The sequence below is a fragment of the Shewanella sp. SW32 genome (assembly GCF_025653365.1).
In the GTDB taxonomy this organism is placed as follows: Bacteria; Pseudomonadota; Gammaproteobacteria; order Enterobacterales; family Shewanellaceae; genus Shewanella; species Shewanella oncorhynchi.
Genome location: NZ_JAKKSJ010000020.1, coordinates 57672 through 106917, shown reverse-complemented (window position 1 = coordinate 106917; position 49246 = coordinate 57672). Strand labels below are relative to the sequence as shown.

At 46.8% G+C, this 49246-nt stretch carries 43 protein-coding genes (1 of these 43 running past the window's edge); 24 read left to right on the top strand and 19 right to left on the bottom strand.

Annotated features, from left to right (window positions below; translation table 11 throughout):
• The 3 genes from L5M28_RS13600 to L5M28_RS13590 all read right to left on the bottom strand — a co-directional run.
• The coding region (locus tag L5M28_RS13600) for a transposase family protein (RefSeq protein ID WP_263195732.1) at window positions 1-146 on the bottom strand (146 nt) is incomplete at its 3' end.
• Between the two features lie 58 nt (window positions 147-204).
• Complete coding sequence (locus L5M28_RS13595; RefSeq protein ID WP_317630020.1) at window positions 205-1179, bottom strand: alpha/beta hydrolase; 975 nt, start codon at window positions 1177-1179, stop codon at window positions 205-207.
• A gap of 40 nt (window positions 1180-1219) precedes the next feature.
• On the bottom strand, window positions 1220-1969 hold the full coding sequence (locus tag L5M28_RS13590) for a 3-oxoacyl-ACP reductase family protein (protein ID WP_263167961.1): 750 nt from the start codon (window positions 1967-1969) through the stop codon (window positions 1220-1222).
• A 185-nt stretch (window positions 1970-2154) separates the two neighbouring features.
• Here L5M28_RS13590 and L5M28_RS13585 point away from each other — a divergent pair, with 185 nt between their 5' ends.
• A complete protein-coding gene (locus tag L5M28_RS13585) occupies window positions 2155-3075 on the top strand; it encodes a LysR family transcriptional regulator (RefSeq protein ID WP_263203607.1) in 921 nt (306 codons plus the stop codon).
• Window positions 3076-3121: 46 nt separating this feature from the next.
• Here L5M28_RS13585 and L5M28_RS13580 read toward each other — a convergent pair whose 3' ends face one another.
• The gene (locus tag L5M28_RS13580; RefSeq protein ID WP_219254380.1) at window positions 3122-3769 is read right to left on the bottom strand and encodes a CatB-related O-acetyltransferase; all 648 of its coding nucleotides are present in this window, start codon (window positions 3767-3769) and stop codon (window positions 3122-3124) included.
• 228 nt (window positions 3770-3997) lie between these two features.
• Window positions 3998-4744 (bottom strand): class I SAM-dependent methyltransferase, encoded by a 747-nt coding sequence (locus tag L5M28_RS13575; protein ID WP_263203606.1) that lies wholly within the window; start codon window positions 4742-4744, stop codon window positions 3998-4000.
• A gap of 266 nt (window positions 4745-5010) precedes the next feature.
• Here L5M28_RS13575 and L5M28_RS13570 point away from each other — a divergent pair, with 266 nt between their 5' ends.
• Together L5M28_RS13570 and L5M28_RS13565 are read left to right on the top strand one after the other, a co-directional pair.
• Entirely contained in the window at window positions 5011-7275 is a 2265-nt protein-coding gene (locus L5M28_RS13570) for a GGDEF domain-containing phosphodiesterase (protein ID WP_131524451.1), read from the top strand.
• A 92-nt stretch (window positions 7276-7367) separates the two neighbouring features.
• The gene (locus tag L5M28_RS13565) at window positions 7368-8213 is read left to right on the top strand and encodes a 23S rRNA (adenine(2030)-N(6))-methyltransferase RlmJ (RefSeq protein ID WP_105250694.1); all 846 of its coding nucleotides are present in this window, start codon (window positions 7368-7370) and stop codon (window positions 8211-8213) included.
• A gap of 69 nt (window positions 8214-8282) precedes the next feature.
• Here the strand turns inward: L5M28_RS13565 and L5M28_RS13560 are convergent, their stop codons facing one another.
• The 3 genes from L5M28_RS13560 to L5M28_RS13550 are packed head-to-tail and all read right to left on the bottom strand — an operon-like array spanning window position 8283 to window position 10691.
• The gene (locus L5M28_RS13560) at window positions 8283-9038 is read right to left on the bottom strand and encodes a lytic transglycosylase domain-containing protein (protein WP_219235062.1); all 756 of its coding nucleotides are present in this window, start codon (window positions 9036-9038) and stop codon (window positions 8283-8285) included.
• The gene (locus L5M28_RS13555; protein WP_263203604.1) at window positions 9038-10075 is read right to left on the bottom strand and encodes a DUF3137 domain-containing protein; all 1038 of its coding nucleotides are present in this window, start codon (window positions 10073-10075) and stop codon (window positions 9038-9040) included. Before L5M28_RS13555 ends, L5M28_RS13560 begins: the two co-directional genes overlap by 1 nt.
• Before the next feature lie 49 nt (window positions 10076-10124).
• Window positions 10125-10691, bottom strand: coding sequence for a LemA family protein (locus L5M28_RS13550; protein WP_219251426.1), 567 nt, complete (start codon window positions 10689-10691; stop codon window positions 10125-10127).
• 559 nt (window positions 10692-11250) lie between these two features.
• Here L5M28_RS13550 and L5M28_RS13545 point away from each other — a divergent pair.
• Window positions 11251-12873 carry an AbgT family transporter gene (locus L5M28_RS13545; protein WP_251068955.1) on the top strand — a complete coding sequence of 541 codons (1623 nt, stop codon included), beginning with the start codon at window positions 11251-11253 and terminating at the stop codon, window positions 12871-12873.
• A gap of 55 nt (window positions 12874-12928) precedes the next feature.
• Here L5M28_RS13545 and L5M28_RS13540 read toward each other — a convergent pair whose 3' ends face one another.
• The 5 genes from L5M28_RS13540 to L5M28_RS13520 form a co-directional block, all read right to left on the bottom strand.
• A complete protein-coding gene (locus L5M28_RS13540) occupies window positions 12929-13252 on the bottom strand; it encodes a hypothetical protein (RefSeq protein ID WP_113940205.1) in 324 nt (107 codons plus the stop codon).
• A gap of 37 nt (window positions 13253-13289) precedes the next feature.
• The gene (locus L5M28_RS13535; protein WP_263203599.1) at window positions 13290-13553 is read right to left on the bottom strand and encodes a hypothetical protein; all 264 of its coding nucleotides are present in this window, start codon (window positions 13551-13553) and stop codon (window positions 13290-13292) included.
• Between the two features lie 149 nt (window positions 13554-13702).
• On the bottom strand, window positions 13703-16837 hold the full coding sequence (locus tag L5M28_RS13530; RefSeq protein ID WP_105250702.1) for an efflux RND transporter permease subunit: 3135 nt from the start codon (window positions 16835-16837) through the stop codon (window positions 13703-13705).
• Between the two features lie 9 nt (window positions 16838-16846).
• Complete coding sequence (locus tag L5M28_RS13525) at window positions 16847-17992, bottom strand: efflux RND transporter periplasmic adaptor subunit (protein WP_105250703.1); 1146 nt, start codon at window positions 17990-17992, stop codon at window positions 16847-16849.
• An 814-nt stretch (window positions 17993-18806) separates the two neighbouring features.
• Complete coding sequence (locus L5M28_RS13520) at window positions 18807-19496, bottom strand: DNA-3-methyladenine glycosylase I (protein ID WP_105250704.1); 690 nt, start codon at window positions 19494-19496, stop codon at window positions 18807-18809.
• 206 nt (window positions 19497-19702) lie between these two features.
• Here L5M28_RS13520 and L5M28_RS13515 point away from each other — a divergent pair, with 206 nt between their 5' ends.
• Window positions 19703-20350, top strand: a complete 648-nt coding sequence (locus L5M28_RS13515; RefSeq protein ID WP_113940201.1) for a glutathione S-transferase family protein — start codon at window positions 19703-19705, stop codon at window positions 20348-20350.
• A 24-nt stretch (window positions 20351-20374) separates the two neighbouring features.
• On the opposite strand, the gene L5M28_RS13510 is transcribed toward L5M28_RS13515, so the two are convergent.
• The gene (locus L5M28_RS13510) at window positions 20375-20905 is read right to left on the bottom strand and encodes a thioesterase family protein (protein ID WP_011791203.1); all 531 of its coding nucleotides are present in this window, start codon (window positions 20903-20905) and stop codon (window positions 20375-20377) included.
• 175 nt (window positions 20906-21080) lie between these two features.
• A complete protein-coding gene (gene prlC / locus L5M28_RS13505; protein WP_263203597.1) occupies window positions 21081-23120 on the bottom strand; it encodes an oligopeptidase A in 2040 nt (679 codons plus the stop codon).
• A gap of 269 nt (window positions 23121-23389) precedes the next feature.
• On the opposite strand from prlC, the gene L5M28_RS13500 reads away from it, so the two are divergent.
• The 17 genes from L5M28_RS13500 to L5M28_RS13420 all read left to right on the top strand — a co-directional run bounded on the left by L5M28_RS13500 (window position 23390) and on the right by L5M28_RS13420 (window position 43768).
• Window positions 23390-24181, top strand: a complete 792-nt coding sequence (locus L5M28_RS13500; RefSeq protein WP_263203596.1) for a hypothetical protein — start codon at window positions 23390-23392, stop codon at window positions 24179-24181.
• Window positions 24182-24333: 152 nt separating this feature from the next.
• Window positions 24334-24900 carry a hypothetical protein gene (locus L5M28_RS13495; RefSeq protein ID WP_263203595.1) on the top strand — a complete coding sequence of 189 codons (567 nt, stop codon included), beginning with the start codon at window positions 24334-24336 and terminating at the stop codon, window positions 24898-24900.
• A gap of 146 nt (window positions 24901-25046) precedes the next feature.
• Window positions 25047-26402, top strand: a complete 1356-nt coding sequence (gene gorA / locus L5M28_RS13490) for a glutathione-disulfide reductase (protein WP_263203594.1) — start codon at window positions 25047-25049, stop codon at window positions 26400-26402.
• Window positions 26403-26583: 181 nt separating this feature from the next.
• A complete protein-coding gene (locus tag L5M28_RS13485; protein WP_263167949.1) occupies window positions 26584-26784 on the top strand; it encodes a DUF1656 domain-containing protein in 201 nt (66 codons plus the stop codon).
• A gap of 6 nt (window positions 26785-26790) precedes the next feature.
• On the top strand, window positions 26791-27654 hold the full coding sequence (locus tag L5M28_RS13480; RefSeq protein WP_263203593.1) for an HlyD family secretion protein: 864 nt from the start codon (window positions 26791-26793) through the stop codon (window positions 27652-27654).
• A gap of 5 nt (window positions 27655-27659) precedes the next feature.
• Entirely contained in the window at window positions 27660-29732 is a 2073-nt protein-coding gene (locus L5M28_RS13475; RefSeq protein WP_263203592.1) for an FUSC family protein, read from the top strand.
• Window positions 29733-29895: 163 nt separating this feature from the next.
• The gene (locus tag L5M28_RS13470; protein ID WP_168826181.1) at window positions 29896-30072 is read left to right on the top strand and encodes a hypothetical protein; all 177 of its coding nucleotides are present in this window, start codon (window positions 29896-29898) and stop codon (window positions 30070-30072) included.
• A gap of 3 nt (window positions 30073-30075) precedes the next feature.
• Window positions 30076-31572 carry a sodium/proline symporter PutP gene (putP, locus tag L5M28_RS13465; protein WP_168826179.1) on the top strand — a complete coding sequence of 499 codons (1497 nt, stop codon included), beginning with the start codon at window positions 30076-30078 and terminating at the stop codon, window positions 31570-31572.
• 11 nt (window positions 31573-31583) lie between these two features.
• A complete protein-coding gene (proB, locus tag L5M28_RS13460) occupies window positions 31584-32684 on the top strand; it encodes a glutamate 5-kinase (protein ID WP_105250714.1) in 1101 nt (366 codons plus the stop codon).
• A 48-nt stretch (window positions 32685-32732) separates the two neighbouring features.
• Entirely contained in the window at window positions 32733-33980 is a 1248-nt protein-coding gene (locus L5M28_RS13455; protein WP_263203591.1) for a glutamate-5-semialdehyde dehydrogenase, read from the top strand.
• 402 nt (window positions 33981-34382) lie between these two features.
• Window positions 34383-36569 carry a TonB-dependent siderophore receptor gene (locus L5M28_RS13450; protein ID WP_263203590.1) on the top strand — a complete coding sequence of 729 codons (2187 nt, stop codon included), beginning with the start codon at window positions 34383-34385 and terminating at the stop codon, window positions 36567-36569.
• A 39-nt stretch (window positions 36570-36608) separates the two neighbouring features.
• Window positions 36609-37250, top strand: coding sequence for a DUF4198 domain-containing protein (locus L5M28_RS13445; RefSeq protein WP_263203588.1), 642 nt, complete (start codon window positions 36609-36611; stop codon window positions 37248-37250).
• A 26-nt stretch (window positions 37251-37276) separates the two neighbouring features.
• On the top strand, window positions 37277-38326 hold the full coding sequence (locus L5M28_RS13440; protein WP_263203587.1) for an efflux RND transporter periplasmic adaptor subunit: 1050 nt from the start codon (window positions 37277-37279) through the stop codon (window positions 38324-38326).
• 4 nt (window positions 38327-38330) lie between these two features.
• Window positions 38331-41498, top strand: a complete 3168-nt coding sequence (locus L5M28_RS13435) for an efflux RND transporter permease subunit (protein WP_263203586.1) — start codon at window positions 38331-38333, stop codon at window positions 41496-41498.
• Window positions 41491-41859 carry a hypothetical protein gene (locus L5M28_RS13430; protein WP_263203585.1) on the top strand — a complete coding sequence of 123 codons (369 nt, stop codon included), beginning with the start codon at window positions 41491-41493 and terminating at the stop codon, window positions 41857-41859. The genes L5M28_RS13435 and L5M28_RS13430 overlap by 8 nt, the downstream gene beginning before the upstream one ends.
• Complete coding sequence (locus L5M28_RS13425; protein ID WP_263203584.1) at window positions 41856-43445, top strand: PepSY-associated TM helix domain-containing protein; 1590 nt, start codon at window positions 41856-41858, stop codon at window positions 43443-43445. Before L5M28_RS13430 ends, L5M28_RS13425 begins: the two co-directional genes overlap by 4 nt.
• Window positions 43442-43768: a DUF3325 domain-containing protein gene (locus L5M28_RS13420; RefSeq protein ID WP_259510925.1), complete on the top strand. Its 327-nt coding sequence runs from the start codon at window positions 43442-43444 to the stop codon at window positions 43766-43768. Before L5M28_RS13425 ends, L5M28_RS13420 begins: the two co-directional genes overlap by 4 nt.
• Window positions 43769-44085: 317 nt before the next feature.
• Here the strand turns inward: L5M28_RS13420 and L5M28_RS13415 are convergent, their stop codons facing one another.
• Window positions 44086-44505, bottom strand: a complete 420-nt coding sequence (locus tag L5M28_RS13415) for an SH3 domain-containing protein (RefSeq protein WP_105250723.1) — start codon at window positions 44503-44505, stop codon at window positions 44086-44088.
• Window positions 44506-44868: 363 nt separating this feature from the next.
• Complete coding sequence (locus L5M28_RS13410) at window positions 44869-46401, bottom strand: DUF3612 domain-containing protein (RefSeq protein ID WP_263203582.1); 1533 nt, start codon at window positions 46399-46401, stop codon at window positions 44869-44871.
• A gap of 255 nt (window positions 46402-46656) precedes the next feature.
• Between L5M28_RS13410 and L5M28_RS13405 the strand changes: the two genes are divergently transcribed.
• A complete protein-coding gene (locus L5M28_RS13405) occupies window positions 46657-47220 on the top strand; it encodes a malate synthase (protein ID WP_011845404.1) in 564 nt (187 codons plus the stop codon).
• A 287-nt stretch (window positions 47221-47507) separates the two neighbouring features.
• On the top strand, window positions 47508-48458 hold the full coding sequence (locus L5M28_RS13400; RefSeq protein WP_106648891.1) for a YeiH family protein: 951 nt from the start codon (window positions 47508-47510) through the stop codon (window positions 48456-48458).
• Window positions 48459-48481: 23 nt separating this feature from the next.
• On the opposite strand, the gene L5M28_RS13395 is transcribed toward L5M28_RS13400, so the two are convergent.
• Window positions 48482-48628, bottom strand: a complete 147-nt coding sequence (locus tag L5M28_RS13395; protein WP_105253023.1) for a hypothetical protein — start codon at window positions 48626-48628, stop codon at window positions 48482-48484.
• A gap of 113 nt (window positions 48629-48741) precedes the next feature.
• Window positions 48742-49246 carry the 3' portion of a helix-turn-helix transcriptional regulator gene (locus L5M28_RS13390; protein WP_105250726.1) on the bottom strand. The gene runs 41 nt beyond the window's last position, so only the last 505 of its 546 coding nucleotides appear in the window; its start codon lies off the right edge, out of view; the stop codon is at window positions 48742-48744.

Genomic DNA, 49246 nt, shown 5'->3' with positions numbered 1-49246 from the left:
TCTTCAATATCTTCCCAGCCCTCACAGCCTGCGATAACTGCACACAGCGTTAAAAACACCACGTCAAACAAGGGATAAACGACCTTAGATGCTTGCCTTGGGTCTTCTAATTCTGAAAAGTGCTCTGCAAAAATATCGATGTTCATAAACTGGCTCCGCGTAAAAGCCAGTATCTGATCACAACGGAAGATCGCGGTCAATCAGTTATGTTAAAGTGCGCGTTAAATGTTCGTGATCTTGCCCTGCTAATGGTTCCACTTGAGTTGGACACTCCTCCATTAGCCAGTGTCCACATCCATCCAATATATGTCCTTCAACTTGAGTAGCGTACTCATTCATTTGGTCAATTTGAGTTTGACCTAAGCTGCCTAGACCATTACCCGATATCGCTAACAGTGGCATTTTTAGCTTACCTTGAGCCAATATTTCTTTATTTTGTAGAACCGACTTTGGTAAAGCTCGGTAGTATTCAAATGCTGCATGCAATGTATGAGGCTTCTCATATGATTTTGCATAAAGTCCTAGGAGCTCCTCTGAAAAGGCTTCCGGCTTTTCTGCATGCTTTCGAATAAAATGCGAGAAGAATTTCTTTTCATTACCCGAGACCAAGGTTTCTGGTAAATTGCCATCCGCAGAGAAAAAGCTAAAATGCCAAGCGGTTGATTCCCCTTGAGGTGTGTACGCTGGGAAAGTGTAAATTCTCTCATCTGGGATCACTGCTTCTAAATAGGCCACTTTAGCAATATCCTTTTGATACTTTGCCACCATAGGATAAGTTGCCCATATGCCAATATCATGCGCGACAAGATTAAATGGCTCATCTGGACTAAAACGTTTCGCGAGTGAATAGATATAAGGGGAAACGTCTTCCCCAGTATAAGAGCTGTTAAGCGGATCAGATAACCCTAGACCCGGTATATCAATGGCGATAACTCGATAATTTTTGGCAAGCAAAGGCATAAGTTGATGCCACTCATACCATGATTGGGCAAACCCATGCACCATTAATAATACTGGGCCACTGCCGCCAGCGACATAGTGCATCTTAATACCATTAACTTCCTCGAAACCGCTCTCAAATCCTGATGGAATAGGGAACTCAGTCGTGGCGTTTACCGTCAACGAAGTGGCCGCTGTACATGCCGCAAACATCAAGTACTTCATTTTTTTAATCATCATTAAACCTTTCAGTGAACCTACTTTAAAATGTCAACAAAACTTATGCTGAAAACCCACCATCAATCATCAAGCTCGCCCCTGTGATATAGCCCGCTTCTGGGCCCGCAATAAAGGCGACAAAGCTAGCGATCTCTTCGGCTTTACCATAACGCCCTAGGGCGCCTATCGCCTTAACGGGCTCAGATGAATCGCCGTTATCAGGGTTCATATCGGTATCCACAGGGCCTGGCTGAATGTTGTTCACCGTAATCGCACGTGGGCCTAAATCCCGCGCTAATCCTTTGGCTAAACCGACTAATGCCGATTTACTCATGCCGTAAATCGCACCACCTACAAACGGAATACGTTCAGCGTTGGTGCTACCGATATTGATGATGCGGCCGCCGTCATTCATGTGCAGCGCCGCTTCTTGGCTCGCCACAAACACACTGCGCACGTTAGTGTTAATTGTTCGATCCCAGTCCTCTAACGTCAGATTTTCGATGCTATCCCAAATCAGCGTGCCCGCATTATTGACCACAATATCTAATCGACCGAAATGCGCTTTGGTCTCGCGGATGGCACGGCGAATTGCCTCCGGCTCTGTGCTGTCAGCCTTAAAGGCAATGACTTGTCCCCCCTGAGCTAGCACTTCATCTACTAGTAATTGTGACTGCGCCTCAGATGACACATAGGTAAAGGCAACCGCGGCGCCGTCACTAGCCAATCTTTTAACGATGGCAGCGCCGATACCACGGCTACCGCCTTGTACAAAAGCCACTTTACCTTGCAGATTATTTGACGATTTCATAGTTAGCTCACTCAATAGGAATATAAAATTTATGGTAAAGAAAAGCGTTGTTAATCAATAGCAAAATGGCGATCGCCCGTTAGTTAACGCTCTTTTTCATACTGTGGTAGTAGCTTACGCGATTCACTTCCCATGATTAAGTCACTAAAATGACCATCACTGAGTCCTTCAAGGAATTAATTGCCGTGATAAATAATCAATTTGTTGAGATACGCCATTTCGTCACAGTTGCCCAGCTCGGCAGTTTTACCTTAGCGGCGCAGGCGTTAGGCATGACTGGTTCGGCGCTCAGTAAAAGCATAGTGCGATTAGAAACCCGCTTAGGCACTAAGCTGCTGCACCGCACCACAAGGCGTGTGAGCTTAACCAATGATGGCGATTCGTATCTCACAGATTGCCAAAATGCCATGGCAATCCTAGACAATGCACAGAGCCGACTCGGCAGCGAACAACAAATTCCCTCAGGTCGAGTGCGAGTGGATTTACCCGTCACTTTTGGGCGGCGATATATACTGCCAACCCTATTATCACTATCGCAAAAATATCCCAAGCTCGAGTTATCCATTACCTTCAACGATAGAGCAACTGACTTGTTCAGTGACGGCATTGATTTGGCGGTGCGTGTCGGACAACTCGGCGACACTGTGGATTTAGTCGCCCGTAGATTAGGAGAACAACGCCGAGTGATCTGCGCATCTCCCGCCTATTTCGCTCGACTTGGTACGCCACAAGGCAAAGATGATCTCAGCCAGCACCAATGCATTGTTGGCTGGCCGCTTGGGCAGCAACATCGCTGGTTACTTAAAAATGAGGATGGGATAATCGAGGCCTATGACATTCCAGTACGCCACGAAATCGCTGATTGCGAAGCCATTTTAGCGGCCACTCTGGCGGGAGTGGGTTTAGCGCAAGTGCCGATATGGCTAGTTGAGGACTATCTTAAGACTGGTGAACTTATCTCGGTACTGAACGAACTCGCCAGTGACGACACACCCATCCACCTGATTTGGCTTAAAACCCCTTACCTCCAACCCAAGCTACGGGTGATCATCGAAGAACTGGTGGAACTAGCCAAAACGCCCAAAAGCAGATTTAAGGCAGGATAAGTAAAAGGCCTCGACTAATCGCGACCTTTCACTTTGGGACTAACGGCTATTTATTTTGATGTACAGATTGGTCATAGAGAGTGATCGCTTTCCTGAGCGCGTCAAAATCCGCCGAACACAAATGCTGCTTTAAGCTATCAAACTTTTCGGCAGGCCAATCGTAGATTTTTAACGCCAGTAACTCAGTAATAACGTCTTTATCGAACCGATACTTGATTAATTTCGCGGGTGATCCCGCCACAATACTGTAGGGTTCGATATTTTGGGTGACAACACTATTTGCGGCAACAACCGCACCTTCACCTATCGTCACCCCAGGCATCAGCATACATCTCATACCTAACCAAGCCCCATCACCAATATGAGTATCGCCTTTGCCTACGTAGGCATCCTCAATAAAATCCACAAAGGGGTATAAACAAAACCAATCTGCTCTATGCGTATGATTTCCGCCCATTAAGATCACAACTTCGGCGGCGATACACACATAGTTACCGATATAAAGTTTATCGATAGGCCACTTAGGCTCCCACTCACGGCTCACTTCATCGCCATGAAGATATCTCACTACAGATCCCTCAAAGCCAGCATCCCAACAATCACTGTAATAGCTATGTTGACCTTTGACTATGATATTGGGATTGGTGACTACCTCATGCAATAACTGAACTTTTGACCAATGCTTTTTCTGCATTGCAAATCCTCTTTATAAACAAAATTGTTAATACGAAACATAATGTTATGAGAAGTTTTACATTAGAATAGTCAGTGAATAAGCGGCTGTTTTAGCAGAGGAATGAGTTTCATATAAAAAATCACAAGTGGGTATAAAAAAGAAAATAGCCCATAAAACTGAAATATCGACATGAGCTAAGCCGTTGTCACTGAAAGCATACTATGTTCACGATGAGAAAAATATTCCCTATTTCATCGCGGCTTTTACATAGACATCGAAACGGTTTTTCTTGGTTTCAATAACCGTATTAGGCTTAACCCCATCCAAATCTTCGGCATAATCTGGGCGCTTAACGACGACACGTTTAGTTGCTAAGGCTAAAGCTGGGGCGAGTAAGCCATCGGCATCTAAATCGGCACCGACTAAGGATTGGAATACACGCATTTCTTTTTTAACAAGGGCCGATTTATCACGGTGGGGGAACATAGGATCGAGGTAAACCACATCCACCTCTTGTGCCAATTTCGATAGTGCTTCTAGGCTAGATCCATGAAATAGGCGCATCCGCTCACGCATCCAATCGCCAATTTCAGCATCTTGATAGGCGCGGCGCAGGCCGTCTTCAAGCAATGCCGCAACCACAGGATGACGCTCTACCATAGTCACTGTACAACCAAGGCTTGCGAGCACAAATGCATCGCGCCCTAAACCCGCAGTGCCATCGACCACACTCGGTGTTACCCCTTGCTTTAATCCCACCGCTTTAGCGATAGATTGGCCACGACCGCCACCAAACTTACGTCTATGGGCGACGGCGCCAGTCACAAAATCCACCACTATGCCATCGAGCTTAGGCTCATCGCGTTTATGCAGTGATAAAGTATCTGATTCAAAACGCAATTCGAAGGTCGCATTCGTATCGTAGACGAGTTGCCAACGTGCACAAATATCCACAAGTGTTGGGTATTGCTGATTGAAAAAAATCGGGGTCACAGGCTGTCTTCTAACCAACGAAAATGATGGCCATTATGCCTAAAAATCTCGTTTATGAATATGCTAGTAAGCAAAACACATCACCAAGCTCATCACTGTCTTAGCCAATTTGTCTCAGTACGCCCTTAATAATTCAAACAAGCATCACACTGTAATGTACTGATTTATAAAGGCAGAAATCTATTTGTATAACAGTTTAGTGATTTATGTTATATGTTACGTCCCCAGCCAACCTGCGTGACTTCCGTACGGGATAAGGACTTTTTTTGCTTCAATGGCTAAAAGGTTTTTTGTTTATCAGGGAGCAAGATTTTTTAAATCCTGACAAAACGATATTAAAAACCAGCTTATTGCGGATTATTCTGCTCAGTGGCGCCATCTTGACCACTAGCATAGTGCTGCATAGCTCTTTAATTGCGTATGAGTTAAACCTCACTTTCATTATCAGCATTACGGTCAGTTTTTTAACCGTACTATTCCTGTCTTTATGGTTTACGCGCAAATATTTACTCGTCAGCTCTATCAGCCTGCTGGCGATGGTTATTGCAGCCTGTTTATCTATGCTGTTGTTTATCCCTGACTTCAACTTATCGCAGGTAGGTATTACTTTCTTATATACCTTGCCCTTGATGGCGCTTTTCCTGTTTGGCAGAAAAGTCGCTTTTATTATGATGTGTTTCAACGTATTGCCTTTTTTACTGCTACTGCGTAACCAAAACCTGCCTCCCATTATCGATATTGATATCAGCCTACCTGCGACCCACGCTTATCTAAACGGTTTGCTGTTTATGTTTTTTAATATCTGTATCCCGTTGTCGGCAATGCGCCTGCTAAAAACCCAGAAAATCCATGCGCAGCAAATGATCCAGCATCAAAATGCACTGCAACATACATTAGACCAATATGCTGAAATCTTTGAAAATAATGGTACAGCCTCCTTCTTCTGCAATGAGGATGGAGTCATTCTCAACCTGAATAATGCCGCGAGGAAAATCGCTGGAGAAGTCACACTAAACCGCACTCGCCTATGTGACATTTTTGAACTTACCGAAGATACCAGCACAAATTTACTGGCGGCCTCGTTTCCAACCCATTTAAAAAACAATAACAGCACTAAATATCTGCTGCAAAAAGCCTCATTACAGCACCATGATACTTTGTTATTTCACTGCCACGATGTCACAGAACAGGCAAACCATGCGATTGAGCTGAGTCGCCTTAAAAAACACCACATCAGCACGCATTTCTATGATTTAGTGACAGGATTACCCAACGAAAATCACTGGTATAACCCAGCGCCAAGCTTGATCCATCAGGAAATGACCGTAGCCTTAATCAAAATTGATAATCTTAGCCAAATTAATGCTGCTTTCGGTATCAGCGTCGGAGATGCCATCCTAAAAGCCTTTGCTATTGAACTCAAAAATCGCTTTGGTCATATCGCAAAAATATACCGATTTAGAGGAGCATCGTTTGCACTCGAGTTTACTAGCCTGCCGCTTATCTCCCCTGAAAACCTAGCGCTACAATTACGCGAGCGTATTCCAACAAACCTACAACTTAAGCAAGAACAACAGACTGAATATCATCTCGAGTGCAGAGTCGGTTGCAGCTCAGGTAATAAAGCCTCACCGCAGCAAGCCGCGGAGCAATGTTTAATTGCCATAAAACAAACCACCCAAGCTAGCCCAGTGATGGTGTATTACATTGGTTTGATTAACAATCTGCTCGAAGCTTCATCGCAAAAAGCCAGAATCCGTGACGCGCTGAAACACAACCGCCTTGAAATGTGGCTGCAACCTAAAGTGATGGCCAATGGCCACATTACTAGCTTTGAAGCGCTAGCCAGAATGTTTGACGAAGACGGCACTATGATCATGCCGAACACTTTTATCCCCATCATAGAGTCATCTCAATTGCAGGCGATTTTTGCGATAAAAGTCTTCAGGCAATTACTACAACTGATCCGTTCTTGGCCTAAGAATGTGCCTCTGGTTAGGATAGCCTTTAATTTATCAGGGCAAGATATTCTGTCGGATCGCTTCTTTAAGGTGTTAATCCAAACCTATATGAATCATCCTGAACTCATCCCATTGTTGGAAATTGAAATTACTGAAACCTCTGTATTTTCAACCCATAAAGAAACAGGCCGACGCCTAAACACCTTAGCTCGCATGGGGGTTTCTATCGCTATTGACGATTTTGGCACTGGCCATGCGTCATTAAGCCAGCTCATTGATATCAGTGCCGACACAATTAAAATCGACCGTTACTTTGTCAGTCAAATGGGCATTAGTGAACGCCATACCCAAATTGTTAACGCCGCCATCCTGTTAGCCAAGAGCTTAAAACTCAACGTCATTGCCGAAGGTATCGAAACCGAAGCCCAGTTATTGCAACTCACTGCGCTAGGATGCGAACAATTTCAAGGTTATTTATTCGGTAAACCCGCACCAGCGAATCTCTGGCTGAAAACCTTTCAAATGCAAACCCCCACACATTGGTTTGCCAATAAAAAGAGCGCCAACTGAGGCATTAAATTTACGCCTAGAAGCATCGCAGGTATAATTGGCGACTGGCATTTGCCTCTCTTTGCTATGTTTGCAAATTACTAGGATCCCCCATGTTAAGTTACCGCCATGGTTATCACGCTGGCAATTATGCCGATGTGTTGAAACACGCCATCTTGCTACAAACCTTGCAGCTGATGCACAAAAAAGACAAACCACTCGTGTATATCGATACCCACGCAGGTGCGGGTGGTTATGCTTTAAGCGATGAATTTGCACAGAAAACAGGTGAATACCTCGAAGGTGTAGCTAAGCTTTGGGATAAAACTGACCTACCACAATCACTGCAGGACTATGTCGCCGCCGTGCGCCATTTTAATGAAGAAAATCCAGACGAACTCAACTTCTACCCAGGTTCACCCGCCATTATCGACATGGAGCTAGGGCCTAAAGATCGCATGGTCTTGCACGAGCTGCACAGCACTGATTATGTGTTATTGGATGATTATTTCTGCGAAGACAGACAAGTTAAAGTGATCAAAGGTGATGGCTTAAAAGGCCTTATCGCCGCAGTACCACCATTAGAGCGTCGTGCTCTGGTGCTAGTCGATCCTAGCTACGAGATGAAAACCGACTACCAAGATGTGGCCGAAACCCTGATAAAAGCGCACAAGCGTTTTGCTACGGGTGTGTTTATCCTGTGGTATCCAGTCGTAAATCGTGCTCAGACCGAAGGTATGTTATCGCGCCTCGCCAGCAGTGGCATTAAACGTCAGCTGAGAATTGAACAAGCCATTAAGCCCGATTCAGATGAATTTGGCATGACAGCGGCAGGATTATGGATCATCAATCCACCTTGGCAGTTAGACGAAATCGCAACTGAATTAATGGATTACTTGGGTAAAACACTTGGACAAGTGGACGGTGACATTACCGTAAAATGGGAAGTCGGCGAGTAACCTTCGATTCAAATGGCGGCGATGATCTCCGGATTTTCGCCACTTCATTTTAGCTTATCAATGCGGCAACTAAACGTCTTTCTGCTCGCGGTAACGCTTCAATAAAATTTTCACACGCTCAACATAGGCTTGGGTTTCAGGATAGGGCGGAATGCCATTGTACTGAACCACGGTCGTCGGCCCCGCATTGTAAGCCGCACAGGCCAATGCGATATCACCATTGAACTGTTTTAGCATTTGTGCCAAATACTTACTGCCACCTAAGATATTCTCTTCGGGTAAAAATGCATTCGCCACACCCATTTCTTTTGCTGTTTCTGGCATCAATTGCATTAATCCCATGGCGCCAGTTCGCGAAAGGGCACGCGCATTAAAGGCTGATTCCGCGTGGATCACAGCGCGGATTAAGGCGGGATCAAGTTGATGCTTATGGGCTGCATGGGAGATCAGGGCATCATAATTAGCGGTAAATAGCCGAATACCATTCCAGTCTATGGTCGAATCGGGACGACAGGCAAAACAGTCATATAACAAAATTTGATACTGGTTATTTGCGGGGGCTTTGTCGGTAAATACGGTGACACCATTAGCTTGTTGGTATTGATAAACCTTGAGTTTTTCTAGACCTTCACTACTCACTATGCCGCTCTGTGAGTACCGCGCCACAATACGCGGCTTAGCTTTTTCGCGCGCCTCCTCAGCATTTGCATTTATCATCAAACTCGAAATCAATAATAAGCACAGGCCTAACACCTCAAATCTGCAGGGCAATGAAAAGGCTGCAAAAGTCAGTGTACGAGCAAGCGCTAAGCGAGTAAGCAACATCAAAGTCCCGTGTACTGATTAAGTTTAAGTACTTCAATAATAGCAAAGAGTTGCTTCATTTCTCGGTTTATCTGACTAAATTCTACTGAAAAGGTTGCGCCATAAAAAATGGACTGCATTTGAAAATGCGTTCTGCGATTCGGCAGGAACAAAGTCAATTTATTGCGGAAAAATGCACATTGAATATTGCCATCGAAATGTTTGGCAAGCTCCTGTAAGCGCTCCATAAATGCCGTATTGAGCAAATAGCGTGACTCGATTTGATCCGTTGAAAACACGTCGAACTCTTTTTCAAATTGCGGATCTTCAAGTTTGACTCGTACCAGTCCCGCATGGCTGTCGGACAGGAAATTTGCTAAACCACCGCGATCCCTCAGCACAACAGTATGACCCATAAACGCTTTATGGCTACTCAGCTCAACCACTAAGCCACGAAACTGGGTTTCCGTGCGGGTCACAGTTCTGCGCCTGCTGGTACTGACATCCAGCTCTTCGACTTGCACATTCTTGGTCAGGGTAAGCTCATTGACCGTCAACTCAATGCCCTTATAGCAGCCTTGTATATAGTCACCTAAGCTGACTTTGTCGTATAGCGGTAATACTTTAGCCGCAACGAGTCGATTCATGTCGAGGCGCATTTCGCGGCTATAAATAAAATCATCGCCGAAATATTTAAACATCAGCGGATAAATATCATTTTGAACCAAATGCTTAAACTCACGAGTCGGAGCAAAGCTCCACCAGCTTAATCCGACTAAAGCAAGCAATGGCAAAGGCGGGAAATAAGCGCCACCGCTGTAGTAGCCAATAACGGTGAGCAAGCTCAGCCCAAGCACTATCATCAAACTCAAATACAAACGTTTACGCGCCGCCTTAAGGCAAGCCACACGCTTAGTTTCATATTTGCGACTGATGGGCGCGATATGTTCTTCGTAATACGCTTCGAGTTGAGGTAGTTCGTCAAAATCCGCAGACAAACCAACAGGCCCCCGATAAGTCCGAATCGGGCTACCTAAAATAAAAGTGATGATATTCATATTGATGTCATAGTATTGCAGGGTGATAACTCACCCTGCACAGCTAAGCTTACAAGTATTCGGCCGCATCTACGGGCGCTTTTGCCGCTTCGCTCACCTCATAGAATGGCATCACTTTAATATTCGCCATAGAAGCAATAATCGAGCCGGGGAAGATTTCTACCGCAGTATTAAGCTCGGAAACTGCCGAGTTGTAAAAACGCCTCGCAGCTGAGATATGTGCTTCGACCTCGTTATAGGTCTGCATCGCCTGCAACATAGTGTTGTCGGACTTGAGCTCAGGATAGTTCTCCACATTCACCATCAAGGTGCTCATTTTGTCGTTCAACCGCTCAGCTTGAACTAAATGCTCTTTAACGGCACTCGGATCGGCCTTGTTGTAATTATGGCTGAGCTGAGTGCGTAATTCGGTGATTTCAGTGAGCAGTGACTTTTCATGCTCCATAAATCGTTTAGCAATTTTTAGAATATTAGGCACAAGGTCGGCACGCTTGGTCAGCTGTACATCGATACCCGACAAGGCTTCGAGCGCGGTATTGCGCTTTTTGACTAGGCTGACGTACCAAAGATAGGTCACGATAAAAATCAGCGTTAATCCCAATAACAATTTTTCCATCTTCCATCCTTAGGTTTCTTATTCTTGTTAATAGGATACAGCTAACCATAAATGAGTGAAAATTTCACCTGCGGGCTGATTAAGACAATGAAATTACTCGCTGGTCAGAGCTGGCGATGTTATCTAACGAGCAATCATCAACGAAACTGGCCATATTCAGCGATGAAAAGTGATCATCTGCATAAAAAACAGCATTTAACCTATAAATTTATCGATATTCAGCTCCGATACAGCAAACAACGTCTATAGTGATATGGCACAACATTAGAGCATCCAATTTTGCTCGTGAATACTGGACTCCTCGAGAGTCCATTTTTTTATCCTAATTTTCGCCCTCCTCACTTCAACACAGTCAATAGCAACATTTAAGTTTCAATTAAAACTTAACAATCATACTTTGCCGCTAATTTTTTAACTTTTACCTTAGCTTTCACTCCGAGTCTTGCACCTAGAGTTATCCCCTCAGCCACGTCATCCACAATCGGCCGTCGGCAATGTCTCGAGTCTGTTATAGGGTCAAAATATTGCGCTGCGTAAAGGTCGACATAAAGGAAGGACGATGAGTTTTAATTCCGGCGATATTCCCCCACAAAAAGCTTCTGAACCCAATCCACAACAGGGCGATATCAGCTCTAGTGGTTGGTTTGTACGTTTTCTCAATATTGTTGAACGCTTAGGCAATCTGCTGCCCCATCCAATCACCTTATTCGCACTGTTCTGTGTTGCCGTGGTCATTATTTCAGGTATTGCGGGCTACTTTGGGTTAACCGTGGTCGATCCTAGACCTATTGGCTCACACGGCCGCAGTGCCGACGGTTTAATCCATGTGGTGAGCCTGATGAACGCCGAAGGTTTGCGGATGATAGTCTCGCATCTGGTGACCAACTTTACTGGCTTTACACCGCTCGGCACCGTGCTCGTGGCGCTACTCGGTGTCGGGATTGCCGAACGCTCTGGCTTATTATCTGCGGCTATGCGTGCTTTAGTCATGGGCGCCTCTAAACGATTAGTCACTGTGACCATAGTATTTGCCGGCATAATGTCCAACACCGCTGCCGAGCTTGGCTATGTGGTACTTATCCCTATGGCGGCGATGATTTTCCACTCCCTTGGCCGCCATCCACTTGCAGGTTTAGCTGCCGCTTTTGCCGGGGTTTCAGGAGGTTATAGCGCTAACTTATTGCTTGGTACTGTCGATCCCTTGCTATCGGGCATTACCGAAGCTGCGGCGCGCATGATAGATCCTCAATACAACGTCGGCCCAGAAGTAAACTGGTACTTCATGTTTGTCTCCACCTTTGTGATCACTTTCCTTGGCGCCTTTGTCACAGAGAAAATCGTCGAACCTAAGTTAGGTCAATACCAAGATGATGATGCAGACGAAACCGTACTGCAATCGATAGAGAGCATCAGTGCTATTGAGAAACGCGGCTTAAAATGGGCTGGGTTATCTATGTTAGTGCTCGCGGTTATTTTAGCGATTTCAGTCGTACCAGAAGGCGCACCGCTGCGCCATCCTGTAACCGGTCTCATCTCAGGTTCGCCATTCCTCAAGGGCATAGTCGCCTTTATCTTTATCTGTTTTGCCATACCTGGCTTTATTTACGGCAAAGTCGTGGGCAGCATCAAAAATGATAAAGATGTCATCAATGCCATGTCCCACAGCATGAGCACTATGGGCATGTATATCGTCCTCGTCTTTTTCGCCGCACAGTTTGTCGCCTTCTTCAACTGGAGTAATTTAGGCGCAGTATTGGCGGTGTTAGGTGCCGATGCACTACAATCCATTGGCTTGACGGGCCCGATCGTATTTTTGTTCTTTATTATGCTCTGCGGCATTATCAACTTGATGCTTGGCAGTGCCTCGGCCCAGTGGGCAATTACCGCTCCTATTTTTGTGCCTATGCTCATGCTGGTTGGTTATGCGCCCGAAACGATTCAAGCGGCGTACCGTATTGGGGATTCGGTGACTAACTTAATCACACCTATGATGAGCTACTTTGGTTTGATTTTAGCAGTTGCCTGTCGTTACCAGAAAAACCTAGGGATAGGTACGCTGATCGCCACTATGCTGCCGTACTCGCTCGTGTTTTTCGTGGGTTGGACAGCGTTCTTCTTCCTGTGGGTATTTGGCTTTGGTCTGCCCGTTGGTCCGGGAGCCGCGACTTACTACACGCCTTAATCGCAATAAAAAAGCGTCGATGGTGAAGTCGACGCCCTTTCTTTATTCGATAGCTTCAGTCGTATAGCCATTCCATTAACAGACTGCAGATCATCAAAAAAATACCTAGATTAAACACATAGGTCTGTAGGGTAGATTTTAATGTCGAGTCCTCAGCTTGCGATACTATCTGGCTCACTGACATAAAAAATAATTGAGGGGCTAACCCCATGCCCACAAATAACACAGCAGCACCGACACAGCGAGTTAACTCTGGTAGTACAAGCTCCTGCAAGTAAAATGCATAAACGCCATAGGCCAAAAACGCCAGCGCTATACCATGGCATATCATTCCCACGATAAGTTGCTTAGTGGCAAGATTACCCCACGAAAACACCATGTCACTCCTACACTCAGCTTAACCAGAACTATTGATACTATTGGGTGCGAAGTTTATCTCGCTTACGATTAATCTGCACCCACACAAACCAACCAAACAAAATACCGCCAATGGGATAAATATAGAGCGCTCTTTGCAGTTCCGCCCAGAATGGAGCGCCCGAGATAAAATAATGTATTAAGGCGACCACGAGGGACGTCAGCATACCCCAGAAAAATACGCCAAAGACCAAAATGACGTACATCTTACCTTTAGCAATGAGTGCATCTAGTTTTTGCAATTCCAACGCAGCATCATCCATATTTCGTCCTCTTAACTGCCTCAGCGCAATATGCCAGAACTCGCGGACAGTGCCTATCCATCTTTATAACTAACAGCATTAAAATAACAAAAAGCCCTGCAATTGCAGGGCTTTAGTTTAGAAGTTTAGAAGTTTAGAAACGATCGAGCTTATTCAGCTGAGTTTGGTTTCTGTTCTTTACCTTTCTTCTCGCGCTTACTGAAGAGACGCTCCACTATCACGAAGAATAATGGTACGAAGAAGATCCCTAGGAAAGTCGAGCTCATCATACCGCCGAGTACACCTGTACCAATGGCGTTTTGACTACCAGAGCCTACACCGGTACTGATAGCTAACGGCACAACACCCAGGCCAAAGGCTAGAGACGTCATTAAGATGGGGCGAAGACGCACACGCACCGCATGCAAGGTCGCCTCGACTAAGCCTGAACCTTTCTCATAGAACTCTTTGGCGAATTCCACAATCAAGATGGCGTTCTTAGTCGCTAACCCTACTGTGGTTAACAGCCCCACTTGGAAGAACACGTCGTTTGGCAAGCCGCGACCATTCATTGCAATCAAGGCACCGATGATCCCGAGCGGAACCACGAGCACAACTGCAAAGGGTACCGACCAGCTTTCATAGAGTGCTGCCAATACTAAGAAGACCACTAAGATCGACAGAGCATACAGCGCTGGCGCTTGGTTACCCGATAGACGTTCTTCATAAGATAGACCGTTCCACGCGACACCAAAACCAGGAGGAAGCTGCTTGGCTAAGTCTTCCATAATTGTCATAGCTGCACCGGTACTGAAACCAGGAGCCGTGGCACCCTGAATGTTCATCGATGGTAAGCCGTTAAAGCGTTCTAAACGTGGAGAACCGTATTCCCATGCACCAGTGGCAAACGCAGAGAATGGCACCATATCACCCTTGTTATTGCGCACGTACCAAGAATCTAAATCTCCCGGTTGCATACGATACTGGGCATCACCTTGCACATATACTTTCTTCACGCGGCCGCGGTCAATAAAGTCATTCACATAAGAACCACCCCAAGCCGTTGCAAGCACATTGTTCACATTAGTGATTTCAATGCCTAACGCGCTCAACTTAGCGTGATCTACATGTAATTGATAAATTGGCGCATCTTCTTGACCGTTTGGACGCACACCCACCAGATTTGGATTCTGTGCCGCCATACCAAGCAGTTGATTACGTGCCGCCACTAACTTCTCGTGGCCTTGGCCGTTCTTATCCTGCAGGTACATGTCGAAACCGTTCGCTGTTCCCAACTCGATTACCGCAGGCGGTACGAAGGCGAATACTAAGGCATCTTTCATCTGACCGAACACACCCATAGCGCGACCAGCAATAGACTTCACATCCATACCAGGCGCTTCACGCTCAGACCAATCCTTCAAACCAACGAAGGCGATACCCATGTTTTGCCCTTGACCCGCAAAACTGAAGCCCGCCACGCTAAACACCGATCTCACGCCCTCCTCAGCCATAAAGTGATCAGACACTTTCTCCAATACTTTTAAGGTGCTTTCTTGAGTTGAGTTAGTCGGCAAAATGGCTTGCGTGAACAAAATACCTTGGTCTTCATCTGGTAAGAACGCCGTAGGCATACGGATAAAGATCCAACCCACTGCAATAACCAGCACAACGTAAATCGCCATCACTCTAAAGCCGCGCTTGATGATCCCAGCAACGCTCGACTCATAACGATTAGTCAGTTTATCGAAACTACGGTTAAACCAACCAAAGAAGCCAGTTTCGATATGAGCATGGCCCTTCTTAATCGGTTTGAGCATAGTCGCACAAAGTGCAGGTGTTAAAATCAAAGCAACTAGAACAGACAACGCCATCGCAGATACGATAGTGATAGAGAACTGACGATAAATAACCCCAGTTGAACCTGACATAAATGCCATAGGGACAAACACTGCGGAGAGGGTCAGACCGATACCGACTAAAGCACCGGTAATTTGATCCATCGACTTACGCGTCGCTTCCAGTGGACTTAAGCCCTCCTCGGCCATTACCCGCTCGACGTTTTCCACCACCACAATCGCATCGTCCACCAGCAAACCAATGGCGAGCACCATAGCAAACATGGTTAAAGTGTTAATCGAGAAACCCGCTAACGACAGAATCGCAAAGGTTCCCAGCAATACCACAGGTACTGCAATAGTCGGGATCAAAGTTGCGCGGAAATTTTGCAAGAAGAGGTACATGATGATGAACACTAGTACAATAGCTTCAAGCAGGGTATGCACTACACCTTCTATCGATTTTTCAACGAAAGGCGTTGTATCGTATGGATAAACAACTTCTAGCCCTTGCGGGAAGAAAGGTTTCATCTCAGCAATTTTTTCACGAACAGCTTCAGCAGTATCAAGCGCGTTAGCACCCGTTGCCAGCTTAATCGCTAACCCTGTCGCAGGTTGACCATTATACAGTGACACCACAGCATAACTTTCAGAACCTAATTCAACCCGTGCCACATCACTTAGGAAGACGTTTGCGCCTGAAATATCCGATTTAAGGATAATTTTGCGGAACTCTTCTGCCGTTTGTAAGCGGCTTTGAGCCGATACAGTTGCGTTCAACTCTTGACCTGCCACAGAGGGCGCGCCACCTAACTGTCCAGCTGAAACTTGAGCGTTTTGAGAACGAATCGCAGCGATAACGTCTAAACTGGTCAAGTTGTATTGAGTCAATTTCAACGGATCTAGCCATATACGCATCGCATATTGGGCACCAAACAGCTGAATTTCACCTACGCCCGGTACGCGACTCATAGGATCTTGAATGTTCGCACCAACATAGTCGGCGATATCGCCTTTATCTAACGAACCATCGGTCGATACGAAGCCTAATACCATTAAGAAGCCTGAACTCGACTTGTTAACGTTAACCCCTTGCGCCTGCACCTCTTGCGGTAACAGGGTCATAGCACCCTGTAACTTGTTCTGTACTTGAACCTGTGCAATATCCGGATCGGCTTCAGCGTTAAAGGTTAAAGTGATCTCAGCATTACCAAAACTGTCACTGGCTGAGGCGATATAACGGAGGTGATCGATACCCGTCATACGTTGCTCAATCACCTGAGTCACAGAATCTTCAACAATCTTAGCGGAAGCGCCAGGATAGTTAGCACTGATCACCACGGTCGGTGGTGCAATGTTAGGATATTGGGACACTGGCAGCGAGCGGATCGAAAGGATCCCCGCCAGCATAATAATCAAGGAGATCACCCACGCAAAGATGGGGCGATCAATAAAAAAACGTGCCATAGCTATGCCCTATTGTGCTTGCGTTTCAGAAATAACTTTGGTGGTTACTGGAGCGCCGGGACGAACTTTCTGTAATCCTTCCACAATCAACTTGTCGCCCACAGTTAAACCAGAAGTGACTCGCCATTGGTTGTTAATCACTTCTGCGGTCGTCACAGTTTTCGCTTCGACTAAACCTTGGTCATTCACCACCATAGCCACAGCTTCACCCTTAGAGTTACGCGTAATCGCTTTTTGTGGAACCAAGATAGCCTGTGGATCAGTACCCGCATTTAACATAGCGCGAACATACATGCCAGGTAACAAGATACCTTCTGGGTTAGGGAATTCTGCGCGCAGAATAACTGAGCCAGTGTTTGGATCCACGCTCACTTCAGCGAACTGCAACTTACCCGGATGACTATATTGAGTGCCATCTTCAAGCAATAATTTCACGTCTGCATTTTCTGAAGCTTGTAGCTTACCTTGCTGCAACTTAGCTTTAAGACGTAACAACTGAGCACTCGATTGCGCAATATCCACATTGATAGGATCAAGTTGTTGAATCGTCGCCAGCGTTTGGCTCTGGTTGGCAGTGACTAACGCACCCGCAGTCACACTCGATTTACCGATACGACCAGAGATAGGCGCTAATACTTCAGTATATTGCAGGTTGATTTTAGCGGTGTTAATCGCAGCTTCAGCCACGGTTACATTCGCTAATGCTTCTTTATAAGCCGCTTCAGCTTCATCGAACTCTTGCTTACTGATGGCGTTGGTTTTTACTAATTGCTGATAACGTGCCGCCTTAGCTTTTGCTGAGGCTAAGCCCGCATTCGCTCTGGCTAAATCAGCATTGGCACTCACTAAAGCAGCTTTATAAGTTGAAGAATCAATCTGATACAGAGATTCACCCTGTTTCACATTGCCACCTTCAACAAAACTACGCTTAGTGATAATACCGTTAACCTGTGGACGAACTTCAGCCTCGAGGAAAGCTTTACTGCGTCCTGGTAATTCCACCTGAATCACTTGTGGCTGGGCAACAACATTAAGGATTCCCACTTCCATACTACGTGGACCAGCGCCCGCCTGAGCGCTCTCTTCTTGAGGGCTGCAAGCTGCCATCCATAACGCCACGCTTATAACTGAGGCAAGTTTAATTGTCTGCCGCATGAGAACTCCTTCAAATATTAACTGCCCACATACCAGTACACTTATTGCGCTGACACGAGCCGTAATTGTAACTAAAATCAAATCCGTTATTTATCTCATAGCCTATATGAATCAACAAGGAAGATAACGAAACTAAATTGTAAACTAATGAAAATTTTCACTCATTCAGCATTACTATATTCATCGAATTGTTATTCGATTTAAAAAATCGGTTAACTTTGAGTGGCATTGTTAGGGGTATATGCCGTAAAACACCCAATAAGCCTACTCCATATTGAATATGTTGCAAATCTGTTCATATTCTAGACTTGCGGCAGGCCAAGGCCCACAGCTCAATGACGTTAGCTTAACCGTCACTTGTTGCAATAATTTGTACATAGAGACGAAAACGCAGCGCGCTTGTTTTTACTCAGGCCACTCTCAGTATCAAGTCGTTAAAAACGCCCCTATCAAGACTGACAATACCGAAAGAGAGTAAGCAAAGAGCTGGCTTCAGACTGCTTGTGCGTAAAAACATGAATACATCCGATAGCGGATTGCTGTGCAGTTTATTACATCTACTATTTGTGCACGGCTAAAAGGCAGCGCCAGCGTTATGAGTCAACGCCACACAATTAAACAGTCACAAATAATAGCTAGCGGGCTATTTTAGTGGTTACCCCAAAACGGAGCAAACCCGAAATTCAGATTAATACCCCATTAAATGAAACTCAGACTCCCACAAATAATGCTTCTGTAATGAAAAATATTGCTAGCAAAGCAATATTTGTCTATTAAAACTAATTTGTTCATCTTCAATAACAACTTAACAGGACTAAATTCGATTATCGCCCACGCTGCAAGCCAGAATACGGCTGATATCAGCCAAACAACGACCCGACTCCTGTTGCCACTGATTAAATACGGCTTGCACTTGCTTAAGCGCCGTTTGTGATGAAAAACCCGTATCGACTAACTTATGTGCTTTAAAATAGCCTTGTACATCATCGGTTAACAAAAAAGTATCTTTGCCAATACCGCGCAGAAAATAGGGACCCGTATTGCCGCCCAATCGAGTACCGCGTTTCTTCAACAACGCCCACAAACCAATAATATCCTGTGTCGGCCAAGCGGCGATCAGTTGCGCCAAACTGCCATGTTCGCGAGCAACATCGTGGATCATCAGAGCGTTATCATAAATAGCTTGGGTCTTTTTAAGATGGCGAATCAAGGTCGCATCACTTGCCCGCGCTTGAATTTGCTCAGGCGATAACATTAATACTTTATGCGGTTCGAACCCAAAGAAAGACTTCTCATACTCGGGCCATTTGTTAACAACCACCCGCCATACAAAACCACTTTGAAACACCTGACGGCTCATCGCCGACAATAATTCAGCATCCCGATATTGGCGAATTTCATCATCAGACAGGCAACCAGACAATAAGGCTTCGAGTCCAGCAGGTCCGCCTTTGCGCTCACTGGCTCTGGCATAAATAGATGAAAAACGCTCTAACTGGCTCATATTATTACCTTTAAAATGATTAAATCCCGACACTTTCTATATGGGCTCATAATACCGATTTTTATCCCTGATGGATCACTTGGCTTTGCCAAGAAAAATTGTGTTTGTTCCAGCATTTTTTAAGAAAACTCTTACAGCAAGCGCTTCAATTACGACTAAAGTTAAAACGTAAAGTCCGTAAAAGACTGGGTTTGGAGTGAGTGCCTATGGAGCTTTTTTATCACCCGTTATCACGCTATTCACAGAAAGTGCTCATCGCACTTTATGAAAAGCAGGCCAACTTCTACCCCAGAATCATAGATCTACGCGACCCTTTGTCCCGCAAGGAATTTCACCAACGTTATCCGCAAGCGCGAATCCCCCTGCTTAAAGCCCAAAATGAACAGCTGATACCCGAATCCAGCATTATTATCGAGTACTTAGATAGGCATTTTGAAAACAGTACCCAGCTGCTGCCACAAGAACCACAACGCAACTTACAGGTACGTTTGTTCGATCGCATCATAGACAATGATATTAACAACCCATTATTTCAATTAGAAAAGTTAAAGCATATAGAAGACAGCAATGAATTCGAAATCAAACAATTAGAGAAGCAACTACTGACACAGTTTCAACGCTTAGACGCGCAACTCACACAACATCATTGGGTCTGTGGCGACAGCTTTACCTTAGCCGACTGTGCACTAATCCCTTGTTTAAGCTATAGCTTCCAACATCTAAACCTGTTGGATTTAGATGAAATTGTGCGCTATTGGCAACAGGCACAACTGCGTGGCGCTTGGATGTTAGTACAAGAAGAGGTGTTACTGGCTGAGATGGAGGAAACGACAGGAATAAGAGGCATACCTTAGCAAGTAAGTCATGCCTCAACACAATCACATATTGCGTTCTTTCTTCAACTGCAAAAACGCTTTCCACTTCACGACTTCTGGCGGCAACTCAGGTGCAGGATCGGTATAACCCGCCTCTTTCACTAGTACATCTAACGGCACTTGCTTACCTTTGCACACAAACACACCGCGCACATGCACTATACAATGTAGGCCACGTTCGCTCACAAAGCGTTGTTCAATATAGAAATATTTTTCATCCCAACCGACGACTTTGGTTTCAATCTCAAAAGTTTTCAGCGGCTTAATATCGCGAATATAGGTAAATTCGGCGGCATTGACTATCGGCATCCACTTCAACTTTAAGAAACGTTTCAGTAGACCCATCTCGGCCAACATATAGGTCCGCGCCAGATCCATAAACGCGGGATAGCGAGAATTAGTGAGATGGAAATTGATGTCGCAATCGCTCGGTAAAGCACGATAAGTGATACGGCTTGTCCCTAGAAAATCGATCTTACGACAATGGCGCGTGCGCCAGAATAACAACCAAAACAAACGAAAATACAGATTCATAACGCGCCGCCCTTGAAATAAGAGCCACAGGCTAACAGAGGCCATACCACAGGGCAAGCGAGATATAGCTCACAAAAAAGACGCCCTAGGGCGTCATTTTATCGTGCGATGAAACTAAATACCCTCAGATAATCAGCCCATTAAAAGGAGCTGATTTATCAAAACTCACAATTGCTTATGCAGCAATGCCTGAATGTCTTAACAGGGCATCGATATTCGGCTCGCGCCCCATAAACTGTTTGAACAAGTCCATCGGCTCGGCTGAACCACCCATTTCGAGGATATTGTGCAAGAAGCGACGACCCGTTTCAGGGTTGAAAATACCTTCCTCTTCGAAACGGGAAAACGCATCCGCCGACAGCACTTCAGCCCATTTATAGCTGTAATAACCTGCGGCATAACCGCCCGCAAAAATATGGGCAAATCCATGTTGGAAACGGTTAAAATCCGGCGGCGTTAATACGGCCACCTGACGACGCACTTCGTCTAAGGTTTCTTGAATGCGCGCGCCTTTAGCTGGGTCGTATTCGTGGTGCATTCTAAAATCGAACAATGAGAACTCGAGTTGGCGCAGCATCATCATGCCAGACTGGAAGTTTTTCGCCGCGAGCATTTTATCTAACAAGGCTTTAGGTAATGGTTCGCCGGTTTCAAAGTGGCCAGAAATTTCGGCTAAGGCTTCTTCCTGCCAACACCAGTTTTCCATAAATTGACTTGGTAACTCGACCGCATCCCAAGGCACACCATTGATACCCGACACGCCTGCAACATCGATTTTTGTCAGCATGTGGTGGATACCATGACCAAATTCGTGGAACAAGGTTGTCACTTCATCATGGGTAAACAGCGCAGGTTTGCCATCGACCGGACCATTAAAGTTACAGGTCAAATAAGCCACTGGCTTTTGTAATCCATTGGCGGTTTGACGGCGCACACGGCAGTCATCCATCCAAGCACCACCACGTTTACCTGTGCGGGCATATAAATCGAGGTAGAAGCTACCTCTGTGTTCGTCAGTTTCGTCGAAAATATCGAAGAAACGCACGTCTTTATGCCATCGGTCAAAATCCTTTTGCTCAAGGATTTTAAGGCCGAACAAACGCGATACTGTGTAGAATAAACCTGAGAGCACTTTATCTTCGGGGAAATACGGACGCAGGATTTCCTGTGAAATCTCATACTTATGCTGCTGCAACTTCTCAGCATAGAAACTTAAGTCCCAAGAGGCCATTTCAGTCACGCCATATTCGGCCTCGGCAAACGCTCTCAGCTCAGCCAGTTCTGCCTTAGCTTGATCCTTTGAGCGCAGCGCTAATTCATTTAAAAATGCCATCACCTGCGCCGGGGTTTCAGCCATTTTCGTCGCCAGAGATTTGTCAGCAAAACTGTCAAAACCGAGTAACAATGCGAGTTCGTGGCGCAAAGCAAGAATTTCGTCCATCAGCGGGCTGTTATCAAACTCTCCGGCATTGGGACCTTGATCTGAAGCGCGAGTGACAAACGCACGGTAGCATTCTTCCCGAAGACTGCGGTTTTCGCTGTAGGTCATGACGGGTAGATAAGAGGGGAAATCTAAGGTAAATAACCAACCTTCTAGCTCACGCGACTGCGCCATCGCTTTAGCGGCGGCTTTGGCAGACTCGGGCAAACCAGCAAGCTCAGCTTCATCAGTGATCAACTTAGTCCAAGCTTGCGTCGCATCCAGTAATTGATTCGAAAAACCACTGGTGAGTTCAGAAAGACGTTTTACAATCTCGCCATAACGCACTTTTTGCGCGTCATCTAAACCAATACCCGATAGTTCAAAGTCGCGCAGGCTGTGCTCTATCACCATCTGCTGGGCTTGGCTCAATTGTGCAAATTCATTGGATGCTCGCAGCGCTTTATAGGCTTGATACAAACCTTGGTGTTGGCCAACGTAAGTACCGTATTCCGATAAAAGAGGTAAACAAGCATCATGGGCGGCACGCCACTCATCTGTGCTAGTCACTGAATTCATATGAGAAACGGGCGACCAAATTTGGCTTAGCTTATCGTCAACCTGTTCTAATGGCGCGACCAAGTTGTCCCACGTAAAAGGACCTTGGTTCTGCAGCACTTCATCAATCTTAGTGCGGCACTGAGCAATGGCATGCTCAACGGCGACTTGAATATGTTCCGGTTTAATCTGTGAAAAAAGCGGTAATTTTGCGCCGCTAAGCAAAGGGTTGCTCATATTGACTCCTCAACAATCTGTATCTGTTATAAATAAGGGCTAATGGCCTATTTATCAAGGCGAGAAAACCGATTGTCCCCTTCGAACGCCTTACTTAACCCTATTTCCCCTGAAAAAAAGTGAACTAGTTCGCATTTAGGATTTACGTTTTATTTACCTACACATTGTTGCAATCTCGATCGCAAATCGAATCAATTCGCATTAATGTTTGTATGTGGACAAGGTATTATCTGCATAACTAACGTACCTCGACCAAAATCAGCAAAAATATGGCAACACACTCAGTGAAACTTATCGCCAGCGTCCTCTGCACATTAGGGATCAACTGCCTTAGTCACAACGCAGTTGCTAATGAGGGCCTAGAACAAGTCGATAGTATTTCAAACACCATATTACCCCGCCAGATGACAGAACCTTTGGCGGTGACGCTGGATTTAGGTTGGGACAGCAAATATGTCTCACAGGGTCGCAATAACTTGCAAAATGGGGGTATTTATTGGCTCAATGCTGCCGTTCAACACGGCAACTTAACCACTTATGCCTTAGTCGGACGCGGTGATAGCCAAGCCTATACAGAGTGGAATATCGGCCTTGAATATGGGTTCAACTTAGCCGAAAACCTAGAGGCCAATCTGGGATATCAGCGCATTGAAGGCTATAGCAATAGCCGCTGCAAAGATAACGAGCTATTTGCAGAACTCGCCTACAGCGCCACAGCTTGGTTGGTACCATCGATGAGTTATGTCTATTCCACAGAGGCGGCAGGCTACTTTGTTGAAGTGAGTTTGCACAGTTATTGGAATATCACAGACCAGTTCAGCCTCACGCCCTATATCACTCAAGGGTTTGATTTTAAATACCGCACAGAAGAACACGATGGCAGTAATAACCTGCAGTTTGGCCTCGAAGCGAATTATCAACTGACCCCAAGCATGAATATTAGCGGACACATTAGCCACAGCATTGCCCAGAGTGATATTGAGCAAGAAGCCTCAGCCAATGGCGATATGAGTTCACAGGATCAAACCTATGCCGGCATTCACTTTGCGATAACGTTTTAACGTCGTTTTAGCTCTATGTTTCTAGCGCTGTATTGCAACCTTCCTCTGTCAATTTATCCCGTGACATTTGGCAAAAACAAAGCTCACTAACTAAACTCAAAATGTCGACGGAGCGACTCACTATTCACATCGATTTTGCCGAGGAACAGGGAATGTTAACGCATCATTTCTATCTTATCCGAACCGCTGTCATTACCTTGCCCCTGCTTTTTATCCAAGTGACAAGCTCGACTAATGCGCAACCGGTATCTGAACCTGAACCGAGTCTAGAATCCTTAGCGCAACCGACACAAACCGCGCCTTTGCCCCTAGGCACTTTACTCGACAATGAGGGCAAGCCGATTAATGTGCCTAACCAAGTGCAAAGTGCGTTCGAGTATTCGCCCCCCACTGTTACACCCGCAGAGCCATCCAAAACCACTAAATCAACTAAAGCCACTCAATCGAACAAAGCCGCTAAGAGTAAAAAACTCAGTCGCAAGCAACAGCTCGCCAGTCGTGCACATGTCGCCAATGATCCTAACTGCCGTTGGCTCGATAAACGTATGGATCAGCTAGAGTCCCTACTCGGCGACAAACAAGATAACGCTGCTAAGCATCAAGCCGATGAACTCAGCGCCCGCCAAAAGGAGTGGCAATGTTTGAAATGTGGTGCAGAAGGCCCAGCTCAAAACGATCACTCTAAGTGCCAATATCGCCGCGAAACAGCCACGCGATAACAACTGAATGCAACTTTAGGAGTATTTTTATTAAAAGCAATGCCTTATACGTTAGTGATGCAATAGGCTGGTCTGTTACCGCAAAGCCCCCTACAATGACCTTCTGCTGTAAAGCATCTCATCCTTGAAGTAAGACGGAGAAACTCATGGCTCAACATTTTGACTATATCTGCCTAGGCGCAGGCAGCGGCGGTATCGCCTCAGCAAACCGAGCGGCAATGCGTGGTGCTAAGGTTCTACTCATCGAAGCCAAACACGTGGGTGGCACCTGTGTAAACGTAGGTTGTGTGCCCAAAAAAGTCATGTGGTATGGCGCCCACGTTGCCGAAGCGATGAACCTTTACGCCAAAGATTATGGTTTCGACGTCACTGTTAATAAATTCGATTGGAACACTTTGGTCGAAAACCGCGAAGCCTACATTGGTCGTATTCACGATGCCTATGGCCGTGGTTTTGCCAACAACAAAGTGACGCTGTTAAATGGCTACGGCCGTTTTGTGGATGGCAACACCATCGAAGTGGACGGCGAACATTACACCGCCGATCATATCCTTATCGCCACTGGCGGCGCACCGACGATTCCGAATATTCCTGGCGCGCAATACGGTATCGATTCCGATGGTTTCTTCGCCCTGCGCGAGCAACCTAAGCGCGTTGCCGTTGTTGGCGCGGGTTATATCGCTGTTGAAGTCGCTGGCGTGTTACACGCTCTGGGCAGTGAAACTCACTTATTAGTGCGTAAACATGCGCCGCTGCGTAACTTTGACCCTATATTAGTCGATGCTCTCGTCGATGCGATGGCAACCGAAGGCCCAACATTGCACACCCATAGCGTGCCAAAAGCCGTGGTTAAAAATGCCGATGACAGCCTGACATTAAACTTAGAAAACGGTGAAAGCATTACAGTCGATTGCTTGATTTGGGCAATTGGCCGCTCACCTGCAACAGGCAATATCGGCCTAGAAAATACCGAAGTGCAATTAGATAACAAAGGCTATGTCATCACTGATGAGCAGCAAAATACGACTCACAAAGGGATTTACTGTGTCGGCGACATTATGGCGGGCGGCGTAGAGCTCACTCCTGTTGCGGTTAAAGCGGGCCGTTTGTTGTCCGAGCGTTTATTTAACGGTATGACAGATGCCAAAATGGATTACAGCCTGATCCCAACAGTTGTATTCAGCCATCCACCTATCGGCACTATGGGCTTGACCGAACCAGAGGCCCGTACTCAATACGGCGACGATAAAGTCAAAGTGTATACGTCGACGTTTACCTCAATGTACACCGCCGTTACGGCCCATCGCCAAGCCTGTAAGATGAAGCTAGTCTGCGCTGGCAAGGACGAAAAAGTCGTCGGTATTCATGGTATTGGTTTTGGTATGGACGAAATCCTTCAAGGTTTCGGCGTCGCCATGAAAATGGGGGCAACTAAGGCCGATTTCGATGCGGTCGTTGCTATCCACCCAACGGGCGCCGAAGAGTTTGTTACTATGAGGTAGAAGCGATTTTCGCTTTGATTTCATCATATTTAGGGCCAGCTTATGCTGGCCCTAATTGATCACAGATAGTATAAAACCATTAACTCTCACGCGACTTTCCTATAATCTCGACTGAGTACTTTGCATTTTAAACACCTAGCGCGGTTATCGCTGCGCCACTGTTATCGGGATGAATAGCGTAATGCTTAAAGAACTCGCGTTCGATGGTTTGTTATTTAGTCCATTAATTATCTTTATCCCCTTAGCTTTTCTGCTTTCCTGCATCACTCGCTGGGTACTCTATCAAACTGGACTCTATCACACGCTGTGGCGCGCAGCTTGGTTCGAAGTTGGGCTGTTTATCTGCTATCTGGCTTTGGTCATTTACTTGCTTGGGAGTTGATTGTTCATGGGAAAAATCTTTCGTATCAGCCTCACCCTTATTGTGGTCGCGATTGCAGGTATCGCCGGATATTGGATATGGTCGCACTACCTTTATTCTCCTTGGACCCGCGACGGCCGAGTTCGCGCCGAAATCATTACCATAGCACCAGATGTATCCGGTTGGGTAAACCAACTGAATGTAAAAGACAATCAAGTCGTTAATAAAGGTGACGTATTGTTCACAGTGGACGATACCCGCTACAAAGCCACGATTGCCGAATTGAATGCCAAAGCGGAAAGCCAAAAATTGGCATGGGAACTGGCAAAACATAAATACAAACGCCGTATCGGTTTGACCAACGCCAACTTAGTCAGCAAAGAAACCTTCGACGAAGCCTTTATCAATACCGAACTGGCAAGAACCAGTTATGAACTCGCACAGGCACAATTGAATACCGCCAAAATTGACTTAGCGCGGACGCAAATTCACGCTCCCGAAAATGGCACCCTGATCAATTTAAGCCTGCGTAATGGCAACTATGTCAGCAAAGGCAACTCGGTATTTTCGCTCGTCAAACAAGACTCTCTCTATATCACAGGGTATTTTGAAGAAACCAAAATCCCCTTGGTTCACATAGGTCAAAACGCCGATGTCAGCCTAATGAGTGGCGGCCATGTCTTGCACGGCAAAGTGGTCAGCATAGGTAAGGCGATTGCCAATACCAATGTCACCGCTAATGGGCAGTTATTGCCGCAAATCGGCCAAACCTTTAATTGGGTGAGATTGTCGCAGCGTATTCCGGTCGATATCCAGCTAGACAGCATTCCTAAGGACATAGAGCTGAGCGTCGGCATGACAGTTTCCATCCAGCTACAGACTGACAAATAGTCATTATGACGCTGTTACTTAAGAGTTTATTTTTTCCTGACCGACGAACCCTCATCTTCGCGATTAAAGGCGTGATCTCGATGGCGCTCGCCTTATATGTGGCAATGTTCTTGAATTTAGAACGGCCATATTGGGCGCTGGTGTCAGCGGTATTTTTGCAAATTCGCCCCGAAAGTGGACTCGTGATCGAAAAGGGCTTATGCCAAATTGGCGGCACCTTAGTCGGCGCACTTGCAGGGATTGCCATACTCAACGGGTTTACACCCTATCCCGAACTCGCCTTAGGATTACTCGCCTGCTGGATAGGGTTAAATTCTGGGTTGTCGGCCATGGTGCGCCAGCAAAACTTTGTCTATGCCTTTGCTATGGCGGGCATGACAGCCTGCTTGATAGTGCTCATTGTGATGGCGAGCCCGAGCACAGCCGATAGTGCAAAAATATTCGATGTGGCGCAGGCGAGGATCAGTGAAATTATCGTCGGCGCAATTTGTGCCGTCTTGGTCAGTTCGCTACTTTGGCCGACTAAGGTAAAACATGGTCTGCAACTGCATGCTAAAAACACAATTAATCAAACGCTTAACTATCTTGCATTAGAACTAGATTTACAGGGCGTACATGCGAGCCGCCATGAACATATCGACACTATTATGGAATCAGTATCGGCGCTGAGTGACGACTCCAGCGCGGTGATTTATGAAGGTCCCGAAGGTCGCGGGCAGAGCCATGCGGCGAACTTTCTCTGCAATAAAACCCTTTCGCTGTTGGCGGCAATCCAAATATTTGGCCGACTACAACGTAATCATTCCCATCTGGTCAGCGAACCGCTCGCGAAAACCTTAGCCAATATGCGCAGCAGTTTTACCCTGATGGCGCAATCCACTGATGATCAAGAATGCTACAAAATGGCGCGTACCCTAAGGTATCAACTCCAGCAAAACCTTATGCAATACCGCGACCGAAGCCCATTAGAGACTCGCTTACTCAAAGTTGCGATGGAATTAAGCGCCGATCTGATCATGGTGCTCAAGAGTTATAACGTACTGACAAGCAATTCTGCGGTACAACTCAACGCGCCGCCAATGGAATTTCACCGAGATCCACTGATAGGGTTTACGACCGGTCTACGCAGCATGGCGGTATTTGTCATTGGTGCTTCGCTGTGGATCGGCACAGGGTCGAGCGCGGTACTCATGATGATCCTGATGCCTGTGGTCTTTTCCATGATGATGGCGCGCCAGCCACTGCCGATGCTAACCACGATTTTGCGCCGTATTCTTGTTGGTATCACTATCGCTGTACCCCTCACAGTGTTTTACGCTTTACCTTTGCTGGCAGAGAGTAGCGGCGATTTCGAAATCCTCATTTTAGTGCTCGCAGGCCCCTTTTTTATTGGGCTACTCGCCTTAGCGAATCGACCGACCTTGCCCTATGGTCTCGGGATTTGCGTGCCGTTTGCGGTATTAGTACAGCCCAGTAATACCATTTCATTTGCGATAGAAAACACTGTCAGCAATGCCTTAGCGATTTTTGTTGGCGTCACTGTGCTGTATTGGTTGTTTAAATTGATTACCGAACCTAGCCAGCGTTTGATGCAATATCGTCTGCTGCAATCCATCCAAAAAGATCTAGTGCATATCGCGCAGCATAACGATCCTGAGCCTTGGTTTAACGCCCGCATGGGCGATCGACTGCTGCGGATAGCCAGTTACGAAAAAGGCTCGGGCAAGAGTTCGAGGGTATTTACCGATCTGGTGTTCACTGCACTTAATCTAGGCCATGTGTCGATTCGAATGCGACGCATGTTGCAGGGGATTTCAGATACGCACTCAGACTTAGGCTTAGAAAATGCACTCAACCTCTGGCAACACAATTTAGGTCAGGCATTTATCGCCTGCGCCCACGGCCAAGTCGCAGAAGAGTTTAACACCAGCAGCGAAGCCTTATTACAAGCGCTGGCGCAATGCCCGTTACCCCACGAACAATTCACTCTGATTACTGGGATGTTTGAACGCATCACCTTAACCTTCGAACGTACCGCCCACAGTATCGCAGAGCAGAAAAACACCTCAGCAAAATAGTCAGTTCTCAAACTATTTTCCGCCCCCAAAGCCACTCTCGTGCTGCCGCCAAAACCATTTAAATCCAATAGAAGCTTGATATTTGGCCGATAAAATGCCTTAATATAGTTAGATCACTAACTATATTGGTGATATAAATTCAATTATCAACCAAGGAGCAATTATGTCTACGGAGAACCCACCAGAGGAAAATCTTATCTCGCAAGTAGCAAGCTTTACCCGATTACACGCCAAGGAAACCATGCAGTTTATGTGTTTATGCGCAATATTAAGCACCTATCTCTTTGTCATTTTGAAACCGAGTATTATTCAAAATAACAAAGCGTTAGGAGATAAATAACCCATGAATTACCTGGCTTACGTTTCCTTAGCGATTTACTTTATCGCCATGCTTGCTATTGGCTTATTCGCCTATAAAAAATCCACCAGCGATGTGTCCGGCTATATTTTGGGCGGCCGCAAGGTGAGCCCACAGGTCACCGCACTCTCAGCGGGTGCATCTGACATGAGTGGCTGGATGCTAATGGGTCTTCCCGGCGCAATGTTTTTGGTTGGTTTCGAAACCATTTACATCGCACTTGGACTATTAATTGGTGCTCTAATTAATTACTTGGTCGTTGCACCCAAATTAAGGGTCTATACCGAAGTCGCGGATAACGCCCTTACTATCCCGGAGTTTTTTGCTAAACGCTTCGGCAATGCCAACAGCAGTATCCGAATTATCTCGGCCGTGATCATTGTGATCTTCTTTACCTTGTATACCTCAGCGGGTTTAGTGGCTGGCGGTAAGTTATTTGAGTCAGCATTTGGCCTGAACTACGACATAGGTTTAGTCGTCACCCTCGGCGTAGTGGTTTCTTATACCTTGTTGGGCGGATTCTTAGCAGTGAGCCTCACTGACTTTGTCCAAGGCTGTATCATGTTTGTCGCTTTAATCTTAGTGCCTGTGGTGGCATATCAAGAGTTTACCAGCGCTGACACTATGCTGAACTTTGCGTATCAATCGATTCCACACTTCACCGATGCCATGCAAAACGTCACTATGTTAGGGCTTATCTCAAGCTTATCTTGGGGACTCGGTTACTTTGGCCAACCGCATATTATTGTGCGCTTTATGGCAATTCGTTCAGTCGCTGACATTAAAACCGCCAGACACATAGGTATGGGCTGGATGACAGTGACCATTGTGGGTGCACTGGCAACAGGTCTTGTCGGTATCGCTTACGCCAATAAATTTGGCATGAAGCTGACCGATCCTGAAACCATCTTTATCGTGTTTTCTGAGTTGTTGTTCCATCCGATCATTAGTGGCTTCTTATTAGCCGCAATTCTGGCCGCGATCATGAGCACCATTTCATCGCAACTATTAGTGTCATCAAGCTCGCTAACGGAAGATATTTATCGCGTGATCTCGAAGAAAGAATCTAGCGAAAAAGACATGGTGAAAATGGGACGTTTTGGCGTAGCTGGCGTGGCAATTGTCGCAAGTCTACTGGCGCTTGACCGTTCTAGCAGTGTGCTGTCATTGGTGAGTAATGCATGGGCAGGATTCGGTGCCGCCTTCGGTCCGTTAGTCTTGTTTAGCTTGTATAAAGCTAACCTAACCCACAAAGCCGCGATTGCCGGCATAGTGTCAGGTGCAGCCACAGTCCTGTTTTGGATTTATGCACCAGTACTTGCTGACGGTAAAGCTTTAACCACAGTGGTGTATGAGATGATCCCCGGCTTTGCCGTGAGCAGTGTGGTGATTTGGATAGTCTCGTTACTCGATACTGATCCTTGTGCCAAAACCACTAAATTATTCCATAAGGCTGGCCGTGTTTTAGCCGAAGACAGATGAGGCGCGCAGGTATGACTGACTTACCCTGGAAACGCATTGTCGTTAAGGTAGGTAGTGCCCTGATTGCTCCACACAAACAAGGTTGCAGCAGCCACTACTTACTCGGCATTGCCCAATTTATTACTTATTGTCGTGCCCAAGGGATCCAAGTTGTCTTGGTCTCTTCGGGCTCAGTCGCTGCAGGATGGCATCACTTTGGCGAGGTTGATAAACCGAGCGTCACAGTGAAAAAAGCCATGGCTGCAGCGGGTCAGGCCGATATGATGGCCACATGGAACAAGTTATTTGATTTCCCAACCGCACAGCTACTGTTAACCCACGGTGATTTACGCAATCGAGATCGTTACATCAGTATTAAAGACACGATTTTCAGCCTACTCGAACATGGGCTATTGCCTATCATCAACGAGAACGATGCCGTCACCGCCGACAAGCTCAAAGTTGGCGATAACGATAATCTCTCGGCCATGGTCGCCGCGGCGGCCGATGCCGATACGCTGATTATCTGTTCGGATGTGAATGGGCTTTACACGCAAAACCCCCATGAATATCCCGATGCACAGCTTATTAAGCAGGTGACCGAGATTAATGCCGAGATCTACGCCATGGCGGGCGGCGCCAGCAGTGCCGTCGGTACGGGGGGAATGCGGACTAAGATACAAGCCGCCAAGAAGGCGATTTCCCACGGGATCGAAACCTTTATTATCAATGGTTTTGATGCCGACTCATTCAACCAATTGTTGAAGGGCCAAAACCCAGGAACCTTATTTACCCCCGATGAGAAGCCAATGCAGGATCACTTGCACTGGATGACACATACCTCGCAGGCTCAAGGCGAAGTCATTGTTGAAAATGACTTTAATATCGCCCTTGATATCCATAGCGAGCAATTGACCAGTGACGATGTCGTTGCCATCAATGGAGACTTTTCTGTCGGTGACACCATTTTAGTACGCAAAGACGATGGCACTAAATTGGCCAAGGCCAAATCCAATTACAGCAGTTGTTTACTTAGCTTTATTACGGACCAAGACGATCGCGAGTTTGCCAGTGAATTTCAACAAAAGACTGGACCGATCATTTCCGAGAAAAACATCGCCATTCTCGAATAAGCATCAGCCGAATAAAACTAAGCGAGTAAACATCTAAGCGGAGTAAATATGACTTTAATCAAAAACTTATCTCAAGAAGCTGCCAAGGCGGCTCTGATCCTCGCCCAAGTTGACGAACAGCTTAAAAATACTGTACTCCTCGATATGGCACGCTCATTACGTGAAAAGTCCTATGAAATCCAAAGCGCAAATTTAATCGACTTACACAGAGCAACCGCCGATAACGTCGGCCCAGCCATGCTCGACCGATTAACGCTAACGCCAGAGCGTATCGAAGCTATGGCGGTAGGCATTGAAATCATCGCCGCCTTGCCCGATCCGATTGGCAACGAACGTCATATAGGTCAACGACCTAATGGTTTATCCATCAGTAAGATGCGCGTGCCATTGGGCGTGGTTTGTATGATTTATGAAGCGCGCCCCAATGTCACCGCCGATGCGGGTGCCCTGTGCTTTAAATCCGGTAATGCCGTGATTTTGCGCGGTGGTAAAGAGGCGCTGCACACCAGCAAAATTATCGCCACCATTTTGCAAAGTGTATTGAAACAATACGGCTTGCCCGAGGCGTTAATCACAGTGGTGCCAGACCCAGATCGCGCCCTCATGCTAGAACTGCTGCAGCAACGAGATTATATCGATGTGATCATTCCCCGCGGCGGCGAAGGCTTGATTAACTTTGTGACTGACAACAGTAAAATCCCAGTGATCCAGCATTTTAAAGGCGTGTGTCATTTATACGTCGATAAAGATGCCGATCTGGATATTGCTATGGACTTACTGCTCAACGGTAAAACCCAGCGCACTGGCGTATGTAATGCCCTCGAAGCTCTATTAGTGCACCAAGAAATTGCCTCGCAATTTTTGCCTAAGGTAGCCAAAGCGCTGGCCGAGCATAAGGTTAAAATCAACGCTTGTACTCAATCCGGTGGCTACTTCGAAAACTGTACGTATATGGAAGAAGACAATTTCGGCCAAGAGTATTTAGATCTCGAAATTGCCATTCGCCAAGTCGATCACTTTGACCATGCTATCCAACATATTGCCCGTTTTGGTAGCCAGCACACCGAAGTGATTTGCACCGAAAACGAAGTCACAGCCGCACACTTCCAACGTGCGGTCGATGCTTCTGTGGTAATGGTCAATGCCTCTTCGCGCTTCTCCGACGGCAGCGAACTCGGCCTTGGAGCAGAAATCGGCATCGCGACCTCTAAGCTACATGCCTATGGCCCAATGGGACTCGAATCCTTGACCGCTGAGAAGTATTTAGTCTCAGGCACAGGCCAAGTGCGGGCGTAAACCTAAGCTGTAAATCACACTTTTAGGCTTAACAAGTCCGTTGGATTTCGATTCAATTGTAAAGATTAAAGGCCACAGTCAGTAACGACTGTGGCCTTTTTGTTGGCTAAATTGACCCTATCCACAACAGCCTGAGTTCCCAGTCAATGCCCTGAAACCGAGTTATAGTAAGGCATGCGCTAAAACCTCAGATCCCACTGCGATGACTTATCACAGCTCGCTGACAAGCTATTCGCCAATAAGTTACAACCCAGCTTAAACAATTTACACATTGAGCATATTGCATTTATTTTAAACAAACCTATCATGCGATCGATTCTCATTTGCACCTAAACACTTTATTTGCACTCAGGATCACCAATCATCATTTAATCTGAAATCGCCTGAAAGGATTGAAATACCATGCCTCCCCTATCTGTTTTAACGTCTTGGCGCTCGCCATTGATCCCTGTACTTCTCAGCACACTTACTCTGACGGTTCAAGCCAATACTGACCCTAAGCAAGATGAGAAAAAAGATACAGAACAGATAGAAAGATTGAACGTGGTAGGAACCTACACCCGCGCAGCAATGAATAGCGCCACGGGTTTGTCTATGTCACTCAAAGAAACCCCACAAAGCGTCACTTTGATTACCGAAGAGATGATCAGTGACAAAGGTTTGGTCACTATGGAGTCAGTGTTAAATCACACTCCTGGCGTGACTATGGTGGGTGATGCCTCTGAAAATAGTCAGATATTCGTGCGCGGTTATGCACTAGACAGCGGTGTTCAAATTGACGGCTTAATCACAACCTCTTCATCCCATGTTTACAGCGGCTCAATTGATCAAGGTTTAGACCCTGTGATTGCCGAACGGGTTGAAGTATTAAAAGGTGCGGCAGGGATTTTAAGTGGTTTAGGTGAACCTTCTGCCACGGTTAATTTTATTCGTAAACGTCCAACGGATGACACCCGTGCCACGGCAAGTGCAAGTTATGGCTCATGGAATACCTATAGACTTGAGGCCGATGTTTCTGGCTGGCTAACGGATTCGGGCAATGTGAAAGGTCGATTCGTGAGTGCGGTGAAGAAAGGCGACTCTTTTATCGATCGCTATCAGCGCGATACCACAGTGCTCTATGGCGTAGTTGAAACGAGTCTCGGCACAGATACTAGCTTGTCGCTGTTTGCGGACTATCAAAAATCACAAACCGACGGTGTGTATAACTGGAACTCTAATCCCGCATTTTATACCGATGGCACAGCTGTCGATTTTGGCCGCAACTACTCTAGCTCACAGGACTGGACCCATTGGGACGTGACCCAAAAAAGTCTCATGGCCGAGTTTAAACATAGATTCGATAACGACTGGTCACTCGTCAGTGCCTATCGTATTGCTAACGCCACCATAGACGCATTGGCCTTTTACCCAGGCGATTATATCGTCAAATCAACCGGCGAATTTGTTGGCCCTTGGGGCGATACCTATGCCGCCCAACATGATCGCGAGTCAGATACCAACAGTTTCAACCTGTATGCAACGGGTAACTTCGACTTACTCGGCCGTGAACATAGCGCTGTGATCGGTTTTAACTACGGTGACAACGAGTTCGATAACATCAACACTGAATCTGGACGCCAACGTCGCTATAACGTCGCGGATCAGGGCAATTACCCCAAGCCTAATATTCCTAATTCACCCACCAATGGCCAAACCAATGAGCAAAGCCAATCGGGTGTTTACGGCACTGTCCGTGTCAATGTATTGGATTCACTGAAATTAATGGTCGGTGGACGCGTAAGTAACTGGTCCTATGAAAAGCATGATCTCGTGGGTAACAGCACAGATGCGACCATGGAAAAAACCGGTATTTTCATCCCCTACTACGGCCTAGTCTACGATGTGACCGAGCAGATTGCTGTCTACGCTAGCCGTACTGAAATCTTCAAACCTGGCACCTATTTTGGTGAAGATGGCCAACTGCTCGAACCTGCAGAAGGCACAAACGTCGAAGGCGGCGTCAAGGTCGCGCTGTTCGATGACACGCTAAACATGTCAGCCGCCGTCTACGAAACCAATAAAGACAACGAACCCGAATATGCAGGTAAAGGTCAGCTACCTTCCGGTGACTCTATCTACGAAAGTGTGGATGGGATTACCACCAAGGGCTATGAGTTAGAAATAGCCGGACGTCTTACCGACTTATGGGATATCAGCGGTGGTTATACCCACAACAATGCAGAAGATAAAGATGGCCTACGTCGTCAAACTTATCTGCCCGAAGATATCTTCAAACTCACCACTAAATATAACTTTGAAGATATTCTGCCGGGCATTACTGCAGGTGCGAGCTGGCGCTGGCAGAGCAGCACCTTCTATCAAGGCACTATTTGGGGTGTCGATGGCGCGCCGAATGTGGCTTACCGCCAAACACAATCCGCCTACTCACTCGTTGACTTAATGTTTGGCTACCAAATCACACCTTCTATTTCTATGCAATTGAACATTAACAATATTTTCGACAAGAACTACAACCGTTCACTCTGGGGTTACGCCGACTTTGGCGAGCCACGTAATGCCACACTATCACTACGTTGGACGCTCTAAAACATAGCCCTAAACCGAAATAATATTAAGGATAATCAAATGAAACAAGCACTTGTAATACTCACGTTACTCGGCGGTATCGCTTTTTCGGCTCAAGCACATGAAGTATGGCTTGAGCGTAATAACGATGGTTCGGTTAAAGTGCAATTTGGCGAACCGGGTTCAGAGCAAGCTTCAGCAGAAGAGTTAGCATCGTTAAGCGCGGCGCGTATTTTCGCCGCCAATGCCAAGACACCGTTAACCGCCACAGCACAGGCCGATCATCTACTGGTCAAAACCCAAGATAGCAAGAGTGACATCAGTTTCTATGCCGATACCGCGTGGCAACCATGGAAAACCGAGACCGGATTGCAGGCCGCAATACTCTATGCCCGCACGGGACAAGAACACACAAAAGCGCTGCAAGATTTTGAATTTACGCCAGTAAAGTCAGGCGCTCCCGAGTTTGTACTTAGCTATAAAGGCGCACCACTGGTGAATCATCCAGTACAAGTTTATCGCCCCGGTTTTTGGAGCAAATCTTTCACCACCGATGCCCGAGGTAAATTCACCCTCGATACCCCAGATGCTGGCCGCTATTTGCTCGTCAGTAATCACACCACAGAAGGTAAACAAACACTCGCAGGCAACGAGGTTGATAGCGTTTTACACATCACCACCACGAGTTTTATCACTCAGTAATAATCTTATAGTGAGATGGAGTTAACGTGCGTTATTTAATGATAGGTTTATACATGCTGTGTTCTGCAGTCCACGCAAGCACAGCACCTGTAACAGTCGCCTTGCCCCAAACAGGCAGTACCAATGAACTTTTGCCACTCAGTGGCTCCATTAAATCCGCACGGGTAGCCCGCTTATCTGCACGTACCGATGGCTTAGTTGCCAAAGTACTGGTCGATGCGGGCTCTAACGTTACCGCTGGCCAGCCTTTGCTCGCACTCGATGACACCTTAGCCATACACCAATTAGCACAGCGTCAGGCCGATGTAATGGCCGCTAAGACCATGCTGGCAGAAAAGCAGCGACTCCTCACCGAAGCGCAAACACTCAGTTCTCAGCAATTATTCCCCGAAACTGAGCGCGCGATTCGCCAAGCGGCGTTAACCGAAGCCGAAGCTAATCTGCAGAGTTTAACGGCGGCATTAGCACACCAAAAAGAGGTGGTCGCCCGTCACCAACTTATCGCGCCGTTTGCGGGAGTGATTTCAAGCAAACAAACTGAAACCGGTGAATGGGTCAATGTCGGCACTGAAATCTTCACCTTAGTATCCCAAGAACAGCTCTGGCTTGATATTCAAGTCCCACAGGAAATGTTCCAAAACATAGCCACTGCAACTCAAGTCGATATTGCCGCAGATATGCTGCCTGAACAGCAGTTTATCGGCCATGTGAATGCACTCGTCCCCGTGAGCGACCACAATGCTCGCAGCTTCTTGGTGCGCTTAACCATTCCTGATGCGAGTGGACTTTTGATGCCCGGCACATCGGCCACTGCGACCTTCCACTTACAGCGGGCGCAACACAGTGTTGTCGTGCCGCAAGATGCGCTAGTCCGTCACCCCGACGGCCAGTTCAGTGTCTTTACCGTGCAAAACAACATAGCCCAACGGCATACCGTTCAAGTGGGCCATACGAGCGCCATCGGGATTGAAATCCTTAGCCCATTACCCAAAGATACGCCCGTAGTGATCCGCGGTAACGAGAGCCTACAAGACCAACAGCCAGTCTCTGTACTCAACTCTGTCATAGGAGATTAGTGGGATGCTGAAGTTTGGAATTAAACATGGCACCTTACTGTCTGTCATCGTCTTGATATTTTGCGTATTGGGCACGGCTGCCGCACTGCGTATCCCAATCCAAATGATCCCCGACTTAGATGTGCGCACCATCAGCGTGGCCACAGGTTGGCCGGGGGCTACGCCGCAAGACGTCGAGAAAGAAATTCTGCTTGAGCAGGAACGCTACCTGCGCACCCTGCCCAACTTACAACGCATGACATCTTGGGCAGATACGGGTTCGGCATGGATAGAACTCGAATTCCCCCAAAGCACTGAGATAAGCGATGCGCTTATTCGTGTTAGCAATGCGCTCAGTCAAGTGTCGTCCTACCCTGAAAACGTCGATCAACCAAGGCTTTACAGCAGTTCATATTCAGACAACGCTTTCATGTATTTCCGTCTCGTGCCTATCGCGGGGAACCCGCTGAATCTAGATATAGACATGATGCGCGATTTCGCTAACGACTTTATTCGGCCACAAATGGAGCGTGTCAAAGGCGTTTCCTCCGTCACTATTCAAGGCGGCGCCGAACGGCAAATTCAAATACGGCTCGATCCCGCCAAACTCGCCCAACGCGGCATCAGTATTATGGATGTGCGGCAAGCCATTAGAGATCGCAACAAGGACACTTCTGCGGGCGATATCGACAGTGGTAAAAAACGTTATTTACTGCGGGTAATTGGCCGTTTTGAGGATTTAAATCAACTTAAGCAACTGATTTTAAAACGCCAAGGTAATACCAATATTCTGCTGCAAGACGTTGCCGAGATAAAACTCGACCACGCCGAGATCCGAGAACTGTCCTTTGCCGAACAAGAACGTACCCTCAGCTTAGCGGTCAAGCGAGATGTCGGTTCTAACGTTATCGCCATCAAAGATGCCATGATGCCCGTGATAGCGCAGATCAATCAAAATCAACTCGCCCAGCACGCCATGCAATTAGAGTTATTCAGTGATGATGTGCGCTATGTGCAAGATTCGGTTGCAAATGTGTGGGTCAATTTAGGCCTAGGTGCCTTACTGGCAACCTTAGTGATGTATCTCTTCTTGCGCTCGAATCGAGCCACCCTGATTGGTGTTATCGGTATTCCGCTGTGTACCTTAGCCGCCTTCGTCGGACTGCTGGTATTTAATCGCACTATTAATGTCATTTCGCTGGCGGGTGTGGCCTTTGCCATAGGCATGACGGTCGATAACAGCATCGTGGTGCTCGAAAGTATTGAACAAGCGCGCAGACGCGGATTAGATCGCCTCGAAGCAGCCATCAGTGGTATCTACGATGTCTGGCCCGCAGTATTAGCCTCGACGCTCACCACAGTGCTAGTGTTTGTACCCATTCTATTTATCAAACAAGAAGCGGGGCAACTGTACTCGGATATCGCGATTGCCATCGCTTCATCTATTGTCGCTTCTATGTTGGTCGCAGTGTTCATCGTACCCGCCGCCATTGCCCGTTTTGGTTTCGGTAAGATGCACTCGGCGCAGACAAACCAAAGTGAGCAGCCCAAAGCATCACGCATATTGAGCTTAGTCAGCCAACTTGTACTGTCGGCCAAACGCCGCGCCTTTGTGATTGTGCTGTCACTCGTCTTAACGATTGGGCTAGCGGCTTGGCTGATGCCTCCGGCCGAATATTTACCCGAAGGCGAAGAACCAAAAGCCTTTACTTCTATGGTCGCACCGCCGGGTTACAACCTATCGGAAATGGCTAAAATTGCTGAAGAATTAACGACTCAGCTTTCAGCGAGAGTCAATGCCGAGGCGGCATCCTTTGAACGTGGTGAGCAAAAAATCCCGCCGCTAAAATACTATACCCTCAGTGTAGGTGTCGGCAGTATTTGGGTGATGAGCGAACCCGTTCGCAGCCAAGATATGGATGCCATGATGAGCTCACTCACCGCCTTGTTTGAGCAATATCCTGGCATGCGCGCCTATTCATCGCGGGGTTCCATTATTTCCAGCAACGATGGTGGCACCCGCGCTGTCGCCTTGGATATTTCTGGCCCAAATCAAACCAGCCTCTATCGTGCTGCCGAAGCGGCGTATCAAGCGGCGGAAAAAGTATTTGCCGAGCCGCAGCTGTATTCTGACCCTTCGACTTTGTCGCTAGACCAACCACTGTGGCAGATCTCCCCTCGCTGGCAACGTCTTGTAGAACAAGATTTTAGCGGCAGCGAGTTTGGCTATGCAGTTTCGGCACTGAGCGATGGCGCCTATGTCGATGAGTTTTTCCTCAATGATAACAAGGTGGATATCTTTCTATTTAGCCTTGCGGGCAATCAACAGAGTCTGTCGCAATTAGCGCTCGCCCCGATAGTCACGCCTAAGGGTAATGTACTGCCACTGCAAGCCTTGGCCGACATTAGCGAGCAAATGGATAGCGACAGTTTACGCCGCGTCGATGGCCGCAGAACCGTGACCCTTTACATCATTCCGCCGCGTTCCATTGCGTTGGAAACCGCTGTGGCTAAGGTGCGGGAAGAATTAGTCCCCATCCTCTATCAACAGGGTGCTGTCGGCAAAGATGTCAGTTTGGATATTTCGGGCGCAGCCGATCAGCTCGAAGCGACGAAAGCAGCACTTTCTAGCAATTTTCTGGTCGCCGTATTGATCATCTATTTGTTATTAGTCGCGATTTTTAATCACTGGGGTTATCCGTTATTTGTGCTGATCACTATCCCGCTCGGACTTGCTGGCGGTTTAGTCGGCTTACAAGCGCTTAATTATACTGGCAGCTTATTTGCGTATCTTGGCGGCCAAGGTTGGCACCAACCCTTTGATATGATTACTATGCTTGGATTTTTAATCCTACTCGGCACTGTCGTTAACAACCCGATTTTGATCGTGGAACAGAGCCGTAAAAACCTGCAATCGAGTCAGTTTAGTGTCGTTGATGCCGTCAAATCTGCCGTCGCCAGTCGATTACGACCGATTCTAATGTCTACCGCGACGACCTTGTTTGGCTTATTGCCGTTGGTGTTATTCCCCGGTGCTGGCAGCGAACTCTACCGCGGCGTTGGCATAGTGGTATTGGCAGGTCTTATCGTGGCAACGCTACTCAGCTTAACCTTTTTACCCGCCCTGTTAATCTCTGTGCTATCCCGCACCCACAAGACAAATTCAGCAGAAGTGGCACACCATAATGACTGAAAAAACCAACATGACTCCGCCGTTAACACAAAGACTGATGCGCTGGAAAACGTCAGCCATCTGGAGCGATAGCCTGCACATAGGCAATCGCTGTCTCGCAGCAACCTTTGGTGGCTATTTGTTAAGTGCGGTAGCGACTATTTTTCTCGCGCAAATCCTGCCGTTATCTCAGGTTGATCGGGTGTTAACCGCCATGATGCTGTCATTTACTGTGTACACCTGCGCTGTGCTGTGGGTCTTTAGCGTTAAATCAACGTGGCGATACTGGCTGGATTTATTCGCGCTTAGCGGTCTGCTGTATTTAGCCTACCTTGCCGCTAAGGCGTTTGATGCTACAAGTGCTCAAGGGAGTGGATTATGAAAGACTCCTTTTTTCGTTCAATGACTTGGCTACACACTTGGGTTGGATTACTCACCTGCTGGGTGTTGTTTCTGGTTTTTTTCGCCGGAACAGCGGCCTATTACCGTGCTGAAATCAACCTGTGGATGCAACCCGAAAACCACGGCAGCCAATATGATGCCAATGCGGATAATCAACAATTGATACTCAAGGGCCTCACGTCCTTGGCACAACAAGCGCCTGACGCTGAGTCATGGTGGATTTACTTACCCACACAACGGGTGCCATTACTGACCTATGCATGGAGCGATCCCGCCGCTGAAGGCCAGCGATTTGGTGATTATCATCAAGGCTTTATTAACCCTGCGACGGGTGAAGCCCTGCCTAAAGCACGGGAAAGCCGAGGGGGCGACTTTCTCTATCGACTGCATTTCGACTTGTACTACATGAGTGTGCTCACGGCGCGTTGGATTGTCGGCTTTTGCACTATGTTCATGCTGGTCGCCATCATCAGCGGGATAGTGATCCACAAACGTATTTTTAAGGATTTTTTTAGTTTTAGACCCGGCAAAGGCCCGCGCTCTTGGTTAGATGCCCATGTCGCCAGCTCAGTTCTCGCATTGCCCTTTCATCTTATGATCACTTACACCGGCCTAGTGACTTTGATGTTTATGTATATGCCATGGGGACTTAACACGCAATATGGTGATGAAACTCAAGCCTTTTATTCGCAATGGAAACCCATTTACCAAACTCCCGCCGCCACTGGCACGCCAGCCACTATGCTCGATAGTCAGAGTTTGCTCAGTGCGATTCACAGTGTCGTCGGTGAGTCGCCACTTGAAGGCTTACAGTTTGATAATCTCAACGACAGCAATGCCAGCGTAACAGTCAAAATCGCCCCTGAGCACAGCTTAAATCAGCAAGCGCCTTGGTATCACTTGTCTACTGTGACAGGTGCAGTGTTGGCGCAGTCGGCTGTGACTTCGGGAGCGAATCAAACCCAAAGTGCCATGATAGCCCTGCACAGTGGTCGCTTTGCTGGCCAAGGCCTACGTTTACTGTATTTACTGGCGGGATTAACGGGCTGCGTGATGATCGCCAGCGGCGCGATTATGTGGGCCGATAAACTGGCACAAAAGCAGCTTAAAAAAGATAAGAATCATAGCGGGCTCACGCTAGTGAACATGTTGAATCTCGCCACCTTTGCTGGCCTGCCCATTGCGCTAGCCTGTTATTTTTATGCCAATCGACTCTTACCCGTCACCTTTGCGGATAGAGAGAACTGGGAAATCCATTGTTTCTTTATCAGTTGGGCGTTAGTCGCACTGCTCGCTTGTTTCAAACGAAATAAACAAACATGGCAACGACTTTTTTTACTCACATCCTTGCTTTATGGCCTGCTACCTCTGCTCAATGCCATGACTTCGCAGTATCAGCTGATAAGCAATCTACAGCGCCAAGCCTATGTTCTCGCAGGATTTGATCTCATGATGCTCGCACTTGCAGCGCTGTTTTACATGGCAGCCAAACGCTTGCGTAGCCCTAAAAAAGTGCTGGCTACACGGGTAACCAAAGCGACGACAGAATTAGGAGTTGAATCATGACAGCCACAGGCGAATTGTTAACCTGTTTTATCGCCATGGGGCTGTTGGCCTTATCTTATTTTAGCCACCACCGCGCCGTGCGTAACCGCCCGTTAACCGATGCACAGGCACGCGGATTTCGCACCGCTGGTACTGCAACGCTCGTCCTGTGCTATTGGCTTGCCAGTCGTCATTACGGCCCAGCGTACGCCAGCGTATTACTGCTCGGCTGGGTGTGTTTAAGTTCAATCATCCTAGTGATTTTACTCAGCTACAAGCCACGCTGGTTACAGCCCATATTACCCGCCAGCACCGTAGTGTGTTTGCTCGGTTTGCTGTATTAAGTCACCATACCAAGCGCCGAATAACGTCAATCATGATCGAGGTTGGAAAGGTAGGAGATAGGTTTAGCTTGATAAAAAATCGCTGAGTGTGATGTGAAGCGGATAGCCAAACTATAATTCGATAGAATTATAGTGAAAATGCTTAAGCACTCGCATTCCAGTGACTCGCCGTGAATATATCCCTATAGGCTCGACGGCGGCATCCATGCCGCCAACGGTCACTTACATGCAAGTACTTAATCTCGACAACTCAATGCAAACCTTAAGTACGCTCTTTCAAGTTTTACAAATAGACCTAGATAATGAAGTAAAGCCCCTTACAAAGGCTTCAAATAAACCGAAAGTACCCAAGCAACTTGGTTTTTATATAAAAAAACCTTCCAGTCACCACTGGTAGTAATAACTTCAATACGCTCTCCTTTTAAAAGTGAGCCGAGTAGATATCCATTACGATTAGGCTTATCTCTAACATTGAGCTTATCTACTGTAACTTCAAATACTTGTATATTCTCAGATGTAGGTTCGCTGGTACCTTTAACCCCAGAGGATTGGATATTATTTGCTCCGTACAATGTAGACGATTTATAGCTCTGACTTGATGTTCCAACATGACAAGTTTTATTCCACGAAATGCATGAATTACCACATGGTTGGCCTTTCTTACAGTTTTTAGCATAAGTAACTGATGTCAAATTACTCATTAAAAATACTAGCACTAGCACCCATAGCCTATTCATATTTAGTTCCTTTAATGTTCTTACCTAACACCCAAAAGACATGACAAGCAAATCTCTTCGGGCCTAAATTTCATACCTGATGCCGCAGAATACTATTCCCCTCGGAGTTGCCGCAGGGCGAATGGTAAATTCGCGTGAGTCTCGCCATGGATGGCGAGCTAGCTTTCGCAGGTGCATGGACGCATCCTTCGGAAGCGATAGCAAATTTGCCAATGAGCACAAGGAGCTTTCAACTCCGTTGGGGGCGTCATGGAGCATCCAAGGAGGATAGGACGAGCAGTCCTCCTTGGTCGGGTGTGGGGTGAAGCCCCACGACTTTCTCGGCTGTAAGCCCGCAAAACTCAACGTAAATCAAATAGTGATTTACGTTGCCCCATCACACTGTGACTTACCTGCTTGATAGCAACTTGGTTGACGTGGGCATACGGCGCCGCGAGAGCAAATAAGACGGGCGTCGTTTTTGATCCCGCGTTCTATCCAGTTGATATTGAGGATTTTTGCGACGCTCACCAGATCGCTTTTAATGTGTTTGGGAATAGCGACTGAACCGCCACTGGCGACACAGGCATTCTTCAAATCGTGGGCAATAGACAGGGCATCTTTGCCTTGGGCTTCAATGGCCGGATTCAAATCGATACCGGCACAGAGGACATGCGGGTTGCCAGCCGAGTCTTCGACTTTAATCGACTCGCAGCAGTAAATGCGTGGTTCGTTGCCGACGTTTAAAATCGAAATCTGTGCCGAAGTACCGACCGTCGGCTCACTGATCATCCTAAAGACGGCCCAATGCTGACAAGGGTCTTCCACTAGTCGCATATTGCCCCAAGGCAGTGGAATACCGTTACCACGGTAAACGGCTTTGAGTTTGCCCGGAGCGTAAGCGTCGAAATAATGCCAATGGGGATAAGGAGAGACGACAGTCATACGCCGCATGGCGACTGAAGCTGACACTTGCAGTTGCTTGTGTACTTCAATCTCATAACCGTGGCGGTCGAGTAATTGGCGATAAGGCACTTTAGGACACAGCAGCGCACCGGCGAAGAAGCTCGATTCAAAATCGCGCCATGCATGCAAGATATCCTGCGCGTTCAAGGTATTGGACTGCATACCCGCCTCTTCATCCACTTCTAATTTGCGGCCTGAGATCATCACACTCTTGAGGCCGTCCTTGTTGTGCAACACGCAATGACCTATGTGCACGGCTAAATCATATTTGAGTCTGTTGGGGCGATTTTTGAGGATTTTATTTACATAAATCGTGCTCGGCGGCTCAATAAATGAGGTGACCAACTGACGCGAACTCACGCCCATTTCATCGATAACTTCCTGCGGTGTACTGTCTATCCACTTGATTTTTAATCCCATTCCCTTAGCAATATCCAGCATGTCGTCCAGAGATAAGGGCATACGTTTGAGGCCGACTTCTTCAGCGGCACGTTCAAGATCAGGGAAATGATTTTGATGGTGTTCTTGATGGGCGCGGATCAATAAATGGGCAAACTGCCGACCAGAGATCCCTGTTTGCGACAGCATCTCAGGTATCGCTATTTGTAAAATATCATTGGAAAACAAAAAACTGGGTTCGAGTGCCATACCGCTTATGCCACCACGTCGGCCCTTGTCTGGCGTAATGGCGTTTTCTTCAGGCACATCGTCTAAGAACCATTCGGCGTCTTTCTGAAAAACCGCGGCGATGACTGCCAGCATTCCTGCACTCGGCACACGCTTGCCACGTTCGATCATCGACAAATATGACACAGAGGGCGCACTTCCGGCGTCGACTCGAATGCATCGTGCCGACAAATCTTCCATCGTTAAATTATTACGTTTCCGTAGGTTACGTATTTTTGTGCCTAGGAAATGTGATTTTCTCATCAAGCTCTGGTCATTGCGCATTTTGTAAAATTCACAGTGTAAAATTTTTATTGTGAAATTGTAGTCAAAAAAAGACTAGACTACAAATCAAGCAATCAAGGAAAGGCTAATGCGAACAAGCTAAGCCATTCCAGTACAAGAAATGCTTAACCACTCACACTTAAAGTGGCTAAGCACTCAAAGCGGACAAACCAAATTGAAGACAAACTTTGATAAGCCAAAAGTTAAATCAAAACCCTGAATTTTTTTAAATTGAAAGAGTGAGAGGAACAAGCGATGAATATGTCAATTATCAAGAGCAACCAGATCCAACCGAATCTAAACAGCCTCATCGCAGAAGAAGTGCTAGCCGTGGCCCAAGTGAATGTCGCCGAGCACGAGAAGATCGCTAATGCGAAACAATTCCTCGACCGCCTCTTTCCACTTAACTCTGGTTCACACCAAGATGTAAGCAGCTATGTGGTTTACTACCAACACCTGTTGGCCTTTTTTGCCGACGGCAGCCACAGTGGTTTACGTCAGCCAAAACAGTTTGTGGCCTTTAACGGCACTAAAGATGCGCCTTGCGCCATAGTGTTACAGGACCTAGGTTGCCACGTTGAACTCAGTTTCGACCGCAGTGGCATGATAGGTGCGAGAGACGTTGCCAATCTGGAAGATATCCAAATCGGAACGTCATTAAACATGGTAGTCGGAACACCAGAGTCACGTTCTGCCGCATCGCGCCATTGGCTCAGCCTATTACATGCGGGTATGTCCAGCGCCAACGACACCCAAGATAAGTTGTTTACCGCAAAGGATGGCAGCGATTACAACTTGAAAAGTATCGTAAATTTATAATTTCACGCTTTGTAACCTCGCCATTTATTATCTAGCCAAGAAGATGAACTGAGCTCAGTTCATCTTCTTCGATTTACCCTCCTGCTTTGCCAAATCTTCTAAGAGTCAATAAAATTGATTAACTAGATAAGTTTAATTGATTTTATTGAGGATCATACACACAGCTATAATGCCCTCTTGCATCTGTCTCCATGATCAATCCCCATTGATCGCCATTTTGTATCCGTCGCTTAATGTGAAGATCTGTGGTTGGAACGATAAACCGAATCGCTCGAGCCTAAGGCGTTATGAATTCTTCATCGACATCACAGCAAGATAATAAGACTCATCGCATCGTTTTCATCTGTGCGGGTTTGTTATGCCTCGCGCCTTTTATCTCATCGCCCATGGCGCTAGTGCTCGGTTTTACCTTAGCCAGCCTTGGTTGGGTGCCAGTGCAATGGAATATCGCCGCACTCACCAAAAAACTCCTGTCTTATTCGATCATTGGCTTAGGGTTTGGGATTAACTTAAACGCGGCGATCGAGGCGAGCACCCACAACTTCGGCCTGATTGTTGGCTCAATCTTTTTCACCCTCAGCTTAGGGTTTGTGCTCACCCGCGCCCTGAAATTTGATCATGTCACGGGCCACTTAATCGCCTCTGGTACCGCTATTTGCGGTGGCAGCGCCATTGCCGCAGTCGCTCCGGCCATCAATGCGCGTAACGATCAAACCGCCACTGCATTAGCCTGCGTATTTGTGCTCAATTCAGTCGCACTGTTTTTATTCCCCGCACTTGGCCACTTGCTTAATATGAGCCAATACGATTTTGGCGTATGGAGCGCCATCGCTATCCACGATACTTCATCGGTTGTCGGCGCGGCTTCGGCCTACGGCGATGAAGCCTTAAAAACTGCAACCACCATAAAACTCGCCCGTGCCCTGTGGATTATCCCGATCGCATTGGTCAGCGCTATGTTGTTTGGTGGCGATAAGCGCAAGCTTAACCTGCCGTATTTTATCGGTTTTTATTGTTTAGCCATTGCCGTGGCCCATTGGTTGCCACAATTCCACGCTGTTTATGACACCTTATTTATGGTGTCGAAACGGGCATTAGTCCTGTGTTTGTTTTTGATTGGTGCAGGAATTACAGTGCAGAAGATGCGGGCGAGTGGCCCCAAACCTTTGTTGCTTGGGGTGATGCTGTGGGCAGCGATTGGTATCACGTCTTTAGTGTATATTCTTTATTTTCAATAGCTAAGATTTAACTCAAAGCCAATCTACTCTGCTGTCGGCTTCATTCGCCAAGCCCAGTAGAGGACGCCAACAAAGGCGGAGAATTCGATAAGTGAGCGCACGAGTCCTGTGGTTTGCGTCGAAGCGACCAAGGCAATCAGGCAAAACACGATAATCAGCCAGTTTTTCAATTGCATCTTCCTGCAAACTTAGGGGATGCTCATTATTGTTTAGAACTAAAAACTCAGCAAATATCGATTTTCAATAACAAATAGCTATAACAGCTAAGCCAATCCTGCGTTGATTAAGCCGCCTTAGGGCTTGATGCCGCTTCATTCGCAGCAAGATCTTGATTATGTTCTTGAATAAAATCTTCCATAAACCAAGCACAAAAAGTATGGCGTCCATCGACTGCCGCTTTACCGTAAATGGTCGATGCCTGTTGTCTGACGGTTTTTTCTTTAGTCTGGCGCACTTCAGCAATTTCTTTAAAACTTAAACCCTTAAGCAGTAAAAATGCCACTTGCTGCTCACTCTTAGTAAAGCCCCAAGTCTCGAATTGCTGCGACACCGCTTGGCTATATTCTTGTCTGGCAGAGCGCATTTGCGTCGACATATTGTCGATTTTTTTATCCGCATGCTCCAACCGTTTAGCCAACGCTTTCACTTCGCGGGAGCGACGAATAAGGTCATAACTTAAGTACATGGCACCAATCACAGTGAGCACTAATAACATGGCTTCCTGGGCAATATGCCATTGGGGAATGCCCAATTGAATGTCGGAAGTGATGTCAAAAAGCTTAAAGCAT

Coding starts and splice junctions, on each gene's coding strand:
- L5M28_RS13595 (WP_317630020.1), bottom strand. CDS start 1,179: ATGATGATTAAAAAAATGAAGTACTTGATGTTTGCGGCATGTACAGCG.
- L5M28_RS13590 (WP_263167961.1), bottom strand. CDS start 1,969: ATGAAATCGTCAAATAATCTGCAAGGTAAAGTGGCTTTTGTACAAGGC.
- L5M28_RS13580 (WP_219254380.1), bottom strand. CDS start 3,769: ATGCAGAAAAAGCATTGGTCAAAAGTTCAGTTATTGCATGAGGTAGTC.
- L5M28_RS13565 (WP_105250694.1), top strand. CDS start 7,368: ATGTTAAGTTACCGCCATGGTTATCACGCTGGCAATTATGCCGATGTG.
- L5M28_RS13560 (WP_219235062.1), bottom strand. CDS start 9,038: ATGTTGCTTACTCGCTTAGCGCTTGCTCGTACACTGACTTTTGCAGCC.
- L5M28_RS13555 (WP_263203604.1), bottom strand. CDS start 10,075: ATGAATATCATCACTTTTATTTTAGGTAGCCCGATTCGGACTTATCGG.
- L5M28_RS13550 (WP_219251426.1), bottom strand. CDS start 10,691: ATGGAAAAATTGTTATTGGGATTAACGCTGATTTTTATCGTGACCTAT.
- L5M28_RS13545 (WP_251068955.1), top strand. CDS start 11,251: ATGAGTTTTAATTCCGGCGATATTCCCCCACAAAAAGCTTCTGAACCC.
- L5M28_RS13540 (WP_113940205.1), bottom strand. CDS start 13,252: ATGGTGTTTTCGTGGGGTAATCTTGCCACTAAGCAACTTATCGTGGGA.
- L5M28_RS13535 (WP_263203599.1), bottom strand. CDS start 13,553: ATGGATGATGCTGCGTTGGAATTGCAAAAACTAGATGCACTCATTGCT.
- L5M28_RS13530 (WP_105250702.1), bottom strand. CDS start 16,837: ATGGCACGTTTTTTTATTGATCGCCCCATCTTTGCGTGGGTGATCTCC.
- L5M28_RS13525 (WP_105250703.1), bottom strand. CDS start 17,992: ATGCGGCAGACAATTAAACTTGCCTCAGTTATAAGCGTGGCGTTATGG.
- L5M28_RS13520 (WP_105250704.1), bottom strand. CDS start 19,496: ATGAGCCAGTTAGAGCGTTTTTCATCTATTTATGCCAGAGCCAGTGAG.
- L5M28_RS13515 (WP_113940201.1), top strand. CDS start 19,703: ATGGAGCTTTTTTATCACCCGTTATCACGCTATTCACAGAAAGTGCTC.
- L5M28_RS13510 (WP_011791203.1), bottom strand. CDS start 20,905: ATGAATCTGTATTTTCGTTTGTTTTGGTTGTTATTCTGGCGCACGCGC.
- prlC (WP_263203597.1), bottom strand. CDS start 23,120: ATGAGCAACCCTTTGCTTAGCGGCGCAAAATTACCGCTTTTTTCACAG.
- L5M28_RS13500 (WP_263203596.1), top strand. CDS start 23,390: ATGGCAACACACTCAGTGAAACTTATCGCCAGCGTCCTCTGCACATTA.
- L5M28_RS13495 (WP_263203595.1), top strand. CDS start 24,334: ATGTTAACGCATCATTTCTATCTTATCCGAACCGCTGTCATTACCTTG.
- gorA (WP_263203594.1), top strand. CDS start 25,047: ATGGCTCAACATTTTGACTATATCTGCCTAGGCGCAGGCAGCGGCGGT.
- L5M28_RS13485 (WP_263167949.1), top strand. CDS start 26,584: ATGCTTAAAGAACTCGCGTTCGATGGTTTGTTATTTAGTCCATTAATT.
- L5M28_RS13480 (WP_263203593.1), top strand. CDS start 26,791: ATGGGAAAAATCTTTCGTATCAGCCTCACCCTTATTGTGGTCGCGATT.
- L5M28_RS13475 (WP_263203592.1), top strand. CDS start 27,660: ATGACGCTGTTACTTAAGAGTTTATTTTTTCCTGACCGACGAACCCTC.
- L5M28_RS13470 (WP_168826181.1), top strand. CDS start 29,896: ATGTCTACGGAGAACCCACCAGAGGAAAATCTTATCTCGCAAGTAGCA.
- putP (WP_168826179.1), top strand. CDS start 30,076: ATGAATTACCTGGCTTACGTTTCCTTAGCGATTTACTTTATCGCCATG.
- proB (WP_105250714.1), top strand. CDS start 31,584: ATGACTGACTTACCCTGGAAACGCATTGTCGTTAAGGTAGGTAGTGCC.
- L5M28_RS13455 (WP_263203591.1), top strand. CDS start 32,733: ATGACTTTAATCAAAAACTTATCTCAAGAAGCTGCCAAGGCGGCTCTG.
- L5M28_RS13450 (WP_263203590.1), top strand. CDS start 34,383: ATGCCTCCCCTATCTGTTTTAACGTCTTGGCGCTCGCCATTGATCCCT.
- L5M28_RS13445 (WP_263203588.1), top strand. CDS start 36,609: ATGAAACAAGCACTTGTAATACTCACGTTACTCGGCGGTATCGCTTTT.
- L5M28_RS13435 (WP_263203586.1), top strand. CDS start 38,331: ATGCTGAAGTTTGGAATTAAACATGGCACCTTACTGTCTGTCATCGTC.
- L5M28_RS13430 (WP_263203585.1), top strand. CDS start 41,491: ATGACTGAAAAAACCAACATGACTCCGCCGTTAACACAAAGACTGATG.
- L5M28_RS13425 (WP_263203584.1), top strand. CDS start 41,856: ATGAAAGACTCCTTTTTTCGTTCAATGACTTGGCTACACACTTGGGTT.
- L5M28_RS13420 (WP_259510925.1), top strand. CDS start 43,442: ATGACAGCCACAGGCGAATTGTTAACCTGTTTTATCGCCATGGGGCTG.
- L5M28_RS13415 (WP_105250723.1), bottom strand. CDS start 44,505: ATGAATAGGCTATGGGTGCTAGTGCTAGTATTTTTAATGAGTAATTTG.
- L5M28_RS13410 (WP_263203582.1), bottom strand. CDS start 46,401: ATGCGCAATGACCAGAGCTTGATGAGAAAATCACATTTCCTAGGCACA.
- L5M28_RS13405 (WP_011845404.1), top strand. CDS start 46,657: ATGAATATGTCAATTATCAAGAGCAACCAGATCCAACCGAATCTAAAC.
- L5M28_RS13400 (WP_106648891.1), top strand. CDS start 47,508: ATGAATTCTTCATCGACATCACAGCAAGATAATAAGACTCATCGCATC.